This window comes from Shewanella pneumatophori (assembly GCF_023283895.1).
In the GTDB taxonomy this organism is placed as follows: Bacteria; Pseudomonadota; Gammaproteobacteria; order Enterobacterales; family Shewanellaceae; genus Shewanella; species Shewanella pneumatophori.
The window spans coordinates 288,357-346,027 of sequence record NZ_JAKILB010000002.1 but is presented as its reverse complement, the minus strand read 5'-3'; the positions used below and the strand labels follow the sequence as shown (position 1 = coordinate 346,027).

The 57,671-nt window shown below is 43.9% G+C and carries 54 protein-coding genes (2 of these 54 cut by a window edge); 34 read left to right on the top strand and 20 right to left on the bottom strand.

Annotation, left to right across the window (positions count from 1 at the left end):
- From L2740_RS04560 to L2740_RS04545, 4 genes are all read left to right on the top strand, one after another.
- Positions 1–985 carry the 3' portion of a glycerophosphodiester phosphodiesterase gene (locus tag L2740_RS04560; RefSeq protein WP_248948938.1) on the top strand. It extends 476 nt beyond the left edge of the window, so 985 of the gene's 1,461 nt are visible here — the last part of the coding sequence; the start codon falls outside the window, past its left edge; it ends in the stop codon at positions 983–985.
- Positions 978–3,440, top strand: a complete 2,463-nt coding sequence (locus L2740_RS04555; protein WP_248948937.1) for a peptidase associated/transthyretin-like domain-containing protein — start codon at positions 978–980, stop codon at positions 3,438–3,440. Before L2740_RS04560 ends, L2740_RS04555 begins: the two co-directional genes overlap by 8 nt.
- Positions 3,441–3,465: 25 nt before the next feature.
- Positions 3,466–5,358: a DnaJ-like cysteine-rich domain-containing protein gene (locus L2740_RS04550; protein WP_248948936.1), complete on the top strand. Its 1,893-nt coding sequence runs from the start codon at positions 3,466–3,468 to the stop codon at positions 5,356–5,358.
- Between the two features lie 140 nt (positions 5,359–5,498).
- Positions 5,499–6,113: a 5-formyltetrahydrofolate cyclo-ligase gene (locus L2740_RS04545; protein WP_248948935.1), complete on the top strand. Its 615-nt coding sequence runs from the start codon at positions 5,499–5,501 to the stop codon at positions 6,111–6,113.
- Between the two features lie 24 nt (positions 6,114–6,137).
- On the opposite strand, the gene ung is transcribed toward L2740_RS04545, so the two are convergent.
- Positions 6,138–6,803, bottom strand: coding sequence for a uracil-DNA glycosylase (ung, locus tag L2740_RS04540; protein WP_248948934.1), 666 nt, complete (start codon positions 6,801–6,803; stop codon positions 6,138–6,140).
- Positions 6,804–7,100: 297 nt separating this feature from the next.
- On the opposite strand from ung, the gene L2740_RS04535 reads away from it, so the two are divergent.
- The 3 genes from L2740_RS04535 to L2740_RS04525 all read left to right on the top strand — a co-directional run bounded on the left by L2740_RS04535 (position 7,101) and on the right by L2740_RS04525 (position 8,679).
- Positions 7,101–7,664 (top strand): pilus assembly FimT family protein, encoded by a 564-nt coding sequence (locus L2740_RS04535; protein WP_248948933.1) that lies wholly within the window; start codon positions 7,101–7,103, stop codon positions 7,662–7,664.
- 86 nt (positions 7,665–7,750) lie between these two features.
- Positions 7,751–8,284 (top strand): type II secretion system protein, encoded by a 534-nt coding sequence (locus tag L2740_RS04530; RefSeq protein WP_248948932.1) that lies wholly within the window; start codon positions 7,751–7,753, stop codon positions 8,282–8,284.
- 74 nt (positions 8,285–8,358) lie between these two features.
- A complete protein-coding gene (locus L2740_RS04525) occupies positions 8,359–8,679 on the top strand; it encodes a DUF3144 domain-containing protein (RefSeq protein ID WP_248469784.1) in 321 nt (106 codons plus the stop codon).
- A 121-nt stretch (positions 8,680–8,800) separates the two neighbouring features.
- Here the strand turns inward: L2740_RS04525 and L2740_RS04520 are convergent, their stop codons facing one another.
- Positions 8,801–9,415 carry a LysE family translocator gene (locus tag L2740_RS04520; RefSeq protein ID WP_248948931.1) on the bottom strand — a complete coding sequence of 205 codons (615 nt, stop codon included), beginning with the start codon at positions 9,413–9,415 and terminating at the stop codon, positions 8,801–8,803.
- Positions 9,416–9,707: 292 nt separating this feature from the next.
- Here L2740_RS04520 and L2740_RS04515 point away from each other — a divergent pair, with 292 nt between their 5' ends.
- The 4 genes from L2740_RS04515 to L2740_RS04500 all read left to right on the top strand — a co-directional run bounded on the left by L2740_RS04515 (position 9,708) and on the right by L2740_RS04500 (position 15,465).
- Positions 9,708–10,250: a thioredoxin family protein gene (locus L2740_RS04515; RefSeq protein ID WP_248948930.1), complete on the top strand. Its 543-nt coding sequence runs from the start codon at positions 9,708–9,710 to the stop codon at positions 10,248–10,250.
- A gap of 132 nt (positions 10,251–10,382) precedes the next feature.
- Positions 10,383–11,843 carry a sigma-54 interaction domain-containing protein gene (locus L2740_RS04510; protein ID WP_248948929.1) on the top strand — a complete coding sequence of 487 codons (1,461 nt, stop codon included), beginning with the start codon at positions 10,383–10,385 and terminating at the stop codon, positions 11,841–11,843.
- Between the two features lie 229 nt (positions 11,844–12,072).
- The gene (ccoG, locus tag L2740_RS04505) at positions 12,073–13,485 is read left to right on the top strand and encodes a cytochrome c oxidase accessory protein CcoG (RefSeq protein ID WP_248948928.1); all 1,413 of its coding nucleotides are present in this window, start codon (positions 12,073–12,075) and stop codon (positions 13,483–13,485) included.
- A 381-nt stretch (positions 13,486–13,866) separates the two neighbouring features.
- Positions 13,867–15,465: an AMP-binding protein gene (locus tag L2740_RS04500; protein WP_248948927.1), complete on the top strand. Its 1,599-nt coding sequence runs from the start codon at positions 13,867–13,869 to the stop codon at positions 15,463–15,465.
- Positions 15,466–15,677: 212 nt separating this feature from the next.
- On the opposite strand, the gene L2740_RS04495 is transcribed toward L2740_RS04500, so the two are convergent.
- From L2740_RS04495 to L2740_RS04475, 5 genes are all read right to left on the bottom strand, one after another.
- Positions 15,678–16,190, bottom strand: coding sequence for a lipocalin family protein (locus tag L2740_RS04495; RefSeq protein ID WP_248948926.1), 513 nt, complete (start codon positions 16,188–16,190; stop codon positions 15,678–15,680).
- 115 nt (positions 16,191–16,305) lie between these two features.
- Entirely contained in the window at positions 16,306–18,321 is a 2,016-nt protein-coding gene (locus tag L2740_RS04490; protein WP_420833506.1) for an ABC transporter transmembrane domain-containing protein, read from the bottom strand.
- A gap of 113 nt (positions 18,322–18,434) precedes the next feature.
- The gene (gene hutZ / locus L2740_RS04485; RefSeq protein ID WP_248948925.1) at positions 18,435–18,983 is read right to left on the bottom strand and encodes a heme utilization protein HutZ; all 549 of its coding nucleotides are present in this window, start codon (positions 18,981–18,983) and stop codon (positions 18,435–18,437) included.
- 111 nt (positions 18,984–19,094) lie between these two features.
- Complete coding sequence (gene hutX, locus L2740_RS04480; RefSeq protein ID WP_248948924.1) at positions 19,095–19,607, bottom strand: heme utilization cystosolic carrier protein HutX; 513 nt, start codon at positions 19,605–19,607, stop codon at positions 19,095–19,097.
- A 76-nt stretch (positions 19,608–19,683) separates the two neighbouring features.
- A complete protein-coding gene (locus tag L2740_RS04475) occupies positions 19,684–21,750 on the bottom strand; it encodes a TonB-dependent hemoglobin/transferrin/lactoferrin family receptor (RefSeq protein ID WP_248948923.1) in 2,067 nt (688 codons plus the stop codon).
- A 340-nt stretch (positions 21,751–22,090) separates the two neighbouring features.
- Here L2740_RS04475 and L2740_RS04470 point away from each other — a divergent pair, with 340 nt between their 5' ends.
- The 6 genes from L2740_RS04470 (at position 22,091) to L2740_RS04445 (ending at position 27,106) form a co-directional block, all read left to right on the top strand.
- On the top strand, positions 22,091–22,867 hold the full coding sequence (locus L2740_RS04470) for an energy transducer TonB (RefSeq protein WP_248948922.1): 777 nt from the start codon (positions 22,091–22,093) through the stop codon (positions 22,865–22,867).
- Positions 22,868–23,010: 143 nt separating this feature from the next.
- Positions 23,011–23,766, top strand: a complete 756-nt coding sequence (locus L2740_RS04465; protein WP_248948921.1) for a MotA/TolQ/ExbB proton channel family protein — start codon at positions 23,011–23,013, stop codon at positions 23,764–23,766.
- Entirely contained in the window at positions 23,763–24,176 is a 414-nt protein-coding gene (locus L2740_RS04460; protein ID WP_248948920.1) for an ExbD/TolR family protein, read from the top strand. Before L2740_RS04465 ends, L2740_RS04460 begins: the two co-directional genes overlap by 4 nt.
- A gap of 123 nt (positions 24,177–24,299) precedes the next feature.
- Entirely contained in the window at positions 24,300–25,232 is a 933-nt protein-coding gene (locus L2740_RS04455) for a heme/hemin ABC transporter substrate-binding protein (protein WP_248948919.1), read from the top strand.
- A gap of 58 nt (positions 25,233–25,290) precedes the next feature.
- Positions 25,291–26,307: a FecCD family ABC transporter permease gene (locus tag L2740_RS04450; RefSeq protein ID WP_248948918.1), complete on the top strand. Its 1,017-nt coding sequence runs from the start codon at positions 25,291–25,293 to the stop codon at positions 26,305–26,307.
- Positions 26,308–26,317: 10 nt separating this feature from the next.
- Entirely contained in the window at positions 26,318–27,106 is a 789-nt protein-coding gene (locus tag L2740_RS04445) for a heme ABC transporter ATP-binding protein (RefSeq protein WP_248948917.1), read from the top strand.
- A gap of 120 nt (positions 27,107–27,226) precedes the next feature.
- On the opposite strand, the gene L2740_RS04440 is transcribed toward L2740_RS04445, so the two are convergent.
- Positions 27,227–27,784, bottom strand: coding sequence for a TetR/AcrR family transcriptional regulator (locus L2740_RS04440; RefSeq protein ID WP_248948916.1), 558 nt, complete (start codon positions 27,782–27,784; stop codon positions 27,227–27,229).
- A gap of 242 nt (positions 27,785–28,026) precedes the next feature.
- Here L2740_RS04440 and L2740_RS04435 point away from each other — a divergent pair, with 242 nt between their 5' ends.
- Both L2740_RS04435 and L2740_RS04430 read left to right on the top strand, forming a co-directional pair.
- The gene (locus L2740_RS04435) at positions 28,027–28,560 is read left to right on the top strand and encodes a dihydrofolate reductase family protein (RefSeq protein WP_248948915.1); all 534 of its coding nucleotides are present in this window, start codon (positions 28,027–28,029) and stop codon (positions 28,558–28,560) included.
- A 31-nt stretch (positions 28,561–28,591) separates the two neighbouring features.
- Positions 28,592–29,125, top strand: coding sequence for a YdcF family protein (locus tag L2740_RS04430; RefSeq protein WP_248948914.1), 534 nt, complete (start codon positions 28,592–28,594; stop codon positions 29,123–29,125).
- A gap of 112 nt (positions 29,126–29,237) precedes the next feature.
- Here the strand turns inward: L2740_RS04430 and L2740_RS04425 are convergent, their stop codons facing one another.
- The gene (locus L2740_RS04425; protein WP_248948913.1) at positions 29,238–30,134 is read right to left on the bottom strand and encodes a LysR family transcriptional regulator; all 897 of its coding nucleotides are present in this window, start codon (positions 30,132–30,134) and stop codon (positions 29,238–29,240) included.
- Between the two features lie 142 nt (positions 30,135–30,276).
- Here L2740_RS04425 and L2740_RS04420 point away from each other — a divergent pair, with 142 nt between their 5' ends.
- From L2740_RS04420 to L2740_RS04385, 8 genes are all read left to right on the top strand, one after another.
- Positions 30,277–30,702 (top strand): PACE efflux transporter, encoded by a 426-nt coding sequence (locus tag L2740_RS04420; RefSeq protein ID WP_248948912.1) that lies wholly within the window; start codon positions 30,277–30,279, stop codon positions 30,700–30,702.
- A 369-nt stretch (positions 30,703–31,071) separates the two neighbouring features.
- The gene (gene hutW, locus L2740_RS04415; protein WP_248948911.1) at positions 31,072–32,502 is read left to right on the top strand and encodes a heme anaerobic degradation radical SAM methyltransferase ChuW/HutW; all 1,431 of its coding nucleotides are present in this window, start codon (positions 31,072–31,074) and stop codon (positions 32,500–32,502) included.
- A 202-nt stretch (positions 32,503–32,704) separates the two neighbouring features.
- On the top strand, positions 32,705–33,094 hold the full coding sequence (locus L2740_RS04410) for a DUF2956 domain-containing protein (protein ID WP_248948910.1): 390 nt from the start codon (positions 32,705–32,707) through the stop codon (positions 33,092–33,094).
- A 291-nt stretch (positions 33,095–33,385) separates the two neighbouring features.
- A complete protein-coding gene (locus L2740_RS04405; protein WP_220781937.1) occupies positions 33,386–33,556 on the top strand; it encodes a periplasmic nitrate reductase, NapE protein in 171 nt (56 codons plus the stop codon).
- A 40-nt stretch (positions 33,557–33,596) separates the two neighbouring features.
- Positions 33,597–34,775 carry a pentaheme c-type cytochrome TorC gene (gene torC / locus L2740_RS04400; RefSeq protein WP_248948909.1) on the top strand — a complete coding sequence of 393 codons (1,179 nt, stop codon included), beginning with the start codon at positions 33,597–33,599 and terminating at the stop codon, positions 34,773–34,775.
- A gap of 14 nt (positions 34,776–34,789) precedes the next feature.
- Positions 34,790–37,282, top strand: coding sequence for a trimethylamine-N-oxide reductase TorA (gene torA / locus L2740_RS04395; protein WP_248948908.1), 2,493 nt, complete (start codon positions 34,790–34,792; stop codon positions 37,280–37,282).
- Positions 37,279–37,944 carry a molecular chaperone TorD gene (gene torD, locus L2740_RS04390; RefSeq protein ID WP_248948907.1) on the top strand — a complete coding sequence of 222 codons (666 nt, stop codon included), beginning with the start codon at positions 37,279–37,281 and terminating at the stop codon, positions 37,942–37,944. The genes torA and torD overlap by 4 nt, the downstream gene beginning before the upstream one ends.
- A 160-nt stretch (positions 37,945–38,104) precedes the next feature.
- Complete coding sequence (locus L2740_RS04385) at positions 38,105–38,644, top strand: type II secretion system protein (RefSeq protein WP_248948906.1); 540 nt, start codon at positions 38,105–38,107, stop codon at positions 38,642–38,644.
- A 57-nt stretch (positions 38,645–38,701) separates the two neighbouring features.
- On the opposite strand, the gene torS is transcribed toward L2740_RS04385, so the two are convergent.
- A complete protein-coding gene (gene torS, locus L2740_RS04380) occupies positions 38,702–41,764 on the bottom strand; it encodes a TMAO reductase system sensor histidine kinase/response regulator TorS (RefSeq protein WP_248948905.1) in 3,063 nt (1,020 codons plus the stop codon).
- A 189-nt stretch (positions 41,765–41,953) separates the two neighbouring features.
- Here torS and torT point away from each other — a divergent pair, with 189 nt between their 5' ends.
- Positions 41,954–43,009 carry a TMAO reductase system periplasmic protein TorT gene (torT, locus tag L2740_RS04375; protein WP_248948904.1) on the top strand — a complete coding sequence of 352 codons (1,056 nt, stop codon included), beginning with the start codon at positions 41,954–41,956 and terminating at the stop codon, positions 43,007–43,009.
- 21 nt (positions 43,010–43,030) lie between these two features.
- Here torT and torR read toward each other — a convergent pair whose 3' ends face one another.
- From torR to L2740_RS04355, 4 genes are all read right to left on the bottom strand, one after another.
- On the bottom strand, positions 43,031–43,741 hold the full coding sequence (torR, locus tag L2740_RS04370; RefSeq protein ID WP_248469755.1) for a two-component system response regulator TorR: 711 nt from the start codon (positions 43,739–43,741) through the stop codon (positions 43,031–43,033).
- A 209-nt stretch (positions 43,742–43,950) separates the two neighbouring features.
- Positions 43,951–44,688 carry a TorF family putative porin gene (locus L2740_RS04365; protein WP_275973987.1) on the bottom strand — a complete coding sequence of 246 codons (738 nt, stop codon included), beginning with the start codon at positions 44,686–44,688 and terminating at the stop codon, positions 43,951–43,953.
- Positions 44,689–44,953: 265 nt separating this feature from the next.
- Positions 44,954–45,778 carry an ion transporter gene (locus L2740_RS04360; RefSeq protein WP_248948903.1) on the bottom strand — a complete coding sequence of 275 codons (825 nt, stop codon included), beginning with the start codon at positions 45,776–45,778 and terminating at the stop codon, positions 44,954–44,956.
- A gap of 407 nt (positions 45,779–46,185) precedes the next feature.
- On the bottom strand, positions 46,186–46,482 hold the full coding sequence (locus tag L2740_RS04355; RefSeq protein WP_248948902.1) for a winged helix-turn-helix domain-containing protein: 297 nt from the start codon (positions 46,480–46,482) through the stop codon (positions 46,186–46,188).
- 224 nt (positions 46,483–46,706) lie between these two features.
- Here L2740_RS04355 and L2740_RS04350 point away from each other — a divergent pair, with 224 nt between their 5' ends.
- Genes L2740_RS04350 through L2740_RS04340 form a run of 3 tightly spaced genes read left to right on the top strand, consistent with a single transcriptional unit; the run spans position 46,707 to position 49,661 of the window.
- Positions 46,707–47,582 carry a PH domain-containing protein gene (locus L2740_RS04350; protein WP_248948901.1) on the top strand — a complete coding sequence of 292 codons (876 nt, stop codon included), beginning with the start codon at positions 46,707–46,709 and terminating at the stop codon, positions 47,580–47,582.
- Positions 47,572–49,086 (top strand): PH domain-containing protein, encoded by a 1,515-nt coding sequence (locus tag L2740_RS04345; RefSeq protein ID WP_248948900.1) that lies wholly within the window; start codon positions 47,572–47,574, stop codon positions 49,084–49,086. The genes L2740_RS04350 and L2740_RS04345 overlap by 11 nt, the downstream gene beginning before the upstream one ends.
- Positions 49,087–49,088: 2 nt before the next feature.
- Positions 49,089–49,661 (top strand): DUF924 family protein, encoded by a 573-nt coding sequence (locus L2740_RS04340; protein WP_248948899.1) that lies wholly within the window; start codon positions 49,089–49,091, stop codon positions 49,659–49,661.
- A 62-nt stretch (positions 49,662–49,723) separates the two neighbouring features.
- Here L2740_RS04340 and L2740_RS04335 read toward each other — a convergent pair whose 3' ends face one another.
- The 3 genes from L2740_RS04335 to L2740_RS04325 all read right to left on the bottom strand — a co-directional run bounded on the left by L2740_RS04335 (position 49,724) and on the right by L2740_RS04325 (position 51,193).
- Positions 49,724–50,167, bottom strand: a complete 444-nt coding sequence (locus L2740_RS04335) for a universal stress protein (RefSeq protein ID WP_248948898.1) — start codon at positions 50,165–50,167, stop codon at positions 49,724–49,726.
- Between the two features lie 104 nt (positions 50,168–50,271).
- Entirely contained in the window at positions 50,272–50,703 is a 432-nt protein-coding gene (locus tag L2740_RS04330) for a universal stress protein (RefSeq protein WP_248469746.1), read from the bottom strand.
- Between the two features lie 109 nt (positions 50,704–50,812).
- Positions 50,813–51,193 carry a SpoIIAA family protein gene (locus L2740_RS04325; protein ID WP_248948897.1) on the bottom strand — a complete coding sequence of 127 codons (381 nt, stop codon included), beginning with the start codon at positions 51,191–51,193 and terminating at the stop codon, positions 50,813–50,815.
- A gap of 191 nt (positions 51,194–51,384) precedes the next feature.
- On the opposite strand from L2740_RS04325, the gene L2740_RS04320 reads away from it, so the two are divergent.
- The 3 genes from L2740_RS04320 (at position 51,385) to L2740_RS21505 (ending at position 53,849) form a co-directional block, all read left to right on the top strand.
- The gene (locus L2740_RS04320) at positions 51,385–52,815 is read left to right on the top strand and encodes a coniferyl aldehyde dehydrogenase (protein ID WP_248948896.1); all 1,431 of its coding nucleotides are present in this window, start codon (positions 51,385–51,387) and stop codon (positions 52,813–52,815) included.
- A 51-nt stretch (positions 52,816–52,866) separates the two neighbouring features.
- Positions 52,867–53,439 carry a TetR/AcrR family transcriptional regulator gene (locus L2740_RS04315; RefSeq protein ID WP_248948895.1) on the top strand — a complete coding sequence of 191 codons (573 nt, stop codon included), beginning with the start codon at positions 52,867–52,869 and terminating at the stop codon, positions 53,437–53,439.
- A gap of 188 nt (positions 53,440–53,627) precedes the next feature.
- The gene (locus tag L2740_RS21505) at positions 53,628–53,849 is read left to right on the top strand and encodes a DUF1272 domain-containing protein (protein ID WP_420833505.1); all 222 of its coding nucleotides are present in this window, start codon (positions 53,628–53,630) and stop codon (positions 53,847–53,849) included.
- Between the two features lie 41 nt (positions 53,850–53,890).
- On the opposite strand, the gene L2740_RS04310 is transcribed toward L2740_RS21505, so the two are convergent.
- The 3 genes from L2740_RS04310 to L2740_RS04300 all read right to left on the bottom strand — a co-directional run.
- Positions 53,891–55,267 (bottom strand): sensor histidine kinase, encoded by a 1,377-nt coding sequence (locus tag L2740_RS04310; RefSeq protein ID WP_248948894.1) that lies wholly within the window; start codon positions 55,265–55,267, stop codon positions 53,891–53,893.
- Positions 55,268–55,310: 43 nt separating this feature from the next.
- Positions 55,311–56,783 (bottom strand): sigma-54-dependent transcriptional regulator, encoded by a 1,473-nt coding sequence (locus L2740_RS04305; RefSeq protein WP_248948893.1) that lies wholly within the window; start codon positions 56,781–56,783, stop codon positions 55,311–55,313.
- Between the two features lie 205 nt (positions 56,784–56,988).
- Positions 56,989–57,671, bottom strand: the 3' portion of a protein-coding gene (locus tag L2740_RS04300) for an ABC transporter permease (RefSeq protein WP_248948892.1). Its footprint extends 529 nt past the window's final position; 683 of the gene's 1,212 nt are visible here — the last part of the coding sequence; its start codon lies off the right edge, out of view — the gene reads right to left on this strand; it ends in the stop codon at positions 56,989–56,991.

Here is a 57,671-nt window from a genome sequence, read left to right as displayed (position 1 = left end):
TGCCAATTTAAAGCTGCGCCAAAAAGGCTCGAATGATTTGTTGGATATGCGGCCAATTACAGCATATGAGGCATTCACAACCTTTGCAGCTTACCGCTCTTATGATCAACTACTCAACGTTGAGATTAAGTCTGAAGCCAATGGTCATGAGTTAACTGAACTCGACAATATGTTACGCCAAACGATTGGTCAGGGTGGCTTTTACTATTCAGCATCTGACCTTGAAATGCTTGAGAAGCTCCGCGGAATTAATCCACGTGTATACCTAGGCTTTGTTCAAGGCGCTCACCCTACCAGTGTTGATAAAGTAACTGCCGATCTACGCCGCGGCGCGCAGAACGACGACTATTACCTAGATAACCAAAGCAATATCGAGTTTGCTGGAAAGTATGGTACCAAGCGCTATCGCTCTCGTTATAAAAACTACGCCTCGTCCCCAGGCATTAAAAAGCTTAATAAAAAGCTGGGCAATAACTCTGGTTTGCACTTAGATATTCGCAGTTTCATGCAAAATACCAGCGTGTTAAACAGCGCTCATCGTTACGGTATGAAAGTGTATACCTATACGATTAACGGCACCGATTATCATCAGTCACAGTTAAAACGTCTATCTAAGCCAAAGCTACCTGATGGCGTTATCGTTGACACGACGCCTTACAAGATCTGCCAAAAATTATTTAACGCCGCAGTTCCTAAGAAACGTTATCAACCACTTACAGCTTCTGGCAGATATATCGCCTCACTACCAAGCGACACTGACTTTGACCGCTTTAATGAAATGCTAGGTTATCAGCAAGAAGGCTATTACATCTCGTTAAGTTCGGGTCTAAAAGCGATTGCTAGTGCTAAAGCTAAGCCTAAAAAAGTCAGCCATAAGACTAACGCCACTAATCCCCATGGTTTTCCAACCATTGTTGATGAAGAAATCGAAACCACAAACAGCAAAACCATTATTTTAACCCTACCAAGTAGTAACAATGACTGATAAAAAACACAGCCCATTTGCCACTGGTTTGCTCAAGGCCGCGCCAACGCAAACTAAAATGGCAGAAGCAGAAAAACAACTGCAGAAGGTGCAAAAAAAGCAGCAATCTACGGCTGCTAAGCAACAAAAGCAGCAAAAAGTCGAACAGCAGATAGCCATTACCGGAAAACCATTTTGGTGGTTGATGACGATGTTCGTCTGCTCAGTGGTGTACCTATTCCCTGAAGCGGTATTTAACGCCGCTTTAACTGATGTCGCAGGTGGCCGTAACTCTAGCCATGATGATCTGCGCGCGGTTGAGCTGTTTGGCCGAACCATTAGTGGTATTGGTGTTACCTTGCTACTGGCTGATATGTTACTAACGGGCAAACGTGTTGCGCGAGTTGGTGCGGCTTTAGGTTATTTCAGCTTAATCGCCATACTTGTATGGCCAACTGTATTTTTTGGCCAAAAATGGTTAGTCGATAAATTTATTATTGACGCCTCTACACCCGCAGAGCGTCAGCAAGCCTATATTTCACAGGTGCTACGCAGTGCGTTAATTGAAAAGTCGATTCAATTTGAAGGTATTAATTACGACCCCGATACTGCCCACAGCAGTACGGAAAAAGCTTTTTTATCTGTGTTTGGTGGTTTGGTATATGCCGACGATAAACTGGTCGATGATCTATCGCAGAAAAAGCGCATGATCATGGAGAAATTTGTCCGCGATAGAGCTATGTCTAACTTTGATACTCATTATCAAGATTACGACGAGTTTCGCCAAACTCTGCGCGGCAAATATCAAGAGTATGCCGATGGTTCAGCTAAATATAACCGAGCAATTGCCAGTTCGCCTGAACGTTCAGACGAATATTGGTTAGATACCCAAAACCAAGTAAAACAAGGTTGGGAAAAATATCAAAAAGGCGTAACAGCCTATGAGGCACGGGTTGAATCACGTGCACAAAAAATTGCTCCTAAAATTTATGACTATTTTGAACGCCGTAACAAATGTAAGGAGCGAAAAGGCAGCAGCCGTAATAGCTGCTACGAGCGCTTACAAGAAAACTATGATCGCGAGATCAAAAAGCTAAGTATTCCTTATATTCCTGCTGACGACTGGCTTATTCGCGAGGAGATCTCTACCTCTGAAAATGTCGGCAACTCTATCATTGCAGGTGTAATGACCTTTGGCTTATTCACCGCCATGCAAGCAGTTGACGCAGCAACCGGTGGCGATGCGGGCTTGAAAGATCACCGCATGGTTTATACCAACGACGTCAATCACTATAAAAACGTGTTGATGGTAAAAATGGAGCCTAACTTCATTAAAGAGTCCGGCGGTTATCCACTAGGTATTACCTCATTGCACACTTTTAGAGTGCATGAGCTAACCAGTATTAAAGTAAACAAGAAACTAAAACAAAAAGGCCTAAGCTTACCTACTGCTTGGTCTATTACCGACCGTTTAACCTTTGATAAAGCCGTTGCCAGCAAGGTACGCCAGCAAGCTGATATTGAATGGCGCAAAAACATGCGCGCTAAAAATACTGATATGCCACCAAACCTAAGTTGGCAGCAGTTCCAGCGTCATCACGAAATTCAGCAGCGCATTGCCAAACGCATGGGCGACCTATACGTCAACCCAACTTTAGCTGACTGGAACAATCGTCAGTTTAAGCAGCAAATCATTGAGCCCAATATTCAACGTAAAACGACCGAGTACATCAATGTATTAGAGGCGCAACAAGCTGAGTTTGCTGATGGCGGTAAATTTGAAGCTACGGGCAAGTCGGCGCTACGGGCTACGATTATTCCACCTATTTCAATGTCGATAAGTTTAGCCCTAGTGCTGCTTACCGTACTGAAACTACCGATGAAGTTGGTGGAATTGGTACAAGCGAAACAGGCAAAGCCCAAAGAAGACAAGGCAAGTAAACCTTATCTAAAACCGGCAATCACTGCGACTTTGCTAGCTGCAATTTTTGTGGTGCCTTTATCTGTTGGTGGCAATAAGTACACCATGGAAGACTCGGCAATGAATTACTTCTTCGAGCAAATGGAGAAGAACGATTCAGCCAGTGTTTCTTATGCGCTTAAATGGCTACTGGTTACTCAGCCCTTGGTGCAACCTATTGGCACATCAATAGATAACGCGCTAAACATGACCCGAGGTTTCCACGCGATTAGCGAACCACTAGACCGTTTTGACCTAGCGGTTTTACCTGAACATGATGAGGTTGCTAGCACAAAGAGCACTGCCGCTAAACCCACTTTAAAACTGCCGTTAACAGTAAATACTAATGTCGATAATGCCAGAATTTCGGTGATGAACATTAAACCCAAGTATCAAGCCGGCATGCTGCTTCCACCGGGCGGATATGACATTAAAGTTAGCGCGCCTGGCCACCAGGCTGTGCGTCAATGGGTGTATCTAAAGGCAGATCAAACCCAATTTACCATCAAACTTTAACCTGTGATTTTATAGGAAGTATCACATGAGCAAATTGCAACAGTTTCAAGATTACATTAGAAGCAATGGCGAAGAAATTACTGGCGTTGATGTACCAGTAGTCCTAAGCGATGAGCAGGCTAAAGATGCACAACTCAAGTTTCACTTTGGTTGGCGAGTAGAAATTGGCGTAAGCCGTCATTCACATGGTGGTAGTCGTCCATCAGGTATTTACCGTGGAACCTCATCTGAAGCGAGTGCTGATGCACACAAAGCTGCAGAGGAATATGTCAGTGGCCGAGATCCACTGTTTAATGAGCGTTTTTTGAAAATCCTTGGACCTGATGTTTCCACGAATTTCTTGATCAAAAATACCAGTTTGCGCTCGGCGCCAAATGCTTACGTCGGTGGCGACACTTGTAGTAACTGTCGTGGTTCTGGTTGCGTTAGATGTGGCAGCTGTCATGGCCGTGGTAAACAAGACTGCTACTCTTGTGGTGGCCGCGGCCGCATCAGTGTCAGTAAATACGACAGCTACAGTGAGCGCACTGTTTACACCACAGAGTCATGCTCAAGCTGTTGGGGTAGCGGTAACCGCACCTGTACAACCTGTTCCGGCAGCGGTGACGTCACTTGCGGTACTTGTGGCGGTAGCGGCACCTTATACTATAGCTACACCATTGATGGCGAAGCTAAACGCAGCACTAAATGGTACTACACCAGCAATGACTATCATGAGTGGACTGGCGAATTTGTTAAGCGTACAGGGCTTAACGTTATTCATTGCGTTAACGATGTCACCGAGATTGACGTTGAAGGCGACCTTGATGGTTGTACCTTTGTTTACGGCTTTACCGCAGTATTACCAACCCTGCAATTTACCGCCAGCATAGATAAAGTTGACACTAAAATGTGCTTTGCCGGTAAACAACACCGAACTCATGATGCCGGCGGAGTCTACGATCCGGCTGTGTGGAAAGTGGCACAAAACCTTGGTGCAGGCAGCAAAAACGACGACAAAAAAGCATTAGCAACACCCGCGATTAAAGATATTATTGAAGCCAAAGAAACCAAAACCTGTATTGCATTACTTGAAGAAAACTGGGTTTCAACGGATATCAAAGACGCAGTTGGAGCTAATTACGACAGCTTAGTTGGTCAACTTAAAAAACAGAGCGTTAAAGGGATTATCCCTAAGATGATGGCGTCGTTAGCCAAATACGGCTATCTATTCTTTACCTTAGCAATATTGATTGCACTGTTCTTCCCAGACTTTGCTAAAGATGCGCCAGGTAGAATGGGGATCATGGAGTATCCACAATGGGTTATTGCGGTATTAACTGCTGATTTTGCCCTGTTTGGCATTCATCCTTTCGCTAATTATGCCATGGCATTAGGACTGTTTTTTGCTAGCTACCAGCTGGTAAAACGTTGCTATTGGAAAAATATCGGTAAGGCTAAAACTTACGCTTTGGCATTAGGCATTACCTTGCTACTTCCCCATGTTTGCTTAAGCCTATATTACAATACGCTGTCCGCGATGTATTTAGGGCCTGATTTTGCAGAAGGCATAGCTGGCGGTGCAATTTTTGTTGGATTATATCTGCTGGTTTTAGGCGTGAGTTGGCCTAAAAAATGGTACTTAAAGCTTGTGGGGTTAATTGCTGCAGTGGCACTGTATCTGGGCATTCAGTTTGTATTAGCCATGCTCAATGGCGCAATGGGAACAGTTCCTGCAGATGAAAATTACTTTAGAGGATTAGGCCAAATTGTCGGCACAGCACTAATGTATATTCAGTACAACTTTATAGAGATTGGTTTATTAGCTGTGCTGTTTAGTTACTTCTTAACCCGCCGCCGTTTTTGGCTTAATGCTAAAACAGCCGTTGCAGACTACAACAGCCCTGTATTACTTAAGTCGATGAATATGGAGCGCTAGTTCTAGCTGCAAAAAGCACACTGTAAATTACGCCGTTTGGTTGCCTCAACCAAGCGGCGTTTTTACACCACTTAATAAGAAGTTTACAGTAGCTTTTGCTTAGCACCAAAGGTTAGACTGAATTTAAAGGAGCCTAATTCATGCCAATAGCAACCAGTTCTAATGCAATCAAAATCAGCCGTAACGCTATTCGTAGCGCAATCCGTCAAGCGCGGCGTGATATTAGCCCTGAGCAACAAACTCAATACGCTAGCGCTGCAGCAACACTATCAATATCAGCTTTACATAAGCTAAAGATTAGTAAAGTTGCCCTGTACCTGACTAACGATGGTGAGTTAGATACTAAGCCGCTGATTGAAGCCCTTTGGCAGGCTGGGATTGAGGTTTATTTGCCAAGGTTACACCCGTTTAGCGCAGGCAACTTAGTGTTTTTACGCTACACAGCCAACACCAAATTAGAGCAAAACTCGCTTAAAATATGGGAGCCTAAGCTGGATATTACTCAAATGCTCCTTACCCATGAGCTTGATGTGGTCATTACGCCATTAGTGGCATTTGATAAACAAGGCAATCGCATGGGTATGGGCGGCGGCTATTATGACCGCACTCTAGCTAATTGGCAGCAATCAGGTAAGCCTTATCCAATAGGTTTTAGCCATGACTGCCAGCAAGTAGCAAGCTTACCCTGTGAGCATTGGGATGTGCCCTTGCCGATGATCATTACCCCTAGCACTGTGTTTAAATTTACAGATTAACAAGGCTCACTTGGCTGTTAGTGATTAAACCTGCCAGTTGATTGGCGCTTCGCCGCGCGCTTGCAGTAACTGATTAATCTGCGAGAAATGCTTACAGCCAAAAAAGCCGCGATAAGCCGATAACGGCGATGGATGTGGCCCTGAAATCACTTTATGCTGCGCTGCATTAATACCCTTACCCTTTTTAATCGCATGGGCGCCCCAAAGCACAAAGATAATCGGCTGTGGTTGCTGATTGAGTAACTCTAACGCATTGGCAGTAAAAGTCTCCCAGCCAGATTTGGCATGAGAATGTGCCTTACCCTGCTCAACCGTTAACACAGTATTAAGCATCAAAATGCCTTGCTCGGCCCAAGCCGTTAAATTGCCGTGTTCTGGAATAGTAAAACCATCAATATCTGTGACAAGTTCTTTATACATATTCACTAGAGATGGCGGCGTTTTAACGCCTTTTTTAACCGAGAAACATAAGCCATGGGCTTGGTTTGGGCCGTGATAAGGGTCTTGACCAATCAACACGACTCTAACTTTATCAAGTGGTGTAGCATCAAAAGCGGCAAACACTTCATTTTCTGGCGGGAAAATAACTTTACCTGCGGCGCGCTCAGCACTGACAAACTGCTGCAGAGTGTTAAAGTAGTTCTGCTGCTGTTGCTCAGCAATAAAGTCTGCCCAAGTTGTAGCTGTCATCTGTTTTCTCAACATAGTATTAAATATTTAAAGGCCAGCCATATTCAGTTGGCTTACAGTGTATGACACAAGCTTAAAATGTCTCTGCGGCGCTTGCAATCTAGGCCGTGCAATTGCTTAACTTTGAGGCATTCAGCAACTGAATAACTAGCTGACTGGCGTAAAAACACACCGTAATTAACAACAAACACGTCTAGTTAGCTATTATTTTCCACAAACGCACCAACCTTTAATCATTTGTATTAAACATTGTCAGTGGTAAGATGTGCGCTCGTTACATGCCTCGGACAACCAGCAATGCAATTTACTGCGCGATTTTCTCCTAAACACAGCCAAGCTCAAGCAGGTTTTACCCTTATAGAACTTGTTGTTGTCATTATTGTATTGGGGATTTTAGCTGTAATCGCGGCACCGAAGTTTTTAAACCTGTCTGTGGATGCGCAAGTGGCGCAAGTCAAAAATACTGGCGGTGCGTTTAAATCCGGCATTAACTTAGCCCGCTCGGTTTGGGCGGTAAAAGTGGGCAGTGGTCCTGCTGAAAACCTACCTGTATATGGCGACTCCGATGATGCTCATGTTGATTTTAATGCTAATGGCTGGCCTGCGCAGCATTACTTTACCGATGATGAAGCCTCACCTCAGCTCGATAACGTCGATGATTGTATCTCGGTATGGCAAGTGATACTCCAAAACGATGAACCTACGGTTTCTGATGCAACTAAAGCAGATGAGACTGACTATAAAGCTATTTACAATGAACCTGCAGCATGTACTTATCAATACACTGACAACACCAATCTATCGATAACTTACGACTCCAATAACGGCAGCGTTGTGGTGGATTCCGATCCAACCAGCTAGCTGGTTAAGTCGTTACTGCTAATATTGTATTTAAAGTGGTAGCTCGTTAGGATAAAACCTAGATAGACAGAATAAAGGAATTATTCATGCCCGCAAAAACTGCACACCTTGGTTTTACCCTGATTGAAATGGTGGTTGTCATCATCATTTTAGCTATTTTAGCCGTGGTGGCAGCGCCTAAATTTATTAACCTTAAACTAGATGCACAGATTGCCGAAGTTAAAGCAACTGGCGCGGCATTTAAAGGTGGTATTACTTTAGCCAATGTAAAGTGGGCATCTCAAGGCGGGTCTGGACCAGTAGATAATTTACAGGTGTTTGGTGATGGCACTAATGGCCAGCTCGACATCAATTTATGGGGGTTTCCTGCGCAAAACTACCCACCGTTTGAGTCTAGCCCAAGACTGAATAATGTCGCGGACTGCATGTCGGTTTGGCGCACCATAATGCAAGAGCCACCAGTTGTGACCAGTAATCCCAATACTGAGGGAGCTGAATACTTTGCAACCTACATTGGTCCCGACCAATGCCGCTATTTCTACCTTGCAGAACAAACCCTATCTATCTATTACGACTCCAGAGATGGCAGCGTTATTACCGATTCAGATCCCAATAGTTAATATCAATGATTCATTAATGTCTCATTTAAGTTAGAATCGAGACACTATCCTAGGTAAGAAAGAGCAGAAGCAAGATGTCAGAAGCTAAAAAAGAAACCACCATTTTTGAACTAGCCGATCAATTCATTGCATTGGCAAACGAACTAGCAGGTAAAGAGCAAGATGTCGGTAAAGTCGGCACAGCTATGCGTTTCGCAGCCGCTCGCTTTAACGCATTTGAAGCGTCTTTAAAGTCATCAGATCTTGCAGCAGAGAAAGAAAACGCACTTGCATGGTTTACTGATGAATACAAAGCCATGCTTGATGACAACCTTGAAGATCATATCAAGAATCCAGTGCAATCACGTGAGCCAGAACCAGCTAAAGACGACGCTGTACAAGTTTTTAACTCTTAATTTGCTGCTCTCGTTAACAGTGGTAATTCGCACATGTTGCGTTGATAACTCACGTTAGCATTATAGATCCCACAAAAACGCCATCATCATGATGGCGTTTTTTATTGCTATAAATCATGCGTTATAGGGTCACAATCACCCGAACTGCCAGTAATATCAGCACGACACCTGACAGTTTATCAATCAAAGCCGACTTTTCTCTCAGCTTTGGTAATACTGCTGAATGAGACAAAATTAATGCGATGAGTGTGTACCACAAACCGTCAATGATTAGCGGTGTGAGTACAATTAACGCCTTACCAGTCATGTTATCTGCCACCATCACAAACTGGCTAAACAGCGCCAAAAAGAACAACATGATTTTAGGGTTAAACAGTGAAATGGCTAAACCATCGCGAGCAGCAGTAAGTGCATCGGTAGACTCACCTGCAGCCAGTTTATCTGACATTCCGCCCTTTGAGCGCAATGCCTGTATGCCCATATAAGCAAGGTAAAGCGCACCGATAATGGCAATACCGTTAAATACCATTGGCGCTTGCTTAAGTAATACCGCTAAACCTAGTAATGTAAGCAGTGCATACACACCAATACCAATAGAGTGCGCCCAAGCACAAATAATCCCTTTACCGCGACCACCGCCCAAAGTATGGCGTACTACCATAGCCAAACTCGGACCTGGCGACATGGCGCCCAAGCAGCAAATTGCTAGCAAACCTAGCCAAGCGCTAAATGTCATAATATTCCTTAACTATACTCTAGCCAGTGGCCAGTAAAAATTGGCCATAATATACATGATAGTGCCCCGTGCTGACCAACTTGCTGTGCCACTAAAAACGTAAAAACAGCGCAATATAGGCTTAATTTAACCGCACTCTTTACTATTAGTGATTCAGTAAGTGACTGCTACTCAGGTTATTTTCATTTAACTGGTGCAAAATAGTGTTAGCTTGGCACAATGCAGGCTCAAAACTGCACCATTAACGTTCGACAACAATCAGCAGCGATTAGAATAATCTTTTGGAGATTTGATGGACACGATTTCAATTAGCATCGCTATATTTTTTACCTTGCTTTGCTTAAGTATTGCTTCGCTTATTTGGCTTAAAATTAAAGGAAGAATAATCCCTAACGGTGTCATTGTCGTTTTAGGCTTTATGGCAATGTGTGTCGGCGGCGTGTTTGCTTTTATCAACTTCGGTGAAGATTACGACGCCTACAAAAAGCTACATTGGCAGACTCTCACACCCGCACAAATCCAGCCATTGGTGGATGAAGGCTATACCGTATTTGTTGATATCACCGCTGACTGGTGCAATATCTGCTACGCCAATAAAGTAGGGGTAACCCACAGAGAGAAAATCGTTAATGCACTTGCAGACGACAAGATTATATTAATGGTTGGCGATTGGACCGAGCCCAATGCAGTCGTTGAAAACTATATGCGCACCCAAGGGCGTGGCGGTACTCCCTACAATAAAGTGTACGGACCGGGTGCGCCAAACGGCATTATCTTACCAACCCAGCTAACAATGGAATCTGTGCTGCAAGGCTTAGCAAAAGCCAAAGGTTAGTCACTACAGACAGCATCTAGCCCCATTTATCGTTAAAGACATTAATAAGGTCACGTTATTTCGTGACCTTATTTTTTTGCCCCGCTGTTTTACGTATACTGAAAGCATTAATTGCTGAGAACCGGGCGCAATATGTCTGCTATTAACCTTAAAAATAAAACCAATCATGATAACTTTTTACCTGAGAACCAACTGATCTTAAATGCTGTTAGCGAAGGGATTTACGGTTTTGATCTAGAAGGTAATGCGGTTTTTATTAATCCAGCAGCGGAACGAATGACAGGTTGGCGCTCAGCTGAGTTACTAGGCAAAAATATTCATGATTGTCATCATCATAGCCATAGCGACGGCAGCCACTACCATAAAGACGACTGCCCTATTTACAACACCTTATTAGATGGTATGGCACGTGAGATCTCCCACGAAGTGTTTTGGCGTAAAGACGGCACTAGCTTTCCTGTGCACTACACATCAACCGCCGTTTATAAAGATGGCGTCATGATTGGCGTAGTCGCGATATTTCGTGACATTAGTATACAAAAGCAAACCGAGCAGTCGTTAAGACAAGCATTAGAGCAGGTTCAGGCGCTATCTGAAAAGCTGTCATTTGAAAATCAATACCTACAGCTTGAACTCGCAGACCGCACGGGCGATGTAGAAATATCAGGTAGTAGCAAGCCTATTAATCAGCTTATTCAGCAAATTAAGTTGGTCTCTAATACTGAAAGCACAGTGTTAATTAGTGGCGAAAATGGCACAGGTAAAGAGCTAGTTGCCCGTAATTTACATCGTCTAAGTAATCGTGCCGATAAACCTTTAATCAGCGTTAACTGCGCCGCATTTTCAAGTGCGCTGCTGGAAAGTGAACTATTTGGTCATGAAAAAGGCGCCTATACCGGAGCCACCAGCCGCCGAAAAGGACGCTTTGAACTGGCTCACCAAGGCACGCTGTTTTTAGATGAAGTCGCCGAACTCAGCCTAGAAGCTCAGTCTAAGCTGCTAAGGGTGATCCAGGAGCAAGAGTTCGAGCGTGTTGGCAGTAGCCAAACCATCAAGGTCGATATTCGCCTCATTACCGCGACTCACCACGATCTGCTTAAGCGTGTTGAGCAAGGGCTGTTTCGCATGGACTTGTACTACCGCTTGAATGTATTTCCCATCGTCGTACCACCATTAAGACAGCGACTCAGCGATATTCCAGAATTAGTGAGTCATTTAATTCAAGATCTTAACCGCAAACTTGGTAAAAAAGTGACTCAAGTTAGCCATAAAGGCATGCAAAAACTGATGCAAAATAGCTGGCCAGGTAATGTACGCGAACTGCAGAATGTACTTGAGCGCGAAATGATTTTAGCTAACGGACCAGTGCTAGACTTTAGCCAACTGACAATGTCAGCTCCAGTTGAAAATGTCGCTGACACCATAAGTAACACTCAAACACTGCAACAGGTTGAACGCCAGCATATTATTAATATTTTAAAGCAAACTCAGTGGCGGATCTCAGGCAGTGGCGGCGCTGCTGCGGTGCTAGGTTTACCACCAAGTACCTTACGTTCACGCATGAATAAACTTGCTATTAGCAGGCCGATTTAACAGCAAGCTCAATTCAATCCTCCCCTACCTCACTAAGTAAAAATAGCGATATATCGTCAAGTCACGATATATCGCCACACCTTTAAAAACCAAAACATACAATACAAAATAAAATCAGTAACTTACACCATCCAATTATTGGCCTAAGGCTTGCTAATACCAAGCTAAAGATATCGTCTGCAGTACTCACAGCCACTGCAAACAAGAACGCGTCCACTAGAGAAGCCTTATGCTAAACAAAAACGTGAATAACACGCTAGATAGCGCCACTAAAGCGCAGCGGATCCCAGTAACAAATATATCGACACCAACGTCGAGTCGTAAAATTCATATACGTGAACAAAAAGGTCAGTTTCAACAACTCAGAACGGGCATGAACAGCCTTTTGGTCGCGCTGTTCTTCTTACTACCGTTTATCTCTTTTGATGGTCGCCAAGCAATTTTGTTTGATCTTAGTCAGCAGCAGTTTATCTTTTTTGGCACCACACTGTGGCCACAAGATTTTACCATTTTAGCTTGGGTGTTTATTGCTGCGGCATTCTTACTATTTTTTGTCACTGTGTTTTGGGGGCGAGTATGGTGTGGTTATCTTTGCCCGCAAACCGCATGGACCTTTATTTATGTATGGATAGAAACTCGCATTGAGGGCAATCGCAACAAGCGCTATGCATTAGATAAAGCACCTTGGGGTAGCGATAAGCTCAAAAAACGTGTGCTCAAGCATACAGCTTGGGGCGCAATCGCCTTGCTTACAGGTTGTGGCTTTATTGCTTATTTTGTTCCCGCCCGTGAACTATATATCGATATTTTTAGCTTTAGCGCCAGCTTTTGGATTACTGCTTGGGTATGGTTCTTTGCAATATGTACCTATTTAAATGCAGGCTGGATGCGTGAGCAAATGTGCCTACATTGCTGCCCTTATGCGCGTTTTCAATCGGCAATGTTTGACGCAAATACCAAAACGGTTACCTACGACGCCGCTCGCGGTGAAAGTCGCGGTCCACGTAAGCGTAATGAAGCTAGCGCATTAGGCGACTGTGTTGATTGCAATTTATGTGTCGATGTTTGCCCTACTGGCATAGATATTAGAAATGGTCTGCAATATGAGTGCATCAACTGCGGGGCTTGTGTCGATGCCTGTAATCAAACGATGCAAAAGTTTGCTTATCAACCCAACCTGATTAGCTATACCAGTGAAAATACCCTTGCAGGTAAAGCTGAGCCTTTTTACGAGTCTTACAAATTCTTAGCTTATGGTATTGCAGCGCTCATTATGATCAGTGTTATCGCCGTCGATATCTATAACCGTAATAACATCGAGCTCAATGTATTACGCGATAGACAATCGCTGTACCGTGAAACATTAGACGACAAGGTGGAAAATAGTTTTACCCTTAAGATCCGTAATAAAACGCAGCAAACAAGGCTTTATCGCATTTATGTATCAGGTAATAGTGCATATCGACTTATGGGTGAAGTAGATTTAAAAATTCACCCCGGTGAACAGCTCGACTACCCAGTCACAGTAGTTGCTCTGCCAGAGCTATTAGACAGTGCTCGCAATGATATAACCTTTACAGTCGCCGAGCAGCATAACTACAGCCAAGCATCTCAGGAGTCGAGCTTCTTTGCGCCAATTTAATGAGCTTATTGCTTAAGGCAGAAGTTAGCACCAGTAACTCAAGCCCTAGTGATAAACAAATTAGTGATGAACAAAATAAAGCGCCAAATTGCACTTAATTGCATTTGGCGCTTAAGCATTTGAATTAACTGCTGTCGCAAACAAACTATTATGCCTTAGCTAACCTTGCTGCAATATAATCAAGCCATTTAGAGTAAAAAGTCTAAATCTTACAAAACGATAGCCAACACATTGAAAAACAATGTCCCTACAATTTATTGCAACTTCTTTGAAGCGAAAGCATTGACCTCTCCCCATAAACCACACTAATCTAAACACCTGTTTGATTTTTATAATAACCATAACGACTAATCATAAACACACTAGCTTAAGGGTACTTCAATGGCTTACGATTCAGACTCAACCCTCGACCTCTCACGCTACGCATCGCTTATCGATCTGATTGAACTTGCCAGTGCCCGTTACGGTGATAAAGCCGCATATTCATGCCTGGGCAAAGAAACTTCGTTCAATGAAATCAACCAATATTCACGCCAGTTTGCCGCATATTTACAACAAGAAACCAATCTTGTTCAGGGTGATAGAATTGCGATTCAGCTGCCCAATATCACTCAGTTTGTCATCGCCGCTTATGGTGCAATAAAAGCTGGATTAGTACTGGTTAATACCAACCCTCTTTACACCCAGCGTGAACTTATTCATCAATTTAATGACTCAGGTGCAAAAGCGCTAGTAGTGCTGTCAGACTTACTGCCTACGCTAACTGAAGTAGTGGCAAATACTGATATTGAAACCGTGATTTCAACTCATGCCATGGACTTGATTGCGCCACAACCACAGCCTGAAGTCCCTTTTGCAACAGTGACTTTTAACGATGCTTTGCAAAAAGGCAGTGAACATACCTATGCGCCTGTGATTAGCGTGCTTGGCCAAATTGCCGCGCTGCAATACACAGGTGGCACTACGGGATTGTCGAAAGGAGCCATGCTGACCCACGGTAATCTAATTGCCAATGCTATGCAGATTAAATCGCGCCTTGGCAGCAAGATAATTGAGGGCGAAGAGATCTTCGTTGCGCCGCTACCTGTGTACCATATCTATGCCTTTATGGTGAACTTAGTGCTTTATTATGAGCGCGGTGGTTGCTCAGTGCTTATTCCAAATCCGCGCGATATTTCTGGCCTAATCTCGACCCTTGCAAACTACCCGTTTACTGGTTTTGCCGGCCTTAACACCCTGTTTGTTGGCCTTTGTCATCAGCCGGCGTTTCAAGCGCTCGACTTTAGTCATTTAAAGGTGACAATTTCAGGCGGCACAGCGCTAACTCAAGCCGCTGCATCGATATGGCAACAAACAACAGGTTGTACTATCTCAGAAGGTTACGGCCTATCTGAAACATCACCAGTCGTATCGCTCAACTCTCCAGGGCTTGAGCAGCTCGGCACAATCGGTAAGCCTGTTATTGCCACTCAAGTTAAAATCCTCGATATGGATGATAATGAAGTGCCTATTGGTGAAACGGGCGAATTGGCCGTATTTGGTCCACAGGTGATGTTAGGTTATTGGAATAATCAAAGCGAGACCGACAAAGTGATGACTAAAGCAGGTTTCTTTAGAACCGGCGATATAGCCATTGCGACCGAAGATGGTTTCCATAAAATTGTCGACCGCAAGAAAGATATGATTATCGTCTCTGGCTTTAATGTGTATCCAAATGAAGTTGAAGATGTGCTGTCAAACCACAGCAGTATTTTAGAGTGTGCCGTAATTGGTGTAAGCAATGAGCACAGTGGTGAAGCTGTAAAAGCGGTTATTGTACTTAACGAACCAGATAGCGATATTGAAGCTGCGAAAGTGGATATCGAAGCTTATTGCCGCGAGCAACTTACTGCCTATAAAGTACCAAAAATCATCGAGTTTGTTAGCGCCCTGCCTAAATCCACCGTTGGCAAAATCTTAAGGCGCGAGCTACGCAAGTAGCTCTAAGGAAAAAGTTACGTAAATAACTCCAAAATATAAGTTACGTAAGTAACTCCAAGGTATAAGTTACGTAAGTAACTCCAAAATATAAGTTACGTAAGTAGCTCCATGATAAAAGCTACACAAGTAGCGCCAAGTTCAGCGGTTTAAGTCGCAGAAAACCAAAAGGAGCCCAAGGCTCCTTTTTTAGTCGGTATTCTTTTCTATTCTAACTAGCTTTGCTCGACCCAAATAATCTGCTCAGTAGCAAAACCAAGCTTGTTAGCTTGCTCGATAAACTGCTGCTTTAACGCTGCATCCACAGTCGGTGTGCGCGATAAAAACCATAGATAGTCGCGGTTATAGCTAGTGATGAAGGCATATTGGTAATCTTTAGTATCGAGCTCATACACCACATAAGCACCATAAAACGGCCCAAAGAAAGATACCTTTAAATGACCAATATCTGGACTATCAACAAAATAGGCTTTTCCTTCAGCTTGCTTCCAGTTTTGCTCGGCAGTTGAAAAGCCGCGATTAATCACCTTTACGCCACCATCGTCTTTCATCGAGTAAGTCGCAGTGACTTGGTTTAAGCCTCGCTCAAAGCTGTGATCAAGGCGAGCTACTTCATACCAAGTCCCTAAGTAACGCGGTAATTCAAAGCCTTTAACCGGCTCAATACCACTTGGCAAGCTGGTACAGGCAGATAGAAACAATAAACATGCAATAGTGATTAAGCGCATAGGATTCTCTCTTATTGTAATGAATGCATAGGCTGAGATTGAGCAACCTCATAAACCTATGCAGTTAGCTAACTATACCCTTACTATACGCTTAAGACGCTGTTTTAGTTTACTCTTATTGCACCTTATCATCAGTTAATAACTGCAAACTGGCAAACTCACGGTAAAGCTCACTGCTTTGCATTAACTCACTGTGGGTACCACTGCTCACAACTTGGCCTTTATCTAACACTAAAATGCGGTCGGCATTGATAACCGTTGCTAGCCTGTGGGCAATAATCAAGGTGGTTTTACCCACCATTAAACTATCAAGTGCTTGCTTAACCTTTTGCTCACTCACTGCATCGAGTGCGCTGGTTGCTTCATCGAGTAGCAAAATAGGTCTATCAGCCAAAATTGCGCGCGCAATCGCAATCCGCTGCTTTTGCCCGCCTGATAGACGTACGCCACGCTCTCCTAAATAGGTTTGGTAGCCATCACTAAACTCACTGATAAACTCATCGGCTTTTGCAGCTATACATGCCTGCTTTACCTGAGCTTCGCTCGCCTCAAGACGACCATAACGCACGTTCTCTAATACGCTAGTAGCAAAGATCACTGACTCTTGTGGCACTAATGCATATTGCTGACGTAAGGTTTGCGGACTGAGCTTTGCGATATCCACGCCATCAAGTTCAATTGTTCCGCTATCTAGTACATAAAAGCGCTGTAGTAGTTCAAACAGTGTACTTTTACCTGCGCCACTGGCCCCAACCAGTGCAACCCGTTCACCGGGCTTGATATCAATATTGAGACCGCGAATAACTTCGCTGTTAGAAACGGGCTCAGAGCTAATATAAGAAGCTGGCTCAGGGGTATTATAAGGAACTCGCTCAAGGCTGATATCGGCAACTTGCTCAGGGCTGCTTATTGGCTCAGGGCTGTTATCTTCAGAACTTTCTTTTAAAGAGCTGCCTTTTAAAGAACTGTTTTTTACAACCTTGTTATCGTTCATATTGCTATAGCTAAAGCGCACATCTTTAAGCGCGAGTTCGCCGCGAACCGGCGTTGGTAGGGTAAGCGGGTTAGCAACAACCGGGATATCGATTGGCGTTTCGATTAGCTCAATTAACCGTTCAGTTGCACCGGCTGCACGTTGAATTTCGCCAATCACCTCACTGATGGTTGCCACAGAGCCTGCCACCATGACCGCATAAAACATAAAGGCCGACAGTTCACCAGCACTTATCGCCCCACTCATTACATCGTGCGCGCCAACCCAAACGACTAAGGCGATGGCTAAAATACTTAAAAACATCACCAGTGAAATAAGGATTGAACGATACTTAATGCGCCCTTTGGCAGCATCCATCACAGCTTCAACACGATTATTAAATAAAGCTCGGTCTTGATCTTCATGGGAGTACGCTTGCACCGTGTGGATCTCATGCAATGTCTCATCCACATAAGCGCCTAAGTCACCCACTTTGTCTTGGCTTTTACGACTTAAATCGCGCACTTTACGGCCAAAAAAGAAAATCGGCCCCAGCACCATAGGTACCGCGAGTAACACTAAACCTGTCATTTTAACGCTGGTGATCGCCATCATCACAATACCGCCGAGCACAGTTACGCTAGCGCGCAGCGCCATCGATAAGCTTGACCCCACCACTGATTGCAACAAGGTCGAGTCAGCGGTAAAACGGGAGATCACCTCACCAGTTCTTAGCTTGGCGTAAAACCCTGGCGACAATTTTAATAAGTGGTCATACACCTTTAAACGAATGTCAGCACTGACTCGCTCACCTAACCAAGTCATTAAATAGAATCGGCAAAATATCGCGGTACTACTGAGCGCCGTAATACCAATCACCAACATGATGATTTCATTTAAGCGTGAACCGTTATCTTTTAAAAAGCCTTCATCGACCATAAGGCGGACGCCTTGACCAAGTGATAGCCAAGCGAGTGAACCGATAAATAAAAAGATAATCGCGGTGATCACTTTAGCGCGATAAGGTTTTAAAAATGCGCCAATCCACGGCAATACTGCGCGCTGACTAACGTGGGACTGAGATGATGTAGTACTGTTAGCCTTAGAGGCCGATGAGTAGGGCTCGTCTTTGGCGACTGAAGAAGCGTTTTGATCCAATGCAATATCCTTAACCACTAAGGTTAAAATGAAAACAACAGCAGAATAACAAAACCCGCGCAAAGGCGGGCATTGTTTATTGAACTTTAATACCAATCAGTATAATTATCGGCTTAACTTGCCTCTTCAGCGAGCTCCGCTTTTGGTGTGCCATGGTGACCATCGCGCTTCCAGTCAACATCTAATAACTCTGCTCCCGATAGACTAAACGCTTGACCAAAGCCTTTTACATACAGGCCATGATGCGGGTTTAGCTTAAACAAATTAAAGTCGCCTAACGCTGCTAGGTTATCGATCATCTCGCCAAAACGTGCTGACAATGCCGCCACACCTTTAGCAAATATTTCGCTATCGCGCTCAACGAGCTCAGCTGTTGCATCAAAGGTTAGACGCTTGCGAGCAAATACACTTTTTGCTTCGGCTTCATCTTCTAATAACATCACAGATAAGCTGTTCGACGCTTTAAGATTCGTACCGTGGCGAGCAAGTTCACTAACCAAGATATAAAAGCCGTCGTCAGCCAAAGCAAAAGGCGCGTAACTGGCGTTTGGTACACCGTCTGCGTCTTGCGTAGCAAGTTGAAGGGTTGAACGCTCGGCTTTGAACGCTTCAATTTCAGGTAGTAATTTCTCTCGTAGTCTTTGCTCTTTTTCGTTGCTCATTGCTCTACTCTCTTATTCTGATGCTTATTTTTCACTTAACGGCGGGTCCTAGGGTGTAATCGATTAAGTGACTAATTGATTACACCGGGAACCTTCTATCGCCCTGATGCGTTAAGCTAACTCGGGATTAACGCTTTGCTTTAGCTCTGTAAAACGCGCGACTTGCTCAGGCAATAACACACGCTTTTTGTCGCGGCCAAGGTAAACCTTGAATACCACTTCACCTTGTGGGCCAAAAAAATTAATTGAGTGGCTTTCGGTACCTCTAAACGGCTTGCTAATCAGTGCGATTGCGCTAATAACATCAAGCTTTAAATGGCCATGTAAGCCGTCGCCTTTAGTGATTAAGTTGTAATAGCCGTGAGCATATTTGCCTTTTGGAAAGCTACCTTTAAACTCAAAAATACTGCCAGACGCCGAGATAATCGTGGTCATATTGCCCCACTCTGGTAGCTCGGCTAACAGCGCATCTTTCTGCTCAAGCGGCAATATGCTTAATTGCTCGCTAGGCAGTGCTGATACCACTTCAAATTCGCTGATGTTGAGCTCTGCAGCAACTTGGCTTGGCATGGCTGCAGGATCGGCTTCTAGATGTTGACGGATTTGCTCTACTGATACAGACATGGAATATCTCCTATAAAATAAACGGCAAAGAGGTCGACACATATTAATGAGCCGACCTCGTTCTCAATTAGCCTACTTAGAAGCTATAGCGCGCTGACAATTTGAAATTCCTGCCTTGTTCATACAAGGTTTGCCACGCTTGGCGATATTCCTCATCACCGATGTTTTCTACTGCAAAATCGACTCTTAAGCCTTCAAATGTGCCCATGGCTGGTTCCCACGCCACGTATACATCCCAAAGTTTGTATGAGTCATATTGGTTTAAATTATCTACTGGAAGCTGGTCTTGCTCAGCGACATAGCTAAAGCGAGTACCAATTTTCATATCACCTTCCATAATGGCTTGTGAAAGGTCGATAGCGAGCTTTTTAGCTGGAATGTTAGATAGGTACTCGTCAGTTGCTTTGTCTTTACCTTCGGTTTGACCATAGTTCACACTTAGGCGAGTTTGCTCATAGCGGTAGCGAGTGCTGAACTCAAAACCGGTTAGCTTAGCTTCATCAACGTTGTTCCAAGAGGTGGTTTGCTCAAAGCCTGGAATGCCCATTAATGGATCAGAGACTGACTGTTCAATAAAGTCATCAACGTCGTTTCTAAACACGTTTAAGGTGATAGCTAGCTCGTCGTTACCGGCAAGATTAGCAAAGCGTAGATCGGCTTTAATTTCTTTGTTTTCCGCTTGTTCAGCTTTCAAATCTGGGTTGATTTCAAAGGTGTTACATAAGCCGTTAGGTAAGAAACCAGGAATTGATGGAATGCAGTAGTGAGTACCTGTTGAGTACATCTCTTCCATGCTTGGTGCGCGAAACGCTTGATCGTAACGTGCGCTTAAGGTTAACCAGTCAGTGGTTTGCCACACTAGGCCAACTGATGGTGAAAATGCATTATCATCTGATGATAAGTTAAGGTTGTTACTATCATTTTTGAACGCGTCATAACGTACTGCGGCGTCAACAGCTAAGCTGTCAGTCAATTCAATATCAGCCCGTGTATAAGCACCCCAAACTGTGGTTTCACCGTCAATATCATCAGGTCTTTCACCGGCTTGCCCGCGGTCATCACGGACAGTTTTAATTGAATCTTTATAGCCATCAACACCGTATGTCAGCAGGGTATTGCCCAGTGTTGAGCTGTTATTTAAACTAAAACCTAAGGTTTCATACTCTGTAGTATCAAACTGGTTTTTAGTCACGCGGTCTTCATCGTAGTTGGTACCGTTCCAGTAAAGCGTTGCGTTTAAATCTAGCAGCGCATTATCAGTTGGGTTTAAGCTGTAATCTAAAGTCACATTTTGATCTTCAGTTTTACGCTTAACCAGTGGTACAGAACTCCCTACATTAGTTGCTGGGTTACTCGGTACAAGTTCGTCAATATTTGAAAAACGTGCCGATAACTGCAAGCGTTGATCATCTGTTGGCTCCCAGCCAAATTTAGCTAGACCACTTGTACCTTCAGACGAGCTGTTTTCAAGGGTTTGATCGTTACCGATTTTGATGTTGTTGCTGTCGTAGTAACTGCCGTTAACCAACCAATCCACACTGCCAGCTGAGTCTGTTTCAGATAAGCCATAAATCGCACCGCTAGTTTTAATGCGATCGCCATTTGATTCATAACCTTGCTTTAGGTAGCCACCAAAGGTGTCCTCTTCTTCTAAAAAGTCCGCAGCTGATTTAGTGTTTTGAGCAACCACACCACCAATTGCGCCGCTGCCCCACAAGCTACTTGCCGGGCCACGCACCACTTCAACTGAACTTAATAGCTCCGGATCCATAAAGTATGTTCCGCGGTGACCAGAATTGGTATTTTGACGAGCACCATCAATAGTTTGCAATACTCGTTGACCGCCTAGACCACGGATTTCAACGCCTTGAGATGAAGCTCGTGGACCGTTACTGACGTTAATATTGGCTTCATTTTTCAGTGCCTCTGCAACCGATGCAGGTTGTGACTCTTGCAGTTGCTCTTCGCTCACTACCGCCACGCTACGGCTAGTCTCAGAGGCTTTTTCGCTTACGCGAGTTGCCGTAACAAGTACTTCATCAAATTCAGTAACTTGTTGCTCTTTTGCTTGCTGAGTTTGTGCAGCATAAGCGCTAGTGCTAAGAGCCATCGCAATTGCGATTACAACAGGCTTCTTGATCATTGGTTCAATCCTCAAGGTCAGTATCAATAACGTCCTAATTAGCATGTAGCAGTTTGCACACACCAAAAACTAGGCCGTTGTTTGTTATTTTTGGGCACTTTACCTGAGACAAAAAAATAGATCAAATGAAAATCATTATCATTTGCGATCTCATTCCAGTTGATATATCTTATAAGGATACTAACGACTCTGTTGTTCATAACCTTTTGTAAAGTATGTAAATAAGCACTCGAATTGTCAGTTTTGTAAAGATAGTGATGATTAAGCGTCTAGCTCGCAGCAGTACAAAAATTACGAATTCAGCTAGTTAACCGATTTTTAACAGGTAAGAGTTTTCACCATGACACCTAAACGTTATTTTGTTTTTGGTTGCTTAACAGTGTTAATCCAAGGCGGCGTGCTCGCCTCACAAAATACACAGCCTGAGATAGCGCTAAGCTCCGGCAGCGCTATGGGATCAAGCCAAGCGGTTAGCGTGTCAATTGCCATGCAAGCAAGTGCTGCAGCGGTTGAAATACCTGAGCCGGTAGAACCGCAACAAAAAAAACCAGAAAAACAGCCTACGCCATCTGTTACTGAGCCATCTGTGACAAAAACTGTAGCGAAAGCAAAGCCACAAAAAGTCGAGCCTAAAAAGGTTAAGCCTGCTGTGGTAAAACCTAGTCCTAAAGCCACTCAAATCGCCGAACACAAACCTCAACCTGTAGAAAAAACGGTCAGCAAGCAGGTTGAAAAAGATATACCGCCTAAAGTCATCGATGAGCCAACAACTGAGGTTGCTAAAACACCTTCTCACAACCAACAGCGAGTTGATGCCAAGCAAGGTGTTAGCCAGCAATCTGTGGCACTCAGTCAGCCAACTTTCGCTGCACCACCGAGTCAACCTCATTACCCTAAAAAAGCCCGAAAACGCGGCTTTCAAGGTACTGCCACTATTGAGGTGATGTTTAACCAACTGGGTGAGCAACTATCACTCACCTTAGTTGATAGCTCTGGCTACCGCTTACTCGATAAAGCCGCACTCAGCGCGGTAGAAAAGTGGCAATTTGCCGCACCAACACCACAAACAGCCTACGCATACACAGTACGAGTGCCGGTTAAGTTTGCGCTGAACTAGTCCAAAAGATCCTGAAAATGGTGTTACGAGGAATGTAATACCAAGAGCGAATTAGCTCTAACAGCGGTGCGTTTAAGGGACAACGCAACAAATATCACTTTTTAACAGTTAATGCGATGCACTTGCATCGTCAAGGAAACACCATGTCTCAGCCCTTATACCAGCAACTTATCGAGCAACTTGGCTATCTTGCTTGGCCTTTATTTATTTGCGCCTTTATCAGCTTGATGATCATTTTAGAGCGTTTAGCACTAATGCTGTTTGAATTACCAAAGCGCGATGCTTGGTTAGCCGACCTGCGCCAACAAGCGCGCAGCGCAACCCCAGAACAAAGACAAGAACTAATGACCCAAATAAGCCAAGGCCGCAGCATGCTTGCTAAAGGGACTGCGCTGCTTCTGAGTCATGCAGAACAATCACGTGCTATGCGTGAAGAAATCGTATCTTTATGGCTCGTAAAGCAAAAATATAAGTTGTTATCAGGCCTAAAGATATTGCACATCATTGGGGTTATCACCCCGCTTTTAGGTTTACTTGGTACTGTTTTAGGTTTGATCGAGATGTTTGAACAACTGGGTTTATCTGATGGACCAGTAACACCATCGCAGCTAGCATCAGGCTTAGGCCTTGCGATGAACACCACAGCCGCCGGTCTTATTATTGCAGTTCCCGCCATAACCCTTGCGCACCTATTCACGCTTTGGGCAGAGCGCCGCTGCAATAAAATTGCCCACGCACTTAATCTTCTCAACCTTTGGCTAGATGGCTTTGATCAGGCATTAAGCATTGGTAGTGACTCAGCTGCACAGCTTTGCGCTAAAGCTGCAACCTGTAAAGACGCAAGCTGCCATAACCAAAACGAATCGCAATTTACTCAAGCCGCAGGGTCAACGTCATGATTAGCGCCGGCAATGATGAAAGCAGCCAAAGCTTTGGTTTAGATCTGACGCCGCTTATCGACATTATTTTTATCGTACTGGTGTTTTTACTGCTCACCGCTAACACCCAGTTATTGAGTTTACCGGTTGATGTGCCTACAGAGGCCGACTCAAACCTAAGCGCCGTTTCACAGGAAAAACACATTGCGATTAACGTGTTAGTGAACGAGCCACACTGGGCACTTGATGGCCAAAGTTATGCCGACTTTGCTGCCTTTGAAGCCGCTTTTGCAAAGAGCTTTAAAGCCAACCCAAAAGCCAAAGTGATTATTGCTGCAGATAAAACTGCCCCCGTTCAGCCTCTAATGACGTTACTGGCGGCTTTGCAAAGGCAAAACATCACCAACACGCAGATTTTAATGGAGCCTTAATCGGCAGCTAATTGATGTAGCGACTTTTATTGCAGTGCTTTTATTTCAGTGTAATTAGCGAACTAAAGCGCTAATTTTATTACTTATTCTTTTAAAATAGTTTTGATTAATTTGGAGTTACCCATGCTTGGTAAAAAATTTTTTAATAGCAGCCACAACCGCTTATTAGCCAGCGCTGCCCTGCTATCAACATTGGCATTCAGCCAATCAGTACTTGCTCATGCAGACCATGACCATGGCGATGCAAACAAGTCAGCTAGTGCACGAGTCGTTAGCGCTGGTGCAGGAGTAACAGAATTGGTGCTCGCCCTAGATGCCGGTAACGAATTGGTCGCAGTTGATTCCACCAGCCAGCTGCCACAAGGTTATGATAAAGTTGAAAAGTTAGGCTATCACCGCATGCTAAGTGCTGAAGGCATTTTAGCTTTGTCACCCAACCTAGTACTCGGCACTGACGCCATGGGACCCAAAGCCACACTTGATGTACTTAGCGGCGCAAAAGTCAATGTTATCCAGCTACCTGATGCGCATACCCAGCCACAATTGCTCAGCAATATTAATGAAATGGGTAAGCTACTTAACCGTGAAGAGCAAGCCAACACCCTACAAGAGCAGGTCAAGCAATCATTTGCCCAAATCGAGCAAAAACAGCAACAAATAGCCAAACAAGGTGATGCACCTAAAGTGTTATTTTTACTGCTTCAAGCTGATCGACCAGCTCGTGTTGGTGGTGACGACACAGCAGCTGACATCATTATTAAGCTAGCAGGCGGCAAAAATATCGCCGGTTTTAGCGGTTACAAATCAGTGTCACAAGAAGGCATTTTGTCACTGCAACCTGATGTCATTCTTATCTCTAACCGTTCTGATAAGGCGATTGAAAGTCCAATTAACGATCTTCTAAAGCAAATGCCGCTGCTTGAACATACACCAGCAGGTAAAAACAAACAGATCCAGTCGCTACAGCCACAAGCACTTTTAGGTGGCCTTGGTCTAAGTGCTATTGAAGCTGCCGACAAGCTAGCTAGCGACTTTATTAACGTAAAGCAGTACTAATCTCAGCAATCTGTCACTGAATAAAGTCCGCCCACTAAGATAAAAGCAGGATAATTAAATGGATAATCGTCGTTGGCTTTGGCCCAGTTTACTCGCCGCTCTGGTGATAACTAGCCTGATGTCTGTCAGCATAGGTCCACTGCAAATTAGCCCCACGGCCAGCTTTCATGCTGTGGTTAATTGGCTTACTCAGCTTGATATGGGTAGCGTTGCCCCCCACGAGCAATTAGTGATTAATAATGTCCGCTTGCCACGTACATTATTGGCACTAGCAGTCGGTGCGGTACTCGCACAATGCGGCGCTGTTATGCAGGGCTTATTTAGAAATCCGCTAGCCGATCCAGGCATTATTGGCGTGTCATCAGGCGCGGCGTTAGGTGCGGCAATCTGCATTGTGCTTATTCCACAGGGCGGCGAATACATGGTAGCGCTAAGTGCATTTATTGCAGGCCTAGTTACCACCCTAATTGTGTATCGTCTGGCAAGCAGCCCAAGTGGTACATCGGTAGTATTACTGCTGCTTGCAGGTGTAGCCATTGCCGCACTTGCTGGCGCAGGTATAGGGTTACTTACCTATATGGCAGACGACATGGCGCTACGTGATCTTACTTTGTGGCAACTAGGTTCAATTGCCGGCGCGCAGTGGCATTATGTTGTTTTAAGCTTAATCGCACTCGCTTTAGTAAGTTGGCAGTTTAATCGCAGCGCCAAAGCGCTAAATGCCTTGTTGCTGGGTGAAGCTGAGGCCCGTCATTTAGGTTTGGATGTCGATAAGCTCAAGCTGCGATTAATCGTGCTATGTGCCATTGGTGTGGGAATTTCAGTGGCAGCCACAGGTATTATCGGCTTTATTGGTTTGGTGGTTCCGCACCTTGTACGCATGATGGTGGGGCCAGATCATAAACAGCTATTACCACTTAGCGCCATGCTAGGTGCAGCCTTGTTGGCACTTGCTGATATTGGTGCACGCTCGCTAGTTTCGCCATCTGAGCTACCAGTCGGGCTAGTCACCGCGCTTCTTGGTGCTCCCTTCTTTATTGTGTTGCTGTTAAAGCAGCGTCACCGCTTGGTTTAAGGTCATTAATATGCAAACAGACACACAAATGCCAGTACTTGAGGTCAACCATTTGTCAGTGCGCATTGGCCATAAACCAGTGCTAACCGATATCAATTTAACCATAAAAGCCGGCCAAGTTACCGCATTACTCGGCCCTAATGGCGCGGGTAAATCGACGTTACTTAAAAGCTTTTGCCAAGAAGTCACCTTAGATGCTGGCGATATTAAAGTTTACGGTAAAACCATTAATAGTTGGGATCGCCAACGATTAGCTAAGTCACTAGCAGTATTACCACAACATGCTTCGCTTACATTCCCGTTTAAGGTAAGAGAAGTGGTTGAAATGGGGCTTTATCCACTATCGCTTAATCAACAACAAGGCAAAATACTGGTGGCAGAGCAGCTTGAGCATGTGGCTCTTTCTCACTTAAGAGAGCGCAGCTACCCAACCCTTTCTGGGGGAGAAAAACAGCGTGTGCAGTTAGCTCGGGTGTTAACCCAATTAGCACAATCAGAGTTGCCACCGATTTTGTTGCTGGATGAACCTACCTCAGCGTTGGATTTGGCGCAGCAACACCGAGTGCTTGCTTTAGCGCGCAGCCTTGCCCATGAGCAAAACTACGCAGTTATTGTGGTGCTGCATGATTTGAATCAAGCCTCGCGTTACGCCGATAGATTAGTGGTACTGGAAAATGGCTGTATCGTCAGTGACGGCAAACCTAGTGATACGTTAACCCCTGAAACCATTAGGCAGGTTTGGCATTACGACCCCATAGTGGTGATGGAACCCGGCAAGCAAACACCACTACTGTTTTAAAGCACTGCCATCTTTGTAATAGGGCTTGGTGCCCAATAAAAAGTGCTATTTAGTAAAAAGTGCTCATGTTTATGGGCACTTTTACTAAAAAAGTTACCTCAGCTATTACCTTGCTTAGCCTTATGCTTTTATCGCTTTAAAAATCAGTGTTAGCGGTCCTTTTATCGCTGCAACATCCAAAGTCTGCGCAGTATTATTGCAGCGATAAGCCAATGCAAAACCATGCAGGTAATCCACCAATAAACATAAAACATCGGTTTGCTGTGATTCATCTAAATCAAGCGGTGCTAATATCGCGCTAAAGCGGCTAATAAACACCTCTGCAGGCCCGCTGGATTGCATAGATAACAAGGTTTCTAATAAGCCTGAGTACTGCTGCAATAAGTTAAGGTAACTGCAACTTAACGCCATCAAAGCATCTTGCCAATCATCACTTATTTCCGGCTGATAAATATCGCCCACTAAAGATGTTGTAATTGCTTCAAGCAGTGCATCTTTGTTTTTAAAGTAGTGATAAATCGCCATCGCATCGACCGATAATGCACTGGCTAATGCCCGAATACTTGGCATTTTGCCATCGTTTAACATCAAGCCTTTAGCCTTGTTAATTATCGCTTCTTGGCTCAATTGCTCGGCATGACTTGTGGGGCGGCCCCGCTTCTTTTGCTTGACAGTCATAAATCAGTCTCGGTAAACTTTAAATATTCTACATCGTAGAATAAGTTTTATTTTGTGACTTTACAAGTAACACGCGCTTAAGTTAGCTAACACGCTCTGTATATGAAGATATGATCTGTTTAAAAGGCACGATCTGCATAGATAGGACTAATCGGTTCAAGCTAAGCTTTAAAGTCACTATACGCTCCCCACTACTAGACTTATCACTTAATATAAAAGCAGTGCTTAAGTAAGGAATAGCTATGACCAATATCGTGTATATCGCCACCAGCCTTGATGGCTTCATTGCAGATAAAGACAACAAAGTTGATTGGTTACACGAGATCCCAAATCCAGACGGTGACGATCTAGGTTTTACTGATTTTATCGGCCGTATCGACGCCTTGGTGATGGGGCGAAATACATTAGAAATCGTGCTCAGCTTTGGCATTGATTGGCCATATACTAAGCCTGTATTTGTATTAAGTAACACCTTAACCCAAGTGCCTGACGAACTTGAAGGCAAAGTCTTTTTGATTAAAGGCGAGCTAACAGAAGTGATTGCAACACTAAACAGCCAAGGTTATCAAAACCTATATATCGACGGTGGTAAAACCATTCAAAACTTCCTAAAGCAAGACTTGATAGATGAGTTAATTATTACCACAATCCCAGTTTTGCTAGGCGGCGGTATTCCACTTTTTGGCGAGCTAGGATCACCACTTCAGTTTAAACATGTTAAGGCTGAGCGCTTACTTGATCATTTAGTACAAAACACCTTTGTACGACAAAGATAAAACCATAATGGTTAACTAAGGGAAAACAAAAGTGAGTAGCTATCAAGCGGCGAATTCAACAGCTAATTCTGTAATTATAGTGCTTGGCGCACCCAACGATAACCAAGGTAACTTATCAGATATCGCGCTTTCTCGCTGCCAAACGGCACTAAAAGCCTATCGAGAGTCACCGCAAAGTAAATTGCTACTGACTGGCGGTTTTGGCGCTCACTTTAATCAAACTGACACACCACACGCAGTGTACGGCCAGCGCTATTTAATCAGCCAAGGTGTACCTGAAACAGCATTTGCTGATATCGCCCTTAGCCGCTTTACCTTTGAAGATGCTACCTTGGCCATAGCTATTATTGAAAAGCTACAATGCCGTGAGCTTTGCCTGGTGACATCAGAGTTTCATATGCCCAGAGCCAAGCTTATTTTCAGCCAGATATTTGCCAATTTAGCCTTAAGTTACCTTGAGGCAACAACCCCGGTTAGTGCAGACAAATTGCAACTACTGATGCAACACGAGCTATCAGTTATGGATAGAGAAAAAGCTAACTTAGCCCGCTTTGCAGATGGCTAATCTCAGTAGCTTTATATAAGTAACTTTATATAAGTAGCTTTATCTAAATAGCTTTATTTGCATAACTTTGTTTAAGCCGTTTTATTTGCGTAAATTAAGCCAGCTCGCAGCCTTAACTAACAAGATCACCGTTTAGAAACTTGCCCTGCAATATCTCTATTACGCTATCAAGCACAGGCCCTGAACTGTGGCTACGAGATACAATGCAGCCCACGGCTGTTAACCAACCGTGGTACTCATGAGCAACAGGCAGTACCACCACATCTCCACGTGAGATCTTGTCCTCGATTAATGACTCTGGCACTACTGCCCAACCTACACCTTGCTCAACCAGCGCAACTAATATCTGATGAGTATTGGCATACCATAGCCTCGAGCTAATTGCATAACTAAACCATAACTCGCGCTGCTTGGCGCTGCGGTGCACGCACTGACGATAAGACTTTAGATCAGAGTCTTGCACTAACGGCAATTTGGCTAACTCATGCTGAGGCGAAGCTATCGTTAAGAAGCGGGCTTGCCCAAGGGTAAAAAAGTCCATATCCACTTTAAGCTCACCATCGGCATAAACAATGCCTATTTGCGCCTTACCTTTACGAACCAGCTCTTCTACATCAAAAGTTGAGGCTGTAATGATTTCAAAATCGGTTACCGGATACTTATCAGCCAATGGCGTCAGCATCGCCAACAGCTCATCACTCATTAGACTTTCATCAACTGCGATAACCAGCTCATGCTCATTTTCTTGACTCAGCGCTACTATTTTTTGATCAAAATACTGCTGCTGGTGCAATATCGAATAGGCGATAGGCAGCAAGGCTTTACCGTTTTCAGTCAGTACCGGGGTATTTTTATCGCGGCTAAATAGCTCTTGGTTGATGGCTATCTCTAAGTTAGCCACCGCTTGACTCACTCCTGACTGAGCGCGTTTTAATTTACGTGCTGCAGCTGAAAAAGAGCCACTTTCGCATACCGTGACAAAAATCTTTAACTGCTCAAAACTGTACATATTTATCACCTAAATTCGATTACATGCCGCAGACTATCACCAACCGTGATAGCTGTTAACTTTATCTATAGCAAATTTCTGCAATAATCTGCGCCCTTTTACAGAATCGTTCTGTTTTAAGTTAGCTATTTCGAGGCGCGCAATGAGTATTATAGAGCGGGTATTTCATTCAGTTTTGTTTGAAGTACTAGCAGTGACATTTTCCATTATTGGTTTAGCAATCTTTACCGATCATGAAGTGGCTTCTTTATCAGGTATGATGATAATTATTGCCACTATGGCAATGACATGGAACTTTATTTTCAACTGGCTATTTGACCAGGTCGTGACTGGCGACAAAGAAAAGCGCCCTTTTAAAATACGTGTGCTGCACGTGAGCTTATTTGAAATCGGCTTACTGTTTTTTACCGTCCCCGTTATCGCCTACATGCTCAATATTGGCATTATTGAAGCGCTGATTATGGACTTAGGTGTCACGGTATTTATTACCATTTACGCCTTTATGTATAACCTTGCCTATGATCACGCAAGAGCATTTATTATCCGTCAGCGTGCTGTAAGCTGTTAAATCACTTTCTGTGTACTAAAAAGCCTATGAGTCAGTTCTCATAGGCTTTTTTATGCCCTGCTTAGATAAAAATGTCACTGCGGGCTACACGATGACTAATTTAATTAGTCTCAAGCACTTCATCTATTAAGATTTAAAAAGCTGGTCACACTGGCAAAAATGAGCTGTAAATCAGACCATTACTCCCCGTCCTATCAGCAACATAAGCAGAGCTTGCTAGCTGTTGTGATCCCGACTCTCCAGCCAAACACGACCGTTCTCCAAAGCTCATCTTTACATTGCAAAGAAGAATTAATTGATCAAACGCACTAAAAACCCACTTGATAATAATTATCATTATCAAAATAACTTTTTATGTTGAGAGCCGTGATGATTTTAACGCCAACCATGACAGGCATTGCCAGCCCAGATCCCCTGCAACATGCTTTTAAAGTCAAAAGTGCCCCCCATGCTGGCCGAAGCGGCAGCCGGCCGGTGTTTCTTAAGTCAGAGCAATGGCAACAATGGTGGCAGCAACCTAGTCAGGCAACTGAGCGTGCACTGTATATTCATATTCCTTTTTGTCGTAAGCGCTGCACTTTTTGTAACTTCTTTGAAAACGGCACTAATCCGCAGCGTATTAACCGTTATATGCAACGCTTAACTGAGCAGTTAAAAATTGCCGCTGATACGCCTCTGGTACAAAGCCAGCCGTTTAATACTGTTTATGTAGGTGGCGGCACCCCCACCGATATAAGTAGTGATGAAGTCAAACTGCTTGGTGAAGCCATTAGTCGCTTTCCACTAATAGAGAATGCTGAGGTTACATTAGAAGGTCGACTCAACGGTTTTGACGACGATAAGTGGCATAACGCAACAGCAAACGGCTTTAATCGTTTTTCATTCGGTGTGCAAAGCTTTGACACTCAAGTGCGCCAAGCAGCTGGCCGCTTTGATGATAAAGACTTCTTGCTTAATCGACTAAACCAACTCAGTCAGCACCCAAGTGCAAGTATCGTTATTGACCTTATTTTTGGTTTACCAGGCCAAACCTTAGACATTTGGCAGCAAGACTTACAAGCAGTTATCGACAGCGGCGTGCACGGTGTTGATCTATACCAACTCATAGGTTTAAGCGGCACCCGTATTGATCATGCTCGAGAAAAAGGCAAAATCCTAGGCACAGCTTTAAGTGAGTATCAAGCCGACAGCCAAGCTCGCGCCAATATGTACGCCAGTGGTGCTAATCACTTTGAATCGCAAAACTGGCAACGACTGTCGAGCTGTCATTGGCGTCGAGATAGTCGTGAGCGCAGTGTATATAACAGCTTGGCTAAAAGTGGTATTGAGATTTTACCCTTTGGTGCTGGCGCCGGCGGCAGTATTCATGGTCACGGCTGTATGAACGCTCGCGATCTAAAGCAATGGCACTTGGCTCATGACGAGGCATCAACAGCGCTTGAAACTGCATCTGTTCAAGCAGTACAAGCGCCATCTTTTCCGGTACAAGTACCTGTACAAGTGCCCGGCATGTTAATGAGCCCTAACCCATCAGCTAGTCTAGATGCCATTTTTAAAAGAGGCTTAGACGGCGGTCGACTAGAGTTAAACTTATTATCCAGCGATATGACGCAGCATCTGATTCCACTGTTTAGCGCTTGGCAAACAAATGGCTTAGCGACATTGCACAAAAATTCCTTAGCGCTAACTCTGGCGGGACGCTTTTGGAACGTCAATATGCAAACCGGTTTGTTTGAGTACCTTGCTGAAAACCCCATTGCAGCGACTCAAGAGACCACTTCACAATCACTTGCAAGCTAGCCTGCTGCGCTAATGATTATTAGCGACTAATTAGCAGTCATCATTAGGTAATACTTGCCTCGATGCTTGTTAGGCCGCCACTTAAATAAGCATCCTAAACGGCTTGTAAATCATGTTTAATCTTTGCATCTGGCAGCGCACTGCACATCCCTAAGCAGAGCTGATATAGTGCGCTTATTCTTAGCTAAGCATTCAAATACTCATGGCAACAACCCAAACAAATAAAGCGTCCAATAAAAAATCTGGTACGCAAACATCAGCAGCAAAAAAAGCAATTTCTGACGAAACCAAAACAGAAGCGCTGCAAGTCGCAAAATCAACGCAGAAGCCTGGGCAAACCAAAGAGCAAACTAAGTTGATTGCCCAAGGCATTGAAAAAGGCATAGCTGAATACAAGAAATTACAAAAAGGTAAAGCCAGAGAGCGCGATAAAGCACGTAAACAAGAAAACCGTGCCAAGGCCCGTGAAGTCAATAAAGAAGCGCAAGACCATAGTAATATTGAAGATAGAGCCGCTAGCCCTTACCTGCCTTGGGGATTACTCACCCTAAGCTGGATAGGCTTTATCGCGTATATTGTGTTCTCAAAGTAAACCTTTCTTCACCTCCCCTTGCTACAAAGCCTGTCATAAACAAGCACTAAAATAATGCTCATCGCTTTATTTTTAGTGCTTTTATAACCCTTTCGTTATTTAGTATTTAAAAATACAGTTAAAACTGATATAAAATTAAGCTTAAATTAATAATAAAATCAATGATGAGAAATCCATTCATATTTTGTCATAAGTTGTCTTATCTCATTCATTGATGCCCTCATCACTATTCACATTAACTAACTATACTTAGCTTAATCAAAAAGTATGGATTAGCCGGAGCACACAGTCATGACTGAGCAATGTCCCCCAAAAGAAAACGTTAGCAGCAAAAAAGATGAGCTAAAAGCACTGGGCTTTATCATCTTCATTTTATTTCCAGCATTAGCCGCCACATTCGTTAGCGTATACGGCTTAATTATCTGGATCTCGCTTACATTTAGTGGCGTTGCGTCTCACTAATTTTCAATTACATTTTTAAATTTATTACGAGGATGCCGTTATGAGATGGTTACTTAACATCTGGCGCACACTGACTAAACCAGCTAAATACCTAACCTTAGGCAGTATCAGTATTTCCGCCTTTCTAATGGGCATTATCTTCTGGGGTGGATTTAACACTGCTCTAGAAGCGACGAACACAGAAGAGTTCTGTATCAGCTGTCACAGTATGGAAAGTACACCATACAAAGAGCTACAACAGACAGTGCATTTTTCAAACCACTCAGGCGTACGTGCAACCTGTCCAGACTGTCACGTACCCCATGACTATGGCCGTAAGATTGCACGTAAGTTAGAAGCATCTCACGATGTATACGGCTGGTTATTTAACACCGTTAATACACCAGAGAAATTTGAAGATAAGCGTCTTGAAATGGCAAGCCGTGAGTGGAAACGTTTTGACCGTGATAAGTCTGCAGCATGTAAAAACTGTCACCAGTACGATTCTATGAAGTGGGACAGCATGTCTAAGCTAGCGGTTAAGCAAATGAAACGCGCTGCAGAGCTAGACCAAAGCTGTGTTGATTGCCACAAAGGTATCGCACACAAGCTACCTGAAATGGGTACCGCTCGTGCGCCAGAGTTAATCGCTGAAGTGGGCCGTGGTGTAAGTGGTGTTCAAGTAGGTCAAACTTACTTTACAGCATTAACTAAGCCTTTATTCTTCAACGAAAAAACTGACGTTGAAGCAGGTACGCTTAACATTGCTACTAAAGTGAAAGTTTTAGAAGTTAAAGGCAACCGCGCCAAAATTGGTATTGACGGTTGGAGAAAGAAAATCGGTGCAGGCCGCGTGATCTACTACGACTTTGGCTTAAACATTCTATCAGCTCAGTTAACTAAAGATGCTGCGCTAGAAGAAGGTGTAATTAAGACTTTCGAAGAGAAAGAAGATCCAATGACAGGCCTTAAATGGCAACGTGTTGAAGCGGATATCTGGACAGATACTGACTACTTGCTAACTGATCTGCAGCCACTATGGGATTACGCTCGTAGCACATACAGCACAGCATGTAGTGTATGTCACACTCAGCCAGCTGAAGCGCATTTTGATGCCAACACATGGCCAGGTATGTTCCAAGGCATGATCGCATTCGTCAACATGGATCAAGATACACAGGCTTTGGTACAAAAGTATTTACAAGAGCATTCATCAACTTTCGATAAGTCAGCTCACTAATAGGACATAGCGTAATGAACAGAAGAGACTTTCTAAAAGGCTTAGTAGGAACATCTTATGTCGTACTTAGCGGATCATCAGTACTTGCGCCACTAAACGCTTTAGCGGCAGCTGGTGCAGATGCATCTGACGGCTGGCTAACAACAGGAGCGCACTTCGGTGCGTTCAAGATGAAGCGCAAGAACGGCGTGATCTCTGAAGTTAAACCTTTCGATACCGATATGTATCCAACAGATATGATCAACGGTATTAAGGGCTTAGTTTACAACCCATCACGCGTTCGTTACCCAATGGTACGCTTAGACTTTTTATTAAAAGGCCACCAAAGCGATACCACACAACGCGGTGATTTCCGCTTTGTACGTGTGACTTGGGATAAGGCATTACGCCTATTTAAAGATTCACTTGATGAAGTGCAAACTAAGTATGGTCCATCGGGGCTACACGCAGGCCAAACAGGTTGGCGCGCAACAGGTCAGTTGCACTCAAGCACCAGCCACATGCAACGCGCTGTGGGCATGCACGGTAACTTCGTTAAGAAGATTGGTGACTACTCAACAGGTGCAGGGCAAACAATTTTGCCTTACATCTTAGGTTCTACTGAAGTTTACGCTCAAGGTACTTCTTGGTCGTTAATTCTGGAACATTCTAAAACCATCATTTTATGGTCGAATGATCCATACAAGAACCTACAAGTCGGCTGGAACGCTGAAACACATGAGTCTTATGCATACCTTGCTCAGTTAAAAGAGAAAGTTGCTAAAGGCGAAATCCGTGTGATCAGCATTGACCCAGTCGTCACGAAAACACAGCAATACTTAGGTTGTGAGCAACTTTACATTAATCCGCAAACCGACGTAGCGCTAATGCTAGGTATTGCTCACGAAATGGTAGAAAAGAACCTTCATGACACTAAGTTCATTGAAGGCTACAGCTTAGGCTTCGACAAGTTCTTACCTTACATTAAGGGCCAAACAGACGGTGTTGAGAAAACACCTGAGTGGGCAGCAGAGATCACAGGTGTTTCAGCAGAAATCATCCGTGACCTTGCTAAGGTAATGACTAAAGATCGCACACAGATGTTGATGGGCTGGTGTATTCAGCGTCAGCAACACGGTGAGCAGCCTTACTGGATGGCAGCGGTACTTGCAACTATGATTGGCCAAATTGGTCTTCCTGGTGGCGGTATTAGCTATGGTCACCACTACTCAAGTATTGGTGTACCATCTTCAGGTGCTGCGGCGCCAGGTGCGTTCCCACGTAACCTTGATGAAGGTCAGAAGCCAATTTTTGATAACAATGATTTTAAAGGCGCAAGCAACACTATTCCTGTTGCCCGTTGGATTGACTCAATCCTAGAGCCAGGTAAAACCATTGACGCAAACGGCGCTAAAGTGACGTATCCAGACATTAAGATGATGGTTTTCTCAGGTAACAACCCATGGAACCACCACCAAGATCGTAACCGCATGAAGAAAGCGTTCCACAAGCTTGAGTGCATTGTATCGATCGATATGAACTGGACAGCAACTTGTCGTTTCTCAGACATCGTACTGCCTGCATGTACTACGTTTGAGCGTAATGACATCGACATCTACGGCGCATATGCAAACCGTGGTTTGCTTGCAATGCAGAAAATGGTTGAGCCGTTATTTGAAAGTCTTTCAGACTTCGAGATCTTCACTCGCTTTGCTGCACTACTTGGCAAAGAGAAAGAATACACTCGTGGCATGACTGAGCACGACTGGTTAGTGAAACTATATAACGACTGTAAAGCGGCAAACGCTGGCAAGTTTGAAATGCCTGAGTTTGAAGAGTTCTGGAAAGAAGGTTACGTGTACTTTGGCGAAGGTAAGCCTTGGGTACGTCACGCGGCATTTAGAGATGATCCAGAGATCAACCCACTCGGTACGCCTTCTGGTTTGATTGAGATCTTCAGCCGTAAGATCGCTAACTATGAATACGATGATTGCCCAGGCCACCCAACTTGGATGGAAAAAGCAGAACGTAGCCATGGCGGCCCAGGTTCAGACAAGCACCCAATTTGGATGCAGTCTTGCCACCCAGACAAGCGTCTGCATTCACAAATGTGTGAATCGCAGGAGTTCCGTGAAACTTACACTGTTAACGGTCGCGAGCCTGTATACCTAAACCCTGAAGATGCTAAGAAACGTGGCATTAAATCAGGAGATATTGTACGCGTATTTAACGACCGCGGGCAGTTACTGGCTGGTGCAGTGGTATCGGAAAAATTCCCTCGTGGCGTTATCCGTATCGAAGAAGGTGCATGGTATGGCCCTGTAGGTGAAGACGGTAGCAAAGAGGGTGGCGCAAAAATTGGTGCAATCTGTAGTTACGGTGATCCAAATACTCTAACGTTAGATATTGGTACCTCTAAGCTTGCACAGGCTTGTTCTGCTTATACTTGTCTTGTTGACTACGAAAAGTATCAAGGTAAAGTACCTGCAGTTAGTTCATTTAGCGGCCCGATTGAGATTGCATTATGATGAAAGATGCTGTGAACACAGAGTCAGTAGAGATCAACCCAGTTGATCAGGTTAGAAGCACTATTTATCAATTACTATCGTCACTATTTGCGAGAGAGATTGATCATAAAACACTGCACGATTTAACCAGCGAGCAAGCCCAGCAATTTTGGGCGCAGCTGAGCAGTGAAAGTGAGTTTAAAGCCGATGTAAACACCTTAGTCGCCGAGCTAGCAAGGCTTAAGACAGATAAGGCATTACTGGAACTTGCCGCCGATTATTGCGGTCTGTTCCTAGTCGGCACTAAACACAGTGCATCACCTTATGCGAGCTTGTACTTAACTGACAAGCCAGCTAAAAAAGGTGATGAGCCGCTACTCTTTGGTGAACAGCATCAGCAGATGACTCAGTTTTTAAAACAGAGTCAGCTGCAAGTACAAAGTGAGTTTCCTGAGCCTGCAGACCACCTAGCGGTGATCTTGGCTTACGTAGCTCACCTTTGTACTCATAGCACTGAAGCGGAGCAACATGACTTCATTAAAGCCAATTTAGCTAACTGGCTAAATAATTTTGTGGCTAAGGTGACAGAAGTTGATACAGGTAACTTCTATCAAGCTTTAGCACGCCTCACCTACGCTTGGGTGAAGTCTGATGCCGAGTGGCTTGAAAGCGAAAGCCGCTAAGCTAGCGTATTAAAAGCATCAAATAAAATGCCGCCCATGATTATCATAGGCGGCATTTTTGTTATGTCTGCCATTAGCTCACGACAAGGTTAGTCACGGCTTTTATCTATCGCTGATTTATGCCATTGTTAAACCTATCCAATACTTTTGGGTAGTGCCCATGAAAAATACAATACACTCAAGATATAGCAGTCATTCAGGCTTCACCTTAATTGAACTTGTGGTGGTGATTATCGTACTCGGCATACTCGCAGTTATCGCCGCGCCCAAATTTATTAACCTAAAATCTGACGCTAACCGCGCTGCAATCAAAAGCGCTGTAGGCTCGATAAAATCTTCAGTATCACTTTTTAAATCTAAAACACTTACTTCTGGAAACAACCTAACCGATGTGGTGACTTTCTCTGAGATCACAGGTAGTAACCATCAACCTTGGGCTGCTACAGCAACCGGAACGGGGTTTAACGCAGGCTATGCGACACCGCCTGAAATATTTAAGGCGGCAGGACTTGATGTGAATGATTGGCGCTACCGCATTTATGTGGAAAACGGTAGCTACGCAGTTGCCGCTGCGCCAAAAAGTATCTTAGATGTAGCCCAGCCAACCATCACTGAAGTTAGAGCGACAAATTGCTACTTCAACTACCACTGGAAAACTGCGGGGACACCAGTTATTAGCTCAGTCGATACAGGCTGCTAATTCCACGATTTCATTATCGATATTAGCGCTTTAATCCCAAATAAGAGATTAAAGCGCTCAACTTTCTTGCTGTGATATCCACAAATGCAAAGCAGTAATAGAGTCAGCTCTTAGCTCATTAAGCGCTTGATGTTCATTTTGCTGATACGCACTTTGGCTTAACCCTAGCAGCTCTAATTGCTTACATCTTGCCGATAGTGCACTAAGGCCGATATTGGCACTACTGCCTTTTAACGCATGCAGAATATGTTTTACATCTGCGTCTTGCTGCAGCAAACCTTTAAAATGAACTTCGCTGCTTTGCTTAAATAACTGGGCTAGCTCTTGCACTGTTTCTATTCCCAGATAAGTCAGATCTTGCTCAAGCTGAGAAGTGTCTAGCAGCTGTTCTGAGGGTGCTTTGCAGACTGTAGGCTTTTCTCCAGTTGGAGGATCTTTACTGGCTGAAGGCTCATTATTAGCTAAAGGCTCTTTGCTGGCTGAAGGCTCTTTAGTAACGATTGGATCGGCGCAGCCTAACCAGTTTGATAACGCTTGCATATCTAGCGGTTTCATCAATACCAAGTTAAAGCCTTTTGCTTGATAATGCTGCATATCATCGGCTTGTAATTGCGCGGTAAATGCAGCGATGTCCAATTGATGCCCAGCCTGTTGGTTAACAGTTTGCAGCTCAGCAAGAAGCTCAACACCCGAGCCATCACCAAGCTGAATATCGAGCATAATGGCATCAAACTTCTTGACAGTAGCTAGCGTATAAGTTTGCCGCGCAGCCTCACAGCTTTTAGCAAGTTCCGAGCTGTGGCCTAAATGGGCTAAGAAGCCCTGAGCGACCATGGCATTAATTTTATTATCTTCAATAACTAATACATGTTTTGCCGCGACTTTTTGTGCTTGAGTTTGCAGCTCAATATCCGGGCAGTCACAAATCACCAGCGGTAAACTAAAGCCAAAACAACTGCCCTTGCCGACTTCGCTTTCTACCCATACGCCAGCATCACTCAGTACTACATCTGATGCCAGTATTTGGCTATTACAGTAGTTGCTGCTATCACTGTTCATCAGCTCAACCAACTGCTTACTGATGGCAAGACCTAATCCGGTACCGCGATCTCGACCTTTACTTGATTCATTACTATAGGCTTTAAACAGCTTTTTCATCGCCGCTGAATCAATGCCAACACCGGTATCTTGTACTTTAAATAACAGCTGCTTATCTTGCACTTCCACTATCAATTCAACCTGGCCTTGAGGGGTAAACTTGATAGCATTACCCAGTAAGTTGAGCAGTACCTGCCTAAGCTTAGGCCCATCAATGAACACCCATTTGGGCAGGTTTTCATGAGTAGCTCTAAGCGTTAAACCTGCAAGGCCTGCTCCGGCCAGCATTATGGCAACCACCTGATCTAATAGCTCATTAATATCAACCGCTCGTGGTTCATTGGCGAGCTTGCGCTGCTCAAGGCGAGAGAAATCTAAAATGTCATTCAATACAGTTTGCAGCAAGGTGCCGCTGTACTGCGACAGTGCTAACATCTGCTGCTGAGCAGGCGGCAAGTTTGAATGCCCGAGTAAAGTAAGCGTGCCTAATAAACCATTAAGCGGGGTGCGGATCTCATGGCTCATGGTTGCCAAGAATAACGATTTAGCTTGGTTAGCTTGCTCGGCCATATCGCGGGCAAGCTCATGGCCTTTGGACTCTTTATCGAGCTGGATATTGGCTTCTGCGAGCTCAAGTGTTCGCGCTTCAACCTTAGCTTCAAGCGCTTGTTTATGCTCAAACAACTCTGCTGCAATATCGCGTAGTTCGGCTTGTAGCTTTTGATTGTGATCGGTTTTTTGCTTAAAGGCTTTAATTGCACTCGCCATAGCCGCAAGTTCATCGTCACCTTGGGTATCAATGGTTACTGCAGTATTACCTAAGCTCAACTGAGCTAACGCCTTGGTCGCGGCATCAAGTTTCAAGGCAATCCCTTTATAAATAACTTTATAAACCACCACAAAGATCACCAAAAACATCAGCAAACCAGTGACCCAAAGCCCGGCTTTAGACCAGCTCAATTGCTTTAAGTATTCATGCCTCGCGTTTTCAGCTTCCAAACGTCGAAACTGCATGGCTGTAGCCACTTCATCATTAAGCACATCGAGTTTGTCGGTGATTTTCTGTAATTGCAGCTCTTGCGCTCGGTTAAACTGAGTATACTCTTGCTGCAGCGCAATACTTTCAGGCAGCTTTTGCAATACGTTAAACTGCTTTAATAGCGCATCGGTACGGTTAGGGTCACGCACAATCTTGGCTAAACTTGTCAGCGATGATAAATAGCGAACCTCAACATCGCCTACCGCCTTAGCAAATTTATCCTGCTGATGTTGACTGGCTGTTTTATGTGTTGGAGCTGCAAGTTGTGGTGGAATGTCGTAAACCACTTGGGTTGAGCGAGTTCCTATATCACCCAGTAATGTGTAAATACCTGACTCAAGCTCCGGCGACTGAAACATCTGCCCAATCAAGGCAATGTTGTACACAATTTTAAGGCCGCGATTTAACCTTTCTTGAGTATCAAGATCTTGCTCAATTAAGGTATCGAGCAGTTGCGCAGTTTTTTCGCTGCCAACAGCATCGGGATAAGCCAAACTCAATTTCGATAAAATACCTGAATCGACAATCGCGAGCTCAGCTAGCAATAGCTCGGTACTTTTATTGGCAGCCTCAACTAAATCTTTACCTTGTTGCTGCAGATCTCGACTCACAGCAATACGGCGTCCCACCTGCTCGCCAAGCTTGGAGATATCGACAATGATCTCTGACGCACTTTGCTCTAAGCTAAAGTCAAAATTGACCTCAAGCTCCTTTAAAATTTTGATTTCACCTAACATGGTGGCACTTTCAATCGACAGCTTGCGACCAACAAACTGCCGCTGAGATTCATCTTCTGTCAGCCCTAATTGCTTGGCGTTTTCAGCCAATGCGCTACTCGATAACGCCAACTGACTTGCCGCTTCAGATGCAGGTAAGGCGCGGTTATATAGGTACTTATCAGCCTCTTGCAGGCCACGTAAGCTAATACTTCCTAACGTCACTAACAGTAATAACAGTGAGCCCAACAAACCAAATGCCAACATGAGTCGACCAATCAGGCTTTTTCTTGATAAGGACAATTTTGGCAAAGGGGATTTAAGCAAAAACAATACACTCACTGTTATCTATTAAGCTGATACAATACTATACCAATTGCATTAAAGATTTAATCAATTCCAATGGGCTAACATTGTCAATTTAAGCCCAATTGGCGATTCATAGGGATGCTCACCATGGTCAAACTTCTACCGCAGCAAATACTTCTTGTAGGCTTAATCATATTAAGTCCGCTGGTTAACGCAGTAGAAACTAAGCCTTGGTCGCTAGAGCAACGCACTCCTTATGGAAAAACCATCCAACAAAGCAAAGCGCTAAGCCTAAGCCCGTTAAAAAAAGCGCAACAAGCTTGGCGGATCTGCGTATTAGTGCCGCACCTTAAAGATACTTATTGGACCGGTATTAATTACGGTTTAGTGCAGCAAGCTGAAAAGCTAGGTCTACAATTATCCCTATACGAAGCAGGTAGTTACTATGGTTTAGATAAGCAACTAAGCCAGCTAGATAACTGCATGCAACAGGACTTTGACGCAATTATTATTGGCAGTGTCAGCCCAAACCTCTTAAAAGATTACGCTAAACCAATCACTAAGCCGATTACTGCGCTCGTTAACCGTTTAAGCCACGATAAAGTTACCACGCGGATCGGCGTAAACTGGTATCAAATGGGGGTAAAAGCTGCTGAACATGTTAAGCAAGTGGCCAATAAACCTATGACTATCGCCTTATTAACCGGGCCTGATAAATTAGGCGGTAGCGATTCAGTTGAACAAGGGCTTATTGCAACCCTAAAAGGCAGCCAAGTAACTGTTAGTGCTGTGCACCACGCTGATAACAATCGCAACCTGTATCGAGATGAGCTAGAAGCACTATTAGATAAGCAAACACCAGACTATATTCTTGGCAGCGCAGTTGCTATTGAGGCGGGAATTAGTATTGTTAGGCAATATCAACTCACCGATAAAGTTAAGCTTATCAGCAGCTATTTATCACCTGCGGTGCTGCGAGGGATTTATCGCGGCAAGGTTGAGTTTAGTAACGACGATCAAGTGGTGTTACAAGGTAAACTGGCTGTTGATATCACTGTCAGGGAGCTACAAGGCGCAAAGCCCTTTGGCGATATAGGGCCTGAAATTCAAAGCATTTATCCCGATCATATCAACCCAAATGTGCTAAAAACCAGTTTACCGCCAGCAGACTACTACCCTATCTATCGGGTAAATACTGATTAAGCTTGTTTTACCGAGTCAGCCTTAATCTTTAACCTTAGCGGCAAACAAATAACCTTCACCATGCACGGTTACAAATAACTCCGCAGATAACTTATTACGTAGGCGTCGAATAATCACATCAATCGTGCGGTCGTTAACATCTTGATTTCGATGACTTGTTTGCATCATTAAACGCTCGCGGGATAACACTTGCTGTGGATGCAGTGAAAATGCAGTTAACAGTTCAAACTCCGCTTTAGTCAGCTTAATTTGCTCACCGTTATGGCTCAATTGACGGCTATTAAGCTCTAACACATAGTCGTTAAATGCAATGATATTGTCATTCGGGTCGTCTTGCTCGGCGCTATCAGCGACGGCTTTTTTCACTAATGACATACGCCAAAGTAAATTCTTAACTCTGACCAATAACTCTCTCAGTTCAAATGGTTTTGTTACGTAATCATCGGCGCCCATTTCAAGGCCCACAATCTTGTCGATAGTTTCATCTCGGCCAGTCACCAAGATAATTCCCACATGACTTTTACTGCGTAACTCGCGTGCCAAACTTAAGCCGTCAACGCCCGGTAGATTAATATCTAGCATCACCAAGTCAATGTGCTGACGATTAAACTCGTACCACATTTGATCGCCATCTTGAGCTTCGAGCACTTCATAGCCCTCTTTCTCAAAATAACCTTTTAACCTAGCTCTAATGACGGCTTCGTCATCGACAACCAGTACCCGGTATGCCATATATCACCTCAACCTAAACCACTTTTATCGACAAAAGCGTCCGCAAAATTGCGCCACATAATATACACAAGTTAGCGCGTAAAGCGAGCAGTTGAAATGTTTACGACTAAAATCCAAAAATACTCAGCCACAAAAAAGCCAACTCAAAGGAGTTGGCTTTTATTTATCAATGCATTAGCACTGGCTAATTCATTTATGGCATATACAAATTAAAAGCTCTTGCTTACACCAAAAACAACGCGATCGTCGAAGATTTCTGTTTGAGTGCCGTAAACAAGGTGCGACTCGTCAACTGAACTACCGTGGTAACGTAGATCGAATGTTAGGCCGACGTAGTTTGCCTCAACACCTAAGTTCCAGTGCGTCCAACCTTCTGCACCTTCACCGTCAAGATCTTGATAACCAAATGAGCCTGATAGTTTCACACCATTGTTGAAATCATAGCTTGGGTGAACGGCATAGTTCACACCTTGCCAACCATCAACACCAAACCAATCATCTAATGTTGGAGTCACTTCTAACTGAATGTTAGCTTGGCCAAATTGCTTAGCCACTCGCACCCATAACTCAGTGTAGTTTGAGTATGAAGCGCCAGGATAAAGATATGAGAAAACCATAACATCGTAAGTAAATCCGCTATCGCCAAATGCACCCGCTTTACCAATGTAAGGAGCGGTAACGATTTCTAGATTTGGGTCAGCAAATTTAATGTTTGATGCAAATACACCTGTGTACCAGCCGTCATCATTTGCCCAGCCTAAGGTACCTTGTACCACTGGCACGTCACCGTCCATAGTTTCAGATTCACCACGGAAAACATAGTCAGTCGCAAATTTTACGTTACCGCTAATTTGGCCGCCCAATAGTTCGTTGTCATCTGCTGCCACTGCAGAGCCAACACCTGCCATTGCTAAGCTGCTTAACATAAGTGCATGTGTAAACTTCATAATCATTATCCCAATATTTTCGATCTAAGTTATTAAACTAAATATTCAACTTAAGGTATTAATCAGTCTAAGCCTACCAGCTTTAGCTTGTACTAATTTACTTTTTTACCTCAGCTTTTAATCTAGGTTTCATCTAAGCTTTTATCTAAATTGGGTAAAGCTTACTCTCAAGTTATTAACAACCTTGAGAGTAGATATGAATTAAAAAACCAACATTATGAAAAGATATGAACAACAATAAAGCGGCTGAGCCTACTTAAAACGATTAACTTGCTTTACTCATTAATAAGCCTTTTAGCTCTTCAATTTGCATTTTAAGCTCTGCAACATCGGCTGCGCTGGCAGGCTTATCGGCTGGTTCTTGCGGCGCATCTTCACCGCGCATTGCAGCGGTTTCTTGGGTCATCACATCTAGTACTGCACCCACCATCATATTCAAAAATACGAACGCAGTTAAAAAGATAAAGCTTAGATAGTAAATCCAACTCAGTGGATACACCGCCATGGTCTCGTACATGATCGAAGTCCATGACTCAAAAGTAGAGATCCTAAATAGGGTTAGCATGGCAACCGACACATCGCCCCAAAGGAAATCATTCACGTTGGCGAAGAACATGCTACCAATCGCACCATATATGTAGAAAATCACAAACATCAATAAGGCGATATAACCCATGCGAGGGATCGCTTTTAGCAGCGCATTCACTAGCATTCTGAGCTCGGGGATCATCGACACTAGACGCAGCACTCTAAAAATACGCAATAAGCGCGCGAGCAATATCGCGGAGCCGCCAGCAGGGATCAGGCTACCAATCACAATGATGGTGTCGAATATATTCCAACCATTACTGAAAAAGCGTTTGGGGCCGTCGCTGGCTAAAAAGCGGATCACAATTTCGATGGCAAAAAACACCGTAATACCGATATCAAGCAGCGCAAGACTGCTCTCCATCCAGCTTGGCAAATGGTAGGTATGCGCACCAATCGATAGCGCAGACACCACAATAACGAAAATAATGAAGCCTTGAAAAAACTTACTATTATCAATTTTTTTTAGTTTTGACTGTAAGCCAGAAACATTCGCAAGCACGTTGTGCTCCTATATATGCAATAAATTAAGATTATGGGAATAGCTAGGCAACTCAAGCCAAGAGTTAGCCTATAAAAACAAAAGATCGCGCAGTTTAATAAGCAAGGCTTAATTTTGTGTTAATTAATACAGGATCTCGTGCACCTTCATCCGCAAAAGGTACTGCCATAAACCGCTTTTAAATTGTGAGTAAACGTACGCAGGCCCATAGAGGACAGCGCTCCGCTAAATAATTGCCCTACAATACGTTCAGGTTTAGCCAGCGCACTCGCCGTGGAGCACCTTCAACAAAAAGTGCTGATCCCACTCGATGGCGAAACACTAAGCCTATAGTGAGGCTTTAATCACTTGCTATATCTGCAAACAATTAGGGCGCTTCACCACGCCCTACTTTAGTTAATAGCAGCTTAAGCTAGCTGTTGCTCAATCTCTGCAAGGTGTAACTCAACCCATTCACGGTTGATTGCCCCCCACTGATTTATACGATAAAAACCGGCATTATTACGCTCGCCGTCTTGTACAAACTCGCACTCAATCGCTAAGTCGCCCAATACCGCAATGGCATCTTGTAAGGTTCGACGCGGCATATTGGTTAACTTGTGCAGTGATAATAGATTATGTCTTTCACTATCAATTAAGTAGGCGATGTAGAGCTTACGTAAAAAAGCTTTTTGCTGTTTCGATTCAGTAAAATTCAGGCTCATATTCTTCGCTATTGTTATTATTAAAAAGAGTTAGCGATAAACTACGCGATTAGCTACAAATAACAAGTGGATGCAAAGCACATTCAACCCAATGTGTTGCCAAATATGTCTCGCTATAGCGGCAACCTCTGCCATGCTGATATAGTCAATTAAGCAAAACATTTAAATTAGTGACAACTTAAGTTAGTAAAAACTCGGATTAGCGATAACTGAAACGGTGGCACATGAGTAATCATAAGGACAGTCAACTAGAGCATGACGCTCTAAATCAACTCCATTCAGAGCAACATGCAGCTAAGCTTGAGCAAGCGCCTGAGCATGAGGTCAGCCCAGCTCTCAACTCCAAACACCCCAGCCTAAAGCCAGAGTTAACTACAAAACCAGAGTTAGCGACAAAACCAGAGCCGTCAGACACAGCCACAACAGAACACAGCTGCGCAGCAGAATCTAGCAGCGCAGCAAAACCTAGCCCCGTGGCAGCCAATCATCAGCGGCTTGCTCAGCAGCAATGGCAAGGCTTTGAACAAGTAGCTCTCGAGCCCGTTCATGAAAATCACTATACCCAAGTAAACACAGAAAGCCTGATCTTTACCTGTGTTTTACTCATTGTAGCTTCGTTGGTAATCATACTGCCTGGAGACTTCTATTTAGCCAAGGTTCTCGGTATTAGCGTTGCGGCGTTTATCGTGATTAGTGTTGTGAGCTATGTGCGCTATCAGCATGCTAAATCACTTGCTTACGCCGTTTGTGAACATGAGCTAATAATGCAGCAAGGATTTTGGTGGGTTAAACGCACCTCACTCCCCTACTCAAGGCTGCAACATGTGAGTCTTTCTCACGGCCCGCTAGAGCGACACTTTAACCTCGCCACCATAAAATGCTTCAGTGCCGGCAGTGGCTCAGCCGAAATAGAACTGCCAGGGATAGAGCAGCAAACAGCAGAACAATTGCGCCAGCACCTGTTAAATCAAGCTGCCAAAGCCAATCCAACGACCTCAGCTCAAACAGACTCAAATCAAACAAGCATAACACCAGAAAAAGACACTATAACGAGTCAGTCTGAGCAGCCAACCTTGGGAAATAGCGATAATGACGCATAAATTCTCCCAGTGGTCATCGCTGTCATCTTGGTCGATTATCAGCTTTACCTTGCATGCTTTAAAAGCACTATTTAGCAGTGGTTATGCCATTATTCCGGTGGTCTATACCGGTTGGCAAAAAGGCTTCAGTAGCCCTTGGGTGATTGTAGTCGCTGTTGGTGTAGTCTTAGCCATCTTTATTTTTAGCGTGCTGCAGTGGCTTAAGTTTCGCTTTCGAGTCGAAACAGACAAGCTCATCATTCGCCACGGCATTATCTTTAAAAAGGCCGATGAACTGCCGTTTACTAAAATCCAAAATGTACGGTTAGAACAGCCACTCTATTTCCGCCCAATGGGGCTTTACCGACTCATTGTTGAAACTGCGGGCTCTAAAAATAATGAAGCAGAGCTGTCTGCACTCAATTATAAAGATGCACTCAGCCTTAAAAAGCAGTTAATGGCCGAGCATGACTCGCAAATAGCCCAAGCTGAAAGTTCAGCTAGCGCTGATTCTAATGCTATCGATTCAAAACAAGTCAGTACCCTTAGCCGTAAGAATATTATCGAGCTACTGCTATTTGGCCTTTATCAAAATAACGCTATTTGGCTTGCAGTCATTTTAGGACCTATTTTTGGCCAGCTAGATTGGGAGTCAGTGGAAAACCTGCAGCTAGCTCAATCATTCTTAGCTTGGTACGACAGTAATGTTGCAGTGAGCATCTTATTGCAACTATTGTTTGCCACGTTAGCCTTAATTGTGTTTTACCTTCTGTTCTCTATTTTATCTATAGCATCCGCGGTGCTGAAATATTTCCCCTATAAACTCAATCGCAGCGGTAATACCTTGCAGCGCACAGGCGGTATTATTGCTAAGCAAAACGATGCCCTAGCCATTAAGCGCATTCAAGTCATTAAGTTTTATCAGCCAATAGTTGGCCGTTTACTCAAGCTATGGACAGTGTACTTTAAACAAGTCAAAGGCCATGAAGTTGAAGGGCGCGGTAATACCAATATGCTTATTCCTAGCATGACACGAGCCGATATTAGTGCCCTGATGCCAAAGCTTAAAGGGATTGAAGCAACTGCCACATTATTACCAACCCACTACCAAGGGATCCATATGGGGTGGTTTTGGCGTCGTGGTTTATTGCCTTTTCTGGTGCCAGCGATTAATACTTATGCTTTAGGCTTAAATCTTTTCACCGATATTATGTGGATTGCAGCGGCACTCTTTAGTATCGGAATTTACCTAAAATACCGTCAATATGGCTATGTACAGCAGGGCGACAACCTGTGGTTTCATTCCGGGCTACTTGGCCATAGCTGGCAACTTATTGCGTTAAGTAAGGTGCAGCATGTTGCCATTTCGCAATCACCGAATCAAAAACGCAGCGGCCTAGCAAACCTTGAAATTGGTCTTGCTAGTGGTACAGTTACACTGCCTTATATTTCAGTCATTGCCGCGCGAGACATTGCAGAACAATCGCTTGCGCTTATTCATAACGACCACCGAAACTGGATATAGCTATGAACACAACAACCTCAACACTAGAGCATGCCTTTACCCCAGACATGATTATTAACTTTTGGTTTGAAGAGATTGAGCCAAAACAGTGGTGGATTAAAGATCTTGAGTTTGACCAGCTTATTGCTGAGCGATTTGGTGCATTGCTAGAACAAGCCATGCAAGGCGAATTATACCATTGGCGCGCCAGCCCCAAAGGCCGACTTGCAGAGATTATCGTGTTAGATCAGTTTAGCCGTAATATTTATCGCGATACGCCAAAGTCTTTTGCCGCCGATCCTGTGGCACTGGTTTTAGCCCAAGAAGCGGTTGCGGTAAACGCAGACTCTGAGCTCAAAGCTAAGCAAGTACCGTTTTTATTTATGCCTTATATGCACAGTGAATCTCGCGCTATACATGAAGTTGCCGTACGACTATTTAATCGCGAAGCCGCTCAAGCTAATTTAGATTTTGAGTTAAAACACAAAGCCATTATCGATCAATTTGGCCGCTACCCACATAGAAACAAGATTTTGGGTCGCGAGTCGACAGCAGAAGAAATTGCTTTCTTGCAGCAACCAGGATCGAGTTTTTAATACCCACAAAAAAGCCAGCTTAGCTCATAAAGGCTTTGCTGGCTTTAACTACTCAATTAGCGCTACTTCACCACAAGTACTGGGCATTTAGCCTTGTTGGCAAGCCCTTCGGCAATGTTCGGGTTAAGCAAGTGCGAAATGCCCTGGTGACCATGACTAGCAATCACTATCATACCTATTTCACCGACTTTAGATTCGGCCAAAATCTGATCTAATGCATCGCCTTTCCGCACCACAGTTTGCACGGTTAAGCCATCATTTAGCTCTTGTAGCATTTGCGATTTTAGTTTGTCTAAATTGCCTTCGGCGGCGGCTTCTATTTGACGATCTAACTGCTGAGCCGATTCCATCGCTATACCATAATGATACTCACTTAATGGCTCACTCATTACATGCACAAGCCTCACACTCACGCCATATAAGTTTGCCATTTCAATGGCATAATTCATGGCATGCGATGCTGTTTCAGAAAAGTCGGTTGGGCATAAAATTTGTCGGGTACGCATAAACTCTCCTCAACCAAGCCGATTTTAACTTGGCTGCTAAATAATAAACTGCAACTACTAACCCTATAAAATCATTTAATTAAAACGCCTTACTATAGTGCGCTTTATTTGACGACTAAAACCGGACATTCAGCACGATTTGCCACACTCTCTGCGACATTGGTATGTAAAAAGTGAGCAAGCCCAGTGCGACCGTGGCTGGCGATAACGATCATTCCAGCTTCAGATACTTCCGCTTCTTTTAAAATCTGCTCTGCAGCGCTACCGTGGCGAATAACAGACTCAACAGATAATTCACTGTTTAGTTCTTTAAGTAAGGTTTTCATGTTTTCTGCCGCGCTATCTTCCATACTCTGCGCCAGCTCAGCAGGCGTAACAACCAGCATTTGATAGTTATCTACGCCAACAGGCTGCTCTATCACATGCACGATTCTTAGGCCTACATGATAAAAATTTGCCATTTCAATTGCATACCTAAGCGCATGCGATGCAGTTTCAGAAAAGTCTGTTGGACATAAGATTTGACGAGTTCGCATAATTAATTCCTCCAAACATTTACCTACTACTAAGGTAAAACCACAAACTTGTGCCAGCATTAATTGAAGATGAAAATGGCTCTAAAGCAAGCCAGCTCAATACCTAAGGTTAGTCATTAAGCCAGTCACGCGCCTGTTTTTTGCTTTCAAAAAACTTAGCATCATACGGGGTAAACCAATCAGCGATTTTCGCCATCCATTGTTGTAGCTTGCCTTCACCTACAATGGCTATTTTTTTGAATGCTTTACCATGCTCGATGCCAATTTTAAGATCATCCCATGCAGCTCTAAGCTCCCAGCCTTCTAGCTGTGAAATATCTGCCAGCACATTAATCTCTGGCCTATCCACCCCAGCAATAGCGGCCTCAAGCATGGGCACCATATACTCATAATCCTCATGCGTCAGTTTACCAATGGCGACAAATGTCATATAAAATTCATTGTCACAGCGTTCTATTCCTACTGAAATTCCGTGTGTTTCATTGGCCATTTTCAATCCTTAACTCGCAAGTTTTTTATGCTGATTGGTATTACTCCCTACTTCAATTTTAGGGCCATTACGAGAATAAAATTTGATCTCGGTCACATCTTGTTGCGGTATTTGCACTTTAATAAAAAGTTCATTATATTAAAACTGACTAATCAGTCGGGCAATTAATCAACACCAATGGAGCTCAGTCAATGAACATGCACATCGACAATCAAACAGCGCAGCCTCTTTCGCAAGTACTAGTTAAAATGCGCACGAGCTACCTTAGCGAACCCGCAGCTAAATACGATGCCAGAGTCGAGCATTTAAAGAGCTTAAAGGCAGCGATTTTGGTGTATCAAGAGCAACTGGTACAGGCGTTAAACCGCGACTACGGTAGTCGCTCAGTCGATGACAGTATGATTTCCGATATCATGCCCTGCATTAACAACATAAATTACAGCCTAAAACATCTTAAGAAGTGGATGAAACCAAGCTCGCGCCACGCCGGTCTGCTGCTCGCTCCAGCCAAAGTTAAGGTGCATTATCAACCTCTAGGTGTTGTAGGCATTATCGTGCCATGGAACTTCCCTATCATGTTGTCGGTTGGGCCGCTGATTACCGCCCTCGCTGCGGGTAATCGTGCCATGATTAAATTGTCAGAATTTACCCCAGAAACCAACAAAGTCATTAAAGCCATGCTAAGCAGCATTTTTGATGACACTCATGTGGTGTGTATTGAAGGTGAAGCTGAGGTTGCGGCTGAGTTTTCATCATTACCCTTTGATCATCTACTTTTTACTGGCTCAACAACTGTCGGTCGCCATGTTATGCGCGCTGCAGCCGATAACTTAACTCCGGTCACCCTAGAGCTAGGTGGCAAGTCGCCAGTCATTATTGCCGATGACATTGCTATGGATATTGCTGTTGAGCGAATGATTTACGGTAAATGCCTCAACGCAGGGCAGATCTGTGTCGCCCCTGATTATGTGCTCGTGCCTCGCGCTAAGCTTAATAACTTTATTCAAGCCTATAAAGCCAAATTTACTAGCATGTACGGTAGCAAAGTCAGTGAAAACCCAGATTACGGCAGCGTGATTAATCAGCGCCAATTTGATCGTATTATGCAAGTGCTAGAAGATGCCAAGAGCAAAGGGGCGCAGATCACCAGCGCCAATGGCGAAGCGATTGACAATGAAAAACGAAAAGTACCTACCCAGCTGATTGAAAATACCTCAGACGAAATGTTGCTGCTACAAGATGAGATTTTTGGTCCCTTGTTGCCTGTGATCTCATACAACAGCTTAAATGAGGCGATTGAATATGTTAATCAGCGCCCTCGCCCACTCGCTCTCTACTTAATGAGCTTTGATAGCAAGGTACAACAACAAGTGCTGACTCATACCCACTCTGGTGGTGTATGCATTAATGAAACCGTGTTCCATGTGGCTGCCGATGATGCACCATTTGGCGGCATTGGGCCATCGGGTATGGGGCATTACCATGGCAAAGAAGGCTTTTTGACCTTAAGTCATGCTAAAACCGTACTAAGCCGTGGTAAGTACCTCAACACAGGTAAGCTAGTGCACCCTCCATATGGTGGCTTTATCCAACGTGTACTGATGAAGTTCTTTTTACGTTAGTTTCAAACATAATCGAAAATCTAATTAAAATAGTCCGGATAAGATATTTACATGAGTCGTCTCGATAAAAAACAAGCGCTGTTAGATACAGCGCTAACACTATTTGTTAGCCAAGGTTTTCATGCCACTTCAACCGCATCAATCGCCAAGCAAGCAGGAGTCGCAACCGGCACGTTATTTCATCATTTCTCTTCAAAAGATGAACTAATGAAACAGCTGTTTTTAAGTATTAAACAAGAGTTTGCTAATGCAATAAAAGGCCAAATCAGTCAAAAGGGCGACATAAAAGCCGACGCCCAGCACCTATGGCAAGTCGCTATAAATTGGGCGATTGAAAACCCGTTAAAACAGGAGTTTTTCCAGCAATACTCTATGTCGCCGTCGATCCCAGCCGCTATTCGTCAGCAAGCTATGAACGATATTTTAAGCTTTATGGGTGAGCTTATTTTACAGGGGCAAAAAACAGGCGAACTAGCTCATTATCCACTATCCTTGATGCAGGAGAGCTGTCATGGCCAATTTTTGGCAGCAACACGATATTTTCTCGACCATCCCGAAACATGGGAAAACGATGAACATAAACAGGCTAGCTTTTCGATGTTCTGGAATGCAATGAAAGCCTAATACACTAGCCAATAGCAAAATCATGGATGAACCTTGCTACAGTTGTTGAGCTAAGTAATCGAACTAAGTTGTTGGACTAAACTCTTGCATTAAATTGCTAGATTAGCTCATTTAGCTAAATTGTGAGGCTGAGTGATTAAGCCAAAACCAACAACTGACAAATAGACGTGATATTCAAAGGAGTGAATATGTTAAGAATGAAAACTGAATGCGAGCACTGCAAAGCTAAACTTGCACGTAAAGCCGTCGCCTATATTTGCTCATTCGAGTGCACCTATTGTAAAAGTTGCAGTGAAAAGCTTCACTTCACCTGCAAAAATTGCCAAGGAGCACTGGTACTTAGGCCTCCAAGGTTAATTGAGCCTTTTAAGGTCCCGGCATCAGAACTTAAAAACACTCTGTTTAGTTAAACAACAGCTAAGACACTAAAGCCAGCACTAATGCTGGCTTTTTAATCGGTTGCTGACTGCGGTAACCATACACTAACACACAAGCCTTTATCTTCACGGTTATGCAGACTGATTCTACCGTCGTGTGCTTCGATGATCTCTCGGCATAACGGCAAGCCTAAGCCGGTTCCCGACTGTTTAGTGGAGTAAAAAGGTAATAGAGCTTGGCGTAAAACATCTGCTGACATTCCAGAACCTGCGTCATTAATCTCAATACATATACCTTGAGTTTGTTCCGAAAATACTGAGTCTTTAACTTCTAAACTGACTTCACTTAAATCAGAACCAGATTCATGCGCATTTTTAAGCAAGTTGAGTAATACCTGCTCCATCTGGATCAGATCAAAACTGGCCTGAGTTTCTGGTAAATCCCCCAATAACTTAAATTGGTAATGTTGTTTTAATTGGGCGATAAGAGTTTGCCAATCCACTGTGGTTTTAGTCGGTAGCGGCAGCTTTGCAAAACGAGCATAATTGAAAATGAACTGACTTAAATGTCGGGTGCGATCTTCAATAGTATTGAATATTAACTCGAGTTTAGGGTCATGCAAGTCTTTAGTGATCATCCGCCCAGAGTTGACCATAGAGGCAATAGGAGCCACAGAGTTATTGAGTTCGTGACTGATAATACGAATAACCTTTTTCCACACAGCAACTTCTTGGCGGTTAAGTTCGCGTGTCATCTGTTTAAGTAAGATAAGATGATGGAATTGGCCATTAAGTAAAAATTGACCTCGGGATAGATGCCAAGTTTGCGCGTCATTCTCATCGGTATCAGAACCAAGAGAAAACAGGCCTTCTTTAGGATTTTGCATAGCTGTTACTAACTCAGCAGAGCTACCTTGTAATAGCTCAGTCAAACTCATGCCTTCAATTCTGACTCCCTGGTTGAATAAATGCCGCGCAGCATCATTGGCATATATGACCCGCTTTTCATCATCAAGCAGTAACATCACATTTGGAGAGCTTTGAATGACTTTATCAAGCAAGAGTTCTCGCTGATAAATATATTGCCGTTCTCGACGTAACGTCTGTGCTGACTCATTGAATAAACTCGCCAGCGCTTTTAGTTGAGAGTCTCCGCTTAAAGGGATGTTTACGCTAAAATCATTATCTTTAAAATTTAGTAGGCCAACTTCCAGTGCTTTTAAGCTAGTTGCTAAGCTGCGAGTGCAAAAGTGGCTTAACATCGCCACCGCTATCAAGCTAACAACAAATATAGCGCCAAGCATTTTTGAGTGGCCGACAATCTCTTGCTGCAACTCATCACTTCCAAGCAACAACATGCCAGATAGAGCCAATAGTAAACCGCATGCAGACACTAAGACCGCTACAAAAACTAACTTAACGCTTAATGAAAATCCGCTCAGCTTGCTCATTACGATTTGATTCGCTTGATAATACTAACCGTGTAGCTTGCCATTATTTGTCAATCCCATACTTTTGCATTCGGCGATAAAGGGCTTGGCGGCTTAAACCCAAAGATTTAGCGACTCGGGCGATTACGCCATTATGCTCCTCGAGTGCATCCTCGATATTAGCCTTTTCATTTTGAGGCTCATCACTATTGAGATTATTAGCAGGTATATGTTCAGTAGAATTTGCGCCAATTGTCGCTGGGTTAGATGTCGTAGCTTGCGCCAACCTGTGCTCATTATGAGCGCTGTGTTCAGGCGTGATAGTGATTGCAGGCTTAAGCGAAAACTCAGATCCAATGCCACCATCCACTGCCAAGCCAAAGTCTGCTGCAGTAAGCTCAGAGCTCGTAGCTAAAATAACTGCACGCTTACAAGCATTTTCCAGCTCACGCACATTTCCTGGCCAATGATGTGCCTGCAATACTTGCTGGGTTTGTTTAGATAAAACAAAATCTGAGCCAATAAAATACTGCACTAAAGGTAATACATCATCTTTACGCTGGTTCAGCGATGGCAAAGCCAACTCAATGACGTTGAGGCGATAGAAGAGATCTTCCCGAAAGCGTCCAGTTTTAATATCTTCAGCTAAATCGGCATTGGTGGCACTAAGCACCCGCACATTCACTTTACGAGTCTGATGGCTACCTAAGCGCTCAAACTCGCCAGTTTGCAGTACCCGCAGCAGCTTAACTTGCCCAGACAATGGCAAATTACCAATTTCATCTAAAAACAGGGTGCCACCATCGGCAGCTTCAAAGCGGCCAATTCTAGTCTTAGCCGCCCCAGTAAAGGCCCCGGCCTCAGCACCAAAGAGTTCAGCTTCAAGCAAATCCATCGGCAATGCGCCAATATTGACCTTAATAAACGGCTTATTTTTTAGTGGTGAGTTAGCATGAATAATATCGGCAAGCTTGTCTTTACCCGCGCCATTCGGCCCAGTAATTAGCACTGACACATCAGATTTTGCGATTTGTAATGCTAAATCTACGCAGCGCTGCATAGCGCCGCTATTAAAAATAATACCGCAGAGGTCAGCATCTTTAATCGCCATCATACGCTGACTTTCTACTCGATTTAACTGGGCATTTTCTTTAGATAAACGGTGCAATGAAATCAGATTGCTAATGCTATTTAGTAACTTAGCATCATCCCAAGGCTTGCCCATGTAATCGGCTGCGCCCTCTTTAACGAGTTCAACTGCGATTTCTAGTTGGGTCCAAGCTGTTAGCAAGATCATGGGGAGGTCTGGTTGCTGTTGCCTAAAAGCATAAAACAGGCTTTTACCCTCTTCACCAGATGTTGTGTCTTGAGTGAAGTTCATATCTTGTACCACCAGCGCCACATCATGCAGTTGCACTAACTCTAGAGCGACTTCCGGCGATAAACAGGTAAGGGTACGGTAACCGTTAAGCTCTAACATTAAAGACAATGCATTACACACGGCTTGGTTATCATCGACAATCAGAATGGTATCCATAAACGCTTTTTTATTACTCCTGTAGTCATTCTTAAATTGCCGCATTGAGTTGGCTGCTCTTTACTAAGAGCTATCAATTAGTCGCAGTTAATTAGCTAGACTGAATTAATCGCTATCAAACTAACTGAAAGCCAAACAGAGTTAAAGTACCTCACTCTATTTGGCTTTAATTTAACAACGACTCAGTTTACTTTTAGCTTGCGCTTTATACACTGCGAGTCGCTGTTGCCGGTGAGATTCTTGCCGCTTTTTGCGCAGGTAAAATTACCGCTATGGTGGTTAAAACCAACAAACCTGCGACAGTGACGATAGGATAAATAAGCTCTAGTTTAGGTAAGCTATAAAGCGTCATTAATTGCTGACCAAGCTGCAAGGCGATTAATGCGCCGAGACAGCCTCCGGTTAAACATATCAGGTAGTTTTCAACTAAAAAGAAACTCACAATATCACGCTTTTTAGCCCCTAATGCGCGCCGAGTACCAATTTGTTTAGTGCGGCGCTCGACATTAAACATCACCATACCTGCCAAGCCTAACGAAGTGATAAGTAGTAGCAAGACCACCATCATTGAAAGCACTGTCGCCATCAGCTCATGATCTCGATATGAGCGGTTGCGGTGCTCTTTGATAGTTGTAAAGCCTCGAACGACACGGTTCGGGTGCTCTTTATGCAACGCAGCAGGAATCGCCTCTTTTAAATCTGCAATGGCAGACTCATCGGCGCGCACTAAAAATCGCGTGAAAGAGGAGCCCAACTCCACATTAAGGATCACGCTTCGGTTTAAGTTATCGTGATCAACCCAAGCACCTTGTAGGCGCTCCACCACACCGATAATTTTAATGGATTGCTCGCCAATATTACCGCGATACATTATCTGACCTACAGCGC

Coding starts and splice junctions, on each gene's coding strand:
- L2740_RS04555 (WP_248948937.1), top strand. CDS start 978: ATGACTGATAAAAAACACAGCCCATTTGCCACTGGTTTGCTCAAGGCC.
- L2740_RS04550 (WP_248948936.1), top strand. CDS start 3,466: ATGAGCAAATTGCAACAGTTTCAAGATTACATTAGAAGCAATGGCGAA.
- L2740_RS04545 (WP_248948935.1), top strand. CDS start 5,499: ATGCCAATAGCAACCAGTTCTAATGCAATCAAAATCAGCCGTAACGCT.
- ung (WP_248948934.1), bottom strand. CDS start 6,803: ATGACAGCTACAACTTGGGCAGACTTTATTGCTGAGCAACAGCAGCAG.
- L2740_RS04535 (WP_248948933.1), top strand. CDS start 7,101: ATGCAATTTACTGCGCGATTTTCTCCTAAACACAGCCAAGCTCAAGCA.
- L2740_RS04530 (WP_248948932.1), top strand. CDS start 7,751: ATGCCCGCAAAAACTGCACACCTTGGTTTTACCCTGATTGAAATGGTG.
- L2740_RS04525 (WP_248469784.1), top strand. CDS start 8,359: ATGTCAGAAGCTAAAAAAGAAACCACCATTTTTGAACTAGCCGATCAA.
- L2740_RS04520 (WP_248948931.1), bottom strand. CDS start 9,415: ATGACATTTAGCGCTTGGCTAGGTTTGCTAGCAATTTGCTGCTTGGGC.
- L2740_RS04515 (WP_248948930.1), top strand. CDS start 9,708: ATGGACACGATTTCAATTAGCATCGCTATATTTTTTACCTTGCTTTGC.
- L2740_RS04510 (WP_248948929.1), top strand. CDS start 10,383: ATGTCTGCTATTAACCTTAAAAATAAAACCAATCATGATAACTTTTTA.
- ccoG (WP_248948928.1), top strand. CDS start 12,073: ATGCTAAACAAAAACGTGAATAACACGCTAGATAGCGCCACTAAAGCG.
- L2740_RS04500 (WP_248948927.1), top strand. CDS start 13,867: ATGGCTTACGATTCAGACTCAACCCTCGACCTCTCACGCTACGCATCG.
- L2740_RS04495 (WP_248948926.1), bottom strand. CDS start 16,190: ATGCGCTTAATCACTATTGCATGTTTATTGTTTCTATCTGCCTGTACC.
- hutZ (WP_248948925.1), bottom strand. CDS start 18,983: ATGAGCAACGAAAAAGAGCAAAGACTACGAGAGAAATTACTACCTGAA.
- hutX (WP_248948924.1), bottom strand. CDS start 19,607: ATGTCTGTATCAGTAGAGCAAATCCGTCAACATCTAGAAGCCGATCCT.
- L2740_RS04475 (WP_248948923.1), bottom strand. CDS start 21,750: ATGATCAAGAAGCCTGTTGTAATCGCAATTGCGATGGCTCTTAGCACT.
- L2740_RS04470 (WP_248948922.1), top strand. CDS start 22,091: ATGACACCTAAACGTTATTTTGTTTTTGGTTGCTTAACAGTGTTAATC.
- L2740_RS04465 (WP_248948921.1), top strand. CDS start 23,011: ATGTCTCAGCCCTTATACCAGCAACTTATCGAGCAACTTGGCTATCTT.
- L2740_RS04460 (WP_248948920.1), top strand. CDS start 23,763: ATGATTAGCGCCGGCAATGATGAAAGCAGCCAAAGCTTTGGTTTAGAT.
- L2740_RS04455 (WP_248948919.1), top strand. CDS start 24,300: ATGCTTGGTAAAAAATTTTTTAATAGCAGCCACAACCGCTTATTAGCC.
- L2740_RS04450 (WP_248948918.1), top strand. CDS start 25,291: ATGGATAATCGTCGTTGGCTTTGGCCCAGTTTACTCGCCGCTCTGGTG.
- L2740_RS04445 (WP_248948917.1), top strand. CDS start 26,318: ATGCAAACAGACACACAAATGCCAGTACTTGAGGTCAACCATTTGTCA.
- L2740_RS04440 (WP_248948916.1), bottom strand. CDS start 27,784: ATGACTGTCAAGCAAAAGAAGCGGGGCCGCCCCACAAGTCATGCCGAG.
- L2740_RS04435 (WP_248948915.1), top strand. CDS start 28,027: ATGACCAATATCGTGTATATCGCCACCAGCCTTGATGGCTTCATTGCA.
- L2740_RS04425 (WP_248948913.1), bottom strand. CDS start 30,134: ATGTACAGTTTTGAGCAGTTAAAGATTTTTGTCACGGTATGCGAAAGT.
- L2740_RS04420 (WP_248948912.1), top strand. CDS start 30,277: ATGAGTATTATAGAGCGGGTATTTCATTCAGTTTTGTTTGAAGTACTA.
- hutW (WP_248948911.1), top strand. CDS start 31,072: ATGATTTTAACGCCAACCATGACAGGCATTGCCAGCCCAGATCCCCTG.
- L2740_RS04410 (WP_248948910.1), top strand. CDS start 32,705: ATGGCAACAACCCAAACAAATAAAGCGTCCAATAAAAAATCTGGTACG.
- L2740_RS04405 (WP_220781937.1), top strand. CDS start 33,386: ATGACTGAGCAATGTCCCCCAAAAGAAAACGTTAGCAGCAAAAAAGAT.
- torC (WP_248948909.1), top strand. CDS start 33,597: ATGAGATGGTTACTTAACATCTGGCGCACACTGACTAAACCAGCTAAA.
- torA (WP_248948908.1), top strand. CDS start 34,790: ATGAACAGAAGAGACTTTCTAAAAGGCTTAGTAGGAACATCTTATGTC.
- torD (WP_248948907.1), top strand. CDS start 37,279: ATGATGAAAGATGCTGTGAACACAGAGTCAGTAGAGATCAACCCAGTT.
- L2740_RS04385 (WP_248948906.1), top strand. CDS start 38,105: ATGAAAAATACAATACACTCAAGATATAGCAGTCATTCAGGCTTCACC.
- torS (WP_248948905.1), bottom strand. CDS start 41,764: ATGTTGGCATTTGGTTTGTTGGGCTCACTGTTATTACTGTTAGTGACG.
- torT (WP_248948904.1), top strand. CDS start 41,954: ATGGTCAAACTTCTACCGCAGCAAATACTTCTTGTAGGCTTAATCATA.
- torR (WP_248469755.1), bottom strand. CDS start 43,741: ATGGCATACCGGGTACTGGTTGTCGATGACGAAGCCGTCATTAGAGCT.
- L2740_RS04365 (WP_275973987.1), bottom strand. CDS start 44,688: ATGAAGTTTACACATGCACTTATGTTAAGCAGCTTAGCAATGGCAGGT.
- L2740_RS04355 (WP_248948902.1), bottom strand. CDS start 46,482: ATGAGCCTGAATTTTACTGAATCGAAACAGCAAAAAGCTTTTTTACGT.
- L2740_RS04350 (WP_248948901.1), top strand. CDS start 46,707: ATGAGTAATCATAAGGACAGTCAACTAGAGCATGACGCTCTAAATCAA.
- L2740_RS04345 (WP_248948900.1), top strand. CDS start 47,572: ATGACGCATAAATTCTCCCAGTGGTCATCGCTGTCATCTTGGTCGATT.
- L2740_RS04340 (WP_248948899.1), top strand. CDS start 49,089: ATGAACACAACAACCTCAACACTAGAGCATGCCTTTACCCCAGACATG.
- L2740_RS04335 (WP_248948898.1), bottom strand. CDS start 50,167: ATGCGTACCCGACAAATTTTATGCCCAACCGACTTTTCTGAAACAGCA.
- L2740_RS04330 (WP_248469746.1), bottom strand. CDS start 50,703: ATGCGAACTCGTCAAATCTTATGTCCAACAGACTTTTCTGAAACTGCA.
- L2740_RS04325 (WP_248948897.1), bottom strand. CDS start 51,193: ATGGCCAATGAAACACACGGAATTTCAGTAGGAATAGAACGCTGTGAC.
- L2740_RS04320 (WP_248948896.1), top strand. CDS start 51,385: ATGAACATGCACATCGACAATCAAACAGCGCAGCCTCTTTCGCAAGTA.
- L2740_RS04315 (WP_248948895.1), top strand. CDS start 52,867: ATGAGTCGTCTCGATAAAAAACAAGCGCTGTTAGATACAGCGCTAACA.
- L2740_RS21505 (WP_420833505.1), top strand. CDS start 53,628: ATGTTAAGAATGAAAACTGAATGCGAGCACTGCAAAGCTAAACTTGCA.
- L2740_RS04310 (WP_248948894.1), bottom strand. CDS start 55,267: ATGAGCAAGCTGAGCGGATTTTCATTAAGCGTTAAGTTAGTTTTTGTA.
- L2740_RS04305 (WP_248948893.1), bottom strand. CDS start 56,783: ATGGATACCATTCTGATTGTCGATGATAACCAAGCCGTGTGTAATGCA.